Source organism: Mesorhizobium sp. LNJC405B00, from assembly GCF_000502615.1.
In the GTDB taxonomy this organism is placed as follows: Bacteria; Pseudomonadota; Alphaproteobacteria; order Rhizobiales; family Rhizobiaceae; genus Mesorhizobium.
In genome coordinates, this window is the sequence record NZ_AYWC01000008.1 from 115,344 (window position 1) to 169,897 (window position 54,554).

The window sequence follows — 54,554 nt, forward strand, 5'->3', positions numbered from 1 at the left end:
CCAGGGTCGTGCCCAGACGCGCCGGCGATGGCGATACCTTGATGCCGGCCGATTCCATCGCCGCGATCTTGTCTTCCGCGCCGCCCTTGCCGCCGGAGATGACCGCGCCCGCATGGCCCATGGTGCGACCGGCCGGCGCAGTGCGCCCGGCGATGAAGCCCGCCATCGGTTTCCTGCGGCCGCGCTTGGCCTCGTCCTTGAGGAACTGCGCGGCGTCTTCCTCGGCCGAACCGCCGATCTCGCCGATCATGATGATCGACTTGGTCTCGTCGTCGGCAAGGAACATTTCGAGCATGTCGATGAACTCGGTGCCTTTTACGGGGTCGCCGCCGATACCGACGGCGGTGGTCTGGCCGAGGCCGACATTGGTGGTCTGGAACACTGCCTCATAGGTAAGCGTTCCCGAGCGCGAAACAACGCCGACCGAGCCCTTGCGGAAGATGTTGCCGGGCATGATACCGATCTTGCATTCGTCGGGGGTGAGCACGCCGGGGCAGTTCGGGCCGATCAGCCGCGAGGTCGAGCGGTCGAGCCGCGCCTTGACCCTGACCATGTCCATCACCGGAATGCCTTCGGTGATGCAGACGATCAGCGGGATCTCGGCTTCGATGGCTTCGAGGATGGCTTCGGCGGCGCCCGCCGGCGGCACATAGACAACCGAGGCATTGGCGCCGGTCTTTTCCTTGCCCTCGGCAACGGAAGCGAAGATCGGCAGGTTTTCGCCCTTGGCGCCGGTCCAGGTCTCGCCACCCTTCTTGGGATGGATGCCGCCGACCATCTTGGTGCCGTGATAGGCCAAGGCCTGCTCGGTGTGGAACGTGCCGGTCTTGCCGGTCAGGCCCTGAACCAGCACCTTGGTGTTCTTGTCGATGAGAATGGACATCGGAGCCCTTTTCTAAAAGCCGTTGATCGGGGAAGGCGAGACGCGCCGGTAGACGCCGCTCACCATGTCTTGCCAGCTGTCGCTGCCGGCAGGTTTGAAATGCAGTCGCATCCGGTAGGCATCGGCATTGTCGAAAATATACGTCACGCGCGCTGAGCCACGCGGCGACGACCGCTCCAGAACCAGCTCATCGCCGTTCCACGTTCCTGTGGCCGGCGAGGCCGGCACAAAACCCATGGAGTCGAACTGGTGCATGGTGAAGAGCCTGTTTGGCTGATCGAAGCCGAACACGCTGTGCGAGCCGAACGAGACCGTGCCGTCGCGGCGCTGGCGATAGCGCTGGACCACGAACAGTCCGCCGAACTGTGCCTCTGCCAGCACGTCCGACGTCGCCGGTCCGCCATCGGCCCACTGCGTTTCCGCCACCTCTTCCTCGCCGCGCCACGCGCCGACCAGCGCCTGCAGGCGCTGGTGATCGGCCGAGAGCGAGAAGGCGTTCATGATCAGAGCCGCTTCAGGTCGGAGACGGTGAGGTCGCTCTTGGCGTTGCCGGTGTTGAGCGTCGTTGCCGGTTCGAACATCAGCACCACCGGCTCGGCGGTCAGCGACCGCGGCCGGTGCTCGACGCCGCGCGGCACGACGATGAAATCGCCCTCGCCGAGCTCGACCGGACCGTCGCGGAAATCGATGGCGATGCGCCCGCGCAGGACGAGGAAGGCTTCGTCCTCATGCTCATGCGCATGCCAGTCGAAGGTCTCGCCGAACTTGGCAACCTTCGCCTGGCTGTCATTGACGTCGCCGGCAATATGCGGATCGAAGACCTTGCTGATCTTCGCATCCGCCGCCTCGACGAGGTTTATCTTGCGCGGAGGCATTCGCCTTCAGCCCTTCACCGCCGCCACGATCTTCTTGGCTGCGTCGTCGAGATCGTCGGCCGACACGACGTTTAGACCGCTGTCGTTGATGATCTTCTTGCCGAACTCGGCATTGGTGCCTTCAAGGCGCACCACCAGCGGCACTTGCAGGCCGACTTCCTTGACCGCGGCAATGACGCCCTCGGCGATGATGTCGCACTTCATGATGCCGCCGAAGATGTTGATCAGTATGCCTTTGACGGCCGGATCCTTGGTGATGATCTTGAACGCCGCCGTCACCTTCTCCTTCGACGCGCCGCCGCCGACATCGAGGAAGTTGGCGGGCTCGGCGCCGTAGAGCTTGATGATGTCCATAGTCGCCATGGCGAGGCCGGCGCCATTGACCATGCAGCCGATATTGCCGTCGAGCGCGACATAGGCGAGGTCGTATTTCGACGCCTCGATCTCCTTCTCGTCCTCTTCGGTGGTGTCGCGCAGTTCCATCAGTTCGGGGTGGCGGAAGAGAGCGTTGTTGTCGAACGACACCTTGGCGTCCAGCACGCGCAGGCGGCCGTTTTTCATCACGATCAGCGGGTTGACCTCGAGTAGGCTCATGTCCTTCTCGACAAAGGCCTTGTAGAGGATCGGGAACAGCGTGCCGGCATCCTTGGCGGCATCGCCGGTGAGGCCCAGCGCTTCCACCAATATGTCGACGTCGATGGTCGTCACGCCGGCCAGCGGATCGATGGCGCGGGTGATGATCTTTTCCGGTGTGTCGTGGGCGACGCCTTCAATGTCCATGCCGCCCTCGGTCGAGACGACGAAAGCGATGCGGCCGACCGAGCGGTCGACCAGGATCGACAGATAAAGCTCGCGATCGATGTCGGCGCCGTCCTCGATATAGAGGCGGTTGACCTGCTTGCCGGCGGGGCCGGTCTGCTTGGTCACCAGCGTGTGGCCGAGCATCTCATTGGCGTTGGCAACGACTTCGGCAACCGACTTAGCCAGCCGCACGCCGCCCTTTGCGTCGGGCGACAGTTCCTTGAACTTCCCCTTGCCGCGGCCGCCGGCATGGATTTGGCTCTTCACCACATAGAGCGGACCGGGAAGCGCTTGTGCCGCGGCTTCCGCTTCGCTTGCCTTGAACACCGGCACGCCTTCGGCCACCGGCGCGCCAAACGACTTCAGCAGCGCCTTGCCTTGATATTCATGGATGTTCATCTGGATGGTCTCCGGATCGGCTGCTTTGGGGGATTACTTCGAGGCGAGGTGCGGGGCGATCTTGACGCAAGCCTCGGTCAGGCCCTGCACTGTCGCCACCGAAGCGTCGAACATCTTCTGCTCGGCCTTGTTGAGGTCGATCTCGATGATGCGCTCGACGCCGCCGGCGCCGATGACAACGGGAACGCCGACATAGGTGCCCTTGACGCCATACTGGCCCGAGAGATGCGCAGCACAAGGCAGCACGCGCTTCTTGTCCTTGAGGTAGGATTCGGCCATCGAGATCGCCGAGGCGGCTGGCGCGTAGAAGGCCGAGCCGGTCTTGAGCAGACCGACGATCTCGGCGCCGCCGTCGCGGGTGCGCTGGACGATCTGGTCGAGCTTTTCCTTCGAGGTCCAGCCCATCTTAATGAGATCGGGCAACGGAATGCCTGACACAGTGGAGTAGCGGATCATCGGCACCATGGAATCGCCGTGGCCGCCGAGCACGAAGGCGGTAACGTCCTCGACCGAGACCTTGAATTCCTCGGCGAGGAAATAGCGGAAGCGCGCGCTGTCGAGCACGCCGGCCATGCCGACGACATGGGTCTTGGGCAGGCCGGAAAACTTCTGCAGCGCCCAGACCATGGCGTCGAGCGGGTTGGTGATGCAGATGACGAAGGCCTTGGGTGCATATTTCTTCAGCCCGGCGCCGACCTGTTCCATGACCTTGAGGTTGATGCCCAGCAGATCGTCGCGGCTCATGCCTGGCTTGCGCGGCACGCCCGCGGTGACGATGCAAACGTCGGCGCCCTCGATGCCGGCATAATCATTGACGCCGGTCAGCCGGGAATCAAAACCGTCGACCGGCGACGACTGCGCGATATCGAGCCCCTTGCCTTGCGGAATGCCCTCGGCAATATCGAACAGCACCACGTCGCCGAGGTCCTTGAGGCCGATCATGTGAGCGAGCGTGCCGCCGATCATGCCGGAGCCGATGAGCGCTATCTTGTTGCGTGCCATGTGAGGAAATTTTCCCTTTGTCTGTGACGACGCCCAAAATCCCTGGCGATCTGTTGACGGCGTCGAGGAAGAGGCCGGAATGCTATGGTCTCAGCTAGATTTCGCCGCATCCAGTAGCCCCGGTGGAAAATATATTCAAACGATTATTTTCGAGTGAATGATTTCAATCGGTTAGAAACATTGGGACTTACGTAAACGTCAAAGTTTGTAAGCCGATTTGGGAGATTTTACACAATGAGCGTGGAAATCAGAAGATTATATCCAGGCGATGACGCCCTTGTGAAGCGCATCGCCGAGGACGTGTTCGACGAGCCGGTCCGGGCAGACAGGCTTGCTGCCTACCTCGCCTCATCATCAGGTCATCTCATGATCGTGGCATTGGCCGACGGCGTCGTCGACCAATGCCCCACAATCATCCACCGCCATCCCGACAAGGTCAACGGACTCTACATCGACGAAGTCGGCGTCTCACCCGCCTACCAGCGCCAAGGCATCGCGCGAAAAATGCTCGACGCGATGTTCGCGCTCGGCCGCGAGCAAAGGTTGCGGCGAAGCCTGTGTTGGAACCGAGCCGGACAATGTTCCATCGCGCGGGCTTTATGAAAAACGCAGGGAGGAGCATGGGCAGGCGGAGGCGTTTGTAATGTATGCGTATGACCTTTAGGCGTCGACGGGACAGCGCCCCCCTCTGCCTTGCCAGGCATCTCCCCCACGAGGGGGGAGATCGGACGTCACGCGACCTTTCGCCAATCTCCAATGGCCGCAGGAATGAGCGGAGCGCCGAAACCGCCAATCTCCCCCCGTGTGGGGGAGATGTCCGGCAGGACAGAGGGGGGCGCGAAGGATCACTACATAATGACCTCTTCGAACCCTCAGACCTGCACTTCCGCCTTCGCCTTTTGCCGTTCCGCCCAGTCCTGCAGCCAATCCCGGCTCTGCATTTCGATCAGCCGCGAGGCCGTGCGCTCGAATTCGAACACCTCGTTGCCGCGCCTGGCCGTATAGAGCTCAGGGGGCGAGGCATCGGCGCTTACCACCAGCCGCGTGTGATGATCGTAGAGCGTGTCTATCAGGAGGATGAAGCGCTTGGCCTCGTTGCGCTTGCCTTCGCCCAGCACCGGCACGTGATCGATGAAGACGGTCGAGAAGCGGCCGGCAATCGCCAGAAAATCGCGCGCGCCGAGCGGCTTTTCGCAGAGATCGGCGAAGGAAAACCGCGCCGCATTGCCGGAAGCAGCCGGTATTCTCACCTGCCGCCCCTTGAGCGTCAGCGCGGTCTCGGCCGTTGCCGCCCCGTGCGTCATCGCCTGCCAGGCTTCGTCGAGCATACGATCGGCTTCGGCATCCGCCGGCGTGACATAAACCGGCGTGCGGGCGAGCTTTTCCAGCCTGTAGTCCTTGTCGGCATCAAGCGTCAGCACATGGGCGTGGCGCTCGAGAATGCTGATGAAGGGCAGGAAGAGCTGGCGGTTCAGCCCGTCGCGATAAAGGTCCTGCGGCGCGACATTCGAGGTGGCGACCAGAACCACGCCGTTGGCGAACAGCGCCGAAAACAGCCGCGACAGGACCATCGCATCGGCAATGTCGGTGACCGAAAACTCATCGAAGCACAGCACCCAGGCCTGTTCGGCAAGCTGAAGCGCGACCGGCGGGATCGGGTCGTCCTCCTTGACGTCGCCGTTCTTGCGCGCCTGCCGGTGCTTCTGGATGCGGTCCTGCACATCGGCCATGAAGTCGTTGAAATGAACGCGGCGCTTGCGCCTGACCGGCAACAGCTCGAAGAACATATCCATCAGCATGGTCTTGCCGCGACCGACGCCGCCATGAATGTAGAGGCCCTGGACGACCTCGCGCGTCTCGCGCTTGCGGGCAAACAGCCAGCCGAGCGCGCTCGACTTGTGCGCCAGCCGCTTGACCGAGATCTCGTCGGTCAGCCGGTCGAGCGCGGCGGCGATGCGCTCCTGCGCAGGATCGCGCTCGATGGCGCCGGTTGCGACCAGATGGTCGTAGCGCTGCCTGACGGTCGCATGGGTCTGGAGGCAGTCACGCAGATGCATCGGTCACGTCGCTTACTTTGAGCGGATTGCTCCAGGAAAGATCAGGGTGTGTTGAGGTTCAGGTCAGGCCGAGCCGAGAATGGTGGCTCCTGAGAACCGGAGCGGAGCGTACTTAAGTACGCACCGGAAGCGCAGGAAGCCGCCGTTCGCAGGCCGGCCTCACCTGAATATCAGCATACCCTGCCTACCTTGTAAGCGATATCGGCAAGCCGTTGGTAGTCTGGCCGTCGAATTTCGAACCGCCCGAGGAATAGAGCCGCGCCAGCGTGCCGCCATTCTCGTCATAGAGCGTCAGCTGCTTGCCGGCGACGTTCCACGATTTGATGCCGTCGATGGGCGGCGGGCAATGCAGCGGCCCGGCGCGGAAGCCGGCGCCGAATTTGGTCTGCGGCGTCGCCACCTTGCAGCTCTGTCCGGACACGCTGGCGTTCCAGACGCCGGCAACGCTCGCAGCGGTAAGGTCGGAGGCTCCGGCCGGCGCCGATCCGTCCGGCGGCAGCGAGGCGACCTGCGCGCCTGCCGGCGCGGTCGGGAATTGCGATGGGTCGGTGGTGCCCGGCGCTGCCGGGGGCGGCAGTTGGCTTCCGCTCACCGTGCCGGCGGGCGCGGGCTGCAGCGGGGCGGGCTGCTGGTCATCCATCGATGAAAAACGCGAGGTCGAACAGCCGCTCGCAACGAGCGCTGCCAGCGATACGGCCATCAGCCCGCTTCTCGAAAAAATCATTCCAACCTCCGTCGGATCCGGCTGGGGGGAAGCCGTCCGCACAATCTCACCCCTCACCAAGATGGAGAAGGTGGCGAAATTTCAACCCGATATGGTTAAAATAGGGTTTGCACCACGAATTGTTGTAAATTTGTCGCAAAATGGCTGGCGGACAAAAGGCATGTCTTCGCTCTAGCGCGGTTCCAACCGGTACATTGGTTGCGAAAGCGGCACCGGAGCCCGCAGCAGGTCGGCGCATCGGCGGTCGAGCGCAACTGCCGGCGCAAAACTGACTGAAGCGCTTGAGGCGCAAGGCCTGGCGCGTGAGCGGTTTCGCGCCTTCCGTCCGGGCGAGCTTTGGGACGTTCCCGAGATCGAGCGCGGCTGAAGTCTGCATTTGGCCGTTTACGGCACTGCCGTTTTAGCCGATGTTCTATCGCAACAGGGGGAACAGATGAAATCAATCTTGGCAGTTTTGATCGCGCTGGTAATTTCGACGCCGGCCGCTTTCGCGGGCGAAATCTCCGATCGCGCCGCTGAAGCCGAAAAGGCACTGCAGGCGGGTGATGGCGCCGGCGCGCTGGACAAATTCCTCAGCGCCGAGGACGCTCTGTGGCAAGCGATGCCGCTTGGCGTGCAAAATGTGAAGCATATCCTGTCGGCCAGCGGGTTCGGCGCCTACGCCGAGCGCCCGAACCATGTCTACAAGCCGGGCGAAGAGATTGTGCTTTATATGGAGCCGGTTGGTTACGGCTACGGCTCGGATGGGCTCGGCAACAACCAGATCGCGCTTTACGTTGACCTTACCGTGCTTTCCCAGTCGGGCGAGAAGCTGGGCAGCGTCGAAAAGCTTGGTCGGGTCCAGCTCGCCTCGCGCTCGCATAACCGAGAGATGTTCTTCAAATTAAACGTCTCCCTGGATGGCGTTCCCCCCGGCAAATACCGCGCGGATTTCCTCATGCACGACGAGAACTCGCCAAAGACGGCGCCTTTCACGACCGACTTCGAGATTGCCGAATAGCGCGCCCAGTCGGAAAGAGCCTCGCGGCAACGGAACCAGAGCGCCGCAGATGCGTTCTTAAGCCGGCTGCAGGCCAGTCAATTTGCGAGGCATTGTCCATGATCAAATGGATCATCATTCTTCTGATCGTTGCTGCCGCCGCCAGCCTGCTCGGCATGCCGGCGCTGGCCGGTGCCGCCGCCACCGGCGCGCGCCTGCTGATCGGCATCGTTCTCGTCATCTTCCTGCTGATCGTACTCGGCGTTTTCGCGGTAACCTAGACGCAGCCCACACTGGTAATTCCCGCCCGTTTCCGCCATATAGCGGCGAAACGTACAGGAATTACCTCAGATCATGGCAGGCACTGCCTCCTTCGCCAAGATGAACGGCATCGGCAACGAAATCATCGTCGCCGACATGCGTGGCCGTGCCGATAGGGTCACGGCGGCGTCGGCTGTCGCGCTGAACGCCGATGCGGCGACCAGGTTCGACCAGATCATGGCGATCCACGATTCGCGCACGCCGGGCACCGCCTTTTACATCGACATCTTGAATTCCGATGGCTCGGGCGCGCAGGCCTGCGGCAACGGCATGCGCTGTGTCGTCCAGGCGCTGGCCGCCGAAACCGGCCAGAAGACTTTCACCTTCGAGACCCGCGCCGGCATCCTCAACGCCGTCGAACATGCCGACGGCACCATCTCGGTCGACATGGGCACGCCGCGCTTCGGCTGGCAGGATATCCCGCTGGCTGAGGAATTCCGCGACACCCGCATGATCGAGTTGCAGATCGGCCCCATCGACGCGCCGGTGCTCCATTCGCCTTCGGCTCTCTCGATGGGCAACCCGCACGCCATCTTCTGGGTCGAAAACGATGTCTGGTCCTACGAACTCGAGCGTTTCGGCCCGCTGCTCGAAAACCATCCTATCTTCCCCGAGCGCGCCAACATCACTATCGCCCAGGTAACGTCGCCGGAGACGATGATCATCCGCACCTGGGAGCGCGGCGCCGGCCTGACCAAGGCCTGCGGCTCGGCCGCTTGCGCTTCCGTCGTCGCCGCTGCCCGCACCCGGCGCACCGGCCGCAGCGTTACGCTGATGACGCCCGGCGGCGGCTCGCTGCATGTGGAATGGCGCGACGACGACCACGTCATCCTGACCGGTGCCGCTGAATGGGAATTTTCCGGCAGTTTCGATCCGTCGACCGGCACCTGGGCCCGCGACACCGAAAGCGCGGCCTGATGTCTGCACTTGCCGATACCAAGGGCCTCAACTCCCAAGGCATAGACGTCGTCACCTTCGGCTGCCGTCTCAACACCTATGAATCCGAGGTGATGCGGCGCGAGGCCGAAAGTGCCGGCCTCGGCGCGCTCAAAGGCGGGGCTATCATCTTCAACACCTGCGCCGTCACTTCGGAAGCGGTGCGCCAGGCCAGGCAGTCGATCCGCAAAGCCCGCCGCGAAAACCCGGCGGCGCGCATCATCGTCACCGGCTGCGCCGCGCAGACCGAACCGCAGAATTTTGCCGCCATGCACGAGGTCGACCTCGTGCTCGGCAATGAGGAGAAGCTGAAGGCGAACTCCTATCGCGCGCTGCCGGATTTCGGCGTCAACGACACCGAAAAGGCGCGCGTCAACGACATCTTCTCGGTGCGCGAGACCGCCGGCCACATGGTCGACGCCATTGAGGGCCGGGCGCGTGCTTTCGTCCAGGTGCAGAACGGCTGCGACCATCGCTGCACCTTCTGCATCATCCCCTATGGCCGCGGCAACTCACGCTCGGTGCCGATGGGCGCGGTTGTCGAGCAGGTCAAGCGTCTCGTCGGCAACGGCTACGCCGAGATCGTGCTGACCGGCGTCGACATGACCTCTTTCGGCGCCGACCTGCCGGGCGCGCCGAAGCTGGGAAAGCTGGTGAAGACCATCCTGAAGCAGGTGCCTGATGTGAGGCGGCTGCGGCTGTCCTCCATCGATTCGATCGAGGCCGACGACGATCTGCTGGACGCCATCGCCACCGAGCCCAGGCTGATGCCGCATCTGCATCTGTCGCTGCAGTCGGGCGACGACATGATCTTGAAGCGCATGAAGCGCAGGCATTTGCGTGACCAGTCGATCCGCTTCTGCGAGGATGTGCGCAAGCTGCGCCCCGAAATCGTCTTCGGCGCCGACATCATCGCCGGCTTCCCGACCGAGACCGAGGAGATGTTTCAGAATTCGATAAAGATCGTCGAGGAATGTGGGCTGACGCACCTGCATGTCTTCCCGTTTTCGCCGCGCGAAGGCACGCCCGCCGCGCGCATGCCGCAGGTCCGCCGCGAACTGGTCAAACAGCGGGCGGCCCGGCTGCGCGCCGTCGGCGAGGCCGCCTATCGCCGCCATTTGTCGTCGCTCCCGGGAACGCGCCAGTCGATCCTGGTCGAGCGCGACGGCCTCGGCCGCACCGAAGGGTTCACGCTTGCCGCGCTAGGCACAGGCGCGCCGGGCGAGATCGTCGAGGCAGACATCACCGGCCATGATGGCGCGCGCCTGATAGCCTCGCCCCTCACTGCCCGCGCCGCCTGAGACGATTGAAGCATGGCCGGTTTTTTCAAGAACATATTTTCGTTCGGCAAGAAGGAAGTCGTCGAGGAGCGCATCGACGAAACCGCTCCCCTGCCGCCGATCAAATGGGATGCGCTTGAGGCGCTGAAGCCGGCGGCCGAGCAGGTCGTTCCGGAGTTCTTGAAGCGCGAGGAGCCCGAGCCGCCGACGCCCCACCCTCCCCTCGATGGGGAGGGTCGCCACGAAGTGGCGGGGAGGGGNCACCCCCACCCCCAAGCTTCGCTTGGGACCTCCCCCATCGAGGGGGAGGTAAAGCCTGCGCCGCAGTCGGCGCCAGAAGAACCGAAGCCCGAACCCGCGCCGACCATCCCGCCCGCGCCGGAACCGGTCGTCCCATCCGAGCCGGAACCGTTGCCGGAGCCCGCGCCGGTAGAAGAACCGCAGCCTGAGCCGGAGATACCCGAGCCGCCTGCACCGGAAGAAGTTCCTGCGCCAGCCGTTCCGGAGCCGGCTCCCGAGCCGCAGCCCCAAGAAGTGCCGCCGGCGCCGGCCGAGCCGGAGATCGAACCATCGCGTCCGGAACCGCAGCTGGAGCCCGCTCCCGTCGAAGTGCCGACGCCTGCCGAGACTCCAGCAGAACCGGCCGCCCCGATCGAAGTGCCGCAACCGTCCGCGCCTCCCGCACAGCCTACCTCAGAGGTCAGCGCCGCCCCTCATCCGCCTGCCGGCACCTTCTCCCCGTATAGCCACGGGGAGAAGGACGAGGCGCCCCACCCTCCCCTCGGTGGGGAGGGTCGACGCGAAGCGGCGGGGTGGGGTGACAGCGCTGACGCCAGCGCAAATCACCCCCACCCCCAAGCTTCGCTTGGGACCTCCCCCATCAAGGGGGAGGTAAAGCGCACGTCGGTTGAAGCTGTACCCGCGCCGGTCGAAGCCAAGACCATCGTTGCCGAGCTAGCGCCCGCGCCGGCCCCGCAACCTTCGCCACAGTCAAAACCAGCTCCCGGCAAAGTCACCGTAACCAAAAAGGTCGAGCAGAAAGCCGAGCCGCAAAAGGCGCCCGAACCGGCGCCGCGACGCTCCTGGTTCCAGCGCATGCGCGACGGGCTTGCCCGCTCCTCGAAAGAACTCACCGGCAACATCGCCGGCGTCTTCACCAAGCGCAAGCTCGACGAGGAGACGCTGCAGGATCTGGAGGACGTGCTGATCCGTGCCGATCTGGGCATGGAAACAGCCTTGCGCGTCACCGATGCCCTCGCTGCCAGCCGCTACGGCAAGGATGTCTCCGACGCGGATGTCCGCACCATCATGGCGGCCGAGGTGGAGAAGGTGCTGGCCCATGTCGCCATGCCGCTGGAGCTCGACCTGTCGCACAAGCCGCATGTCATTCTGGTGGTCGGCGTCAACGGCACCGGCAAGACCACGACCATCGGCAAGCTCGCCGCCAAACTGACCGATGGTGGCCTGTCGGTGATGCTGGCCGCCGGCGACACGTTTCGCGCTGCAGCCATCGAGCAGCTGAAGATCTGGGGCGAGAGGACGAAGTCGCCGGTCATCGCCTCGAAGATAGGCGCGGATGCCGCCGGCCTCGCCTACGACGCTTTCGAACGCGCCAAGGAGGCCGGCTCCGACGTGCTGATCATCGACACCGCCGGCCGGCTGCAAAACAAGACCGAACTGATGGCGGAGCTGGAAAAGATCGTGCGCGTGCTGGGCAAGCTCGATCCGGAAGCGCCGCATACCGTGCTGCAGACGGTCGACGCCACCACCGGCCAGAATGCGCTCAATCAGGTCGAGATCTTCCGCAATGTCGCCGGCGTCAACGGCCTGGTGATGACCAAGCTGGACGGCACGGCGCGCGGCGGAATTCTGGTCGCGATCGCGGCAAAGCACAAACTGCCGGTCTACTTCATCGGCGTCGGCGAACAGGTCGACGACCTCGAACCATTCTCGGCCAGCGAATTCGCCAGGGCGATCGCGGGCGTAGCGTAAAAAGCACGATCCCGAAGAGCTGCAGGCTTTTTTGGACAAGATCATGCGTCAGAAGGAAGTCATGAACCCTCCCATCCTCGAACGCGACCCGTCCGACCCGCGAAAGAAGAAAGAAAGCGTCAATCCGCTGCTCAAGCTGGTGCTGGAACTCGGGCCGCTGATGGTGTTCTTCTTCGCCAATGCACGCGGCGCCTGGCTGGTGCAGAAATTTCCTGTCCTGGCCGAATTCGGCGGGCCGATCTTCGTCGCCACCGGCCTGTTCATGGCGGCGACGGCGGTCGCGCTGATCGCCTCCTGGCTGCTGCTGCGCACCTTGCCGATCATGCCGATGGTCTCGGGCGTCGTCGTCTTCATCTTCGGCGCGCTGACGCTCTATCTGCAGGACGACGTGTTCATCAAGATGAAGCCGACCATCGTCAACACCCTGTTCGGCGGCGTGCTGCTCGGCGGTCTGTATTTCGGCCGATCGCTGCTCGGCTATGTCTTCGATTCGGCCTTTCGCCTCGATGCCGAAGGCTGGCGCAAGCTGACTTTCCGCTGGGGCCTGTTCTTCCTGTTCCTGGCTCTTGCCAATGAAGTGGTGTGGCGGAATTTTTCCACCGACTTCTGGGTTACCTTCAAGGTCTGGGGCATCATGCCGATCACCCTGTTGTTCACCTTCAGCCAGATGCCGCTGATCCTGCACCATTCGATCGAGGATAAGGCCGAGAAGGTGGAAGAAGCCGGCAAGTAGAGCAATTCCAGGAAAAGTGTGAAGCCGTCCGGAATTGCGTCAGAATAAACGGAGACGGCCATGGAATTCGTCACCACGCGCGATGAACTGAGGACGATCTACAAGACGCCGCGGCCGACCGACACCTCGATGCGCAAGGAACTCAGGGCGCTCGACGGCCACTGCCGCTCTTTCATCGGCAAGAGCCCTTTCGTGCTGATCGGTTCTTCCGACGGCGCCGGCAATGCCGACGTGACGCCGAAAGGCGACAGACCGGGCTTTGCCCTTGTCCTCGACGACACGACCATCGCCATTCCCGACCGGTCCGGCAACAACCGGCTGGACACGCTGGAAAACATCCTGCTCAACCCTTCGGTCGGGCTGCTTTTTCTCATCCCCGGCATGAACGAGACGCTGCGCATCAATGGCGACGCCCGCATAACCGTCGATGCCGGTTTGCGCGAGCGCCTCACCGTCGACGGCAAGCAACCGCAAAGCGTCGTCGTGGTGAGCGTCAAGGCCGCTTACATGCACTGCGCCAAGGCCTTCATGCGCTCCGAATTGTGGAAGCCGGACAGCTGGCACGACCGCGCGACGTTGCCGACGCTCGGTCAGATCCTGTCCGATCAGATGGCGCATGCCGAAACTGCCGACGATTTCGACCGCTCGCTGGACGAGGCCTACAGCAAGACCCTGTGGTAAATTTCGCGTACGATTCGCCATTGCAGTCCTTTGCCGGTTCCCTAGCCCTGTTTCCCCGTGATCGAACTCCTCGCCATCTCCGGCAGCCTGCGCGCCGCCTCGACCAATTCGGCGCTGCTGGCGGCGCTGTCCGCGAACGCGCCTTCGGATTGCCGCGTAACTGTCTATGACGGGCTCGGCCTGCTGCCGATCTTCAACCCGGATGACGAAGGCGAGCGCACACCGGCCGAGGCCATGCGGCTGATCGAGGCCGTCACCAGCGCCGATGGCATCATCGTCTCCTGCCCCGAATATGCCCATGGCGTGCCCGGCGGCATGAAAAACGCTCTCGACTGGCTGGTCTCGCGCGACGCCGCAGTCGGCAAGCCCGCCATGCTGGCCCACGCCTCCGCGCGCTCGCTCTATGCCCGCGCCGCGCTGGCCGAGATCATGCGCACCATGTCGTTCGCGCTTTGTGAGAATGCGGTTCTGGAGATTGCCTTGCTCGGCAAGAAACCGCCGGAGATAGAAGCGATCCTGGGAGAGGACGAGAACCTGCGGGCCATGCGCGAAGCGGTGCAGGTTTTCGCGAGTTTTATACGCGCAAACGTTGCCTCGTCATCCTAGGGCGGAGCAAGGAGCGAAGCGACGCGGCGCAGACCCTAGGATGACGAACGAAAGGGTGCGGCGCACCCCAACGTGCCGCAGTGCTACCCCTTCCGCAACGTCTCGACATCGGTCACACCGACATACCAGTCGCGCGCGTTGACCTCTTCGAACACCACCCAGACGTCGTCATTGCTAAGCCCGGTGGCGTCCATGATGGCCGCCGTGACCTTTTTGGCAATGTCGGCCTTCTTGCCAGCGGGATCAGCGGCGATCACTTCCTTGACGATGCGGATGTTGACGAATGGCATGATGTCCTCCCCTTGAATTGTGTCTGATACCGCCGCCGCTGGGCGGCTTCGAAATCCGCTCCGGCGAACCGCTTGGCGGTGGTTCCGGCGGCCGCAGCGCAACAGGCGCCGCCGGCAGGCGCAGAAACGCCATCAAGGGCCGCCAGAGAAGCGTTTGCAGCAGCCTCAATACGTCTTCGCCCCGTTCACCATCAGCCGCACCATGTAGAGCGACGTGGTGCCGGCGATGTAGAGGCAGTTCAGCTTGTTGCCGCCGAACACGCAATTGGCGGTCACTTCCGGCACCTTGACCTTGCCGATCAGCGTGCCGTCGGGATCGTAGCAATGGATGCCGTCGGCGGCACTGGTCCAGATGCGGCCGGCCTCGTCGAGCCGGAAGCCGTCGAACAGGCCGGCCGTGCAGTCGGCGAACACCTTGCCGCCCGAGACCTTCTTGCCGTGCTTGCCGACGTTGAAGACCCGCATATGCGCGGGGTTCTGCGCGCCATGCGTGCGGCCGGTGTCGACGACATAGAGCTGGCTTTCATCCAGTGAAAAGGCAAGCCCGTTCGGCCGGACCATGTCGGTGATGACGGCCTCGACCTCGCCCGTATCCGGATCGACCCGGTAGACATTGCAAGCGCCGATCTCGCTTTCGGCCTTGTCGCCCTCATAGTCGGTGTCGATGCCGTAGCTCGGATCGGTGAACCAGATCGAGCCGTCGGATTTCACGACCGCGTCATTGGGCGAATTCAGCCGCTTGCCTTTCCATTCGGCCGCGATGGTGGTGACGGAACCGTCATGCTCGGTGCGGCTGACGCGGCGGCCGGAATGCTCGCACGTCACCAGTCGGCCCTGGCGGTCGACGGTGTTGCCGTTGGAATTGCCGGAGGGCTGACGGAAGACGCTCACATTGCCGTCGGTCTCGTCATAGCGCAGCATGCGGTTGTTGGGGATGTCGGACCAGACGACATAGCGGCCGGCGGCGAACCAGGCCGGCCCTTCCGCCCACTGACATCCGGTAAACAGCTTTTCCACCTGGGCGTTGCCGTTGAACAGCCGCGCGAAACGCGGATCCAGAATTTCGTAATAGTCTGCGGTCGCCATGCATTTCCTCCGGGCATCACGTGACGCGCGGATCAAGCCAGCCTGCGGGCGCGATGGCAAGGTGGCGCAGGCGCAATTTGTAAGACAAAAGGTGCCCGGCCGGCATGGCCCGCCAGCCTGTCCGGCCGTTTATGGTGCTGTAGCGCTGTATTAACCCGCTATGCGCCCTGTGCAATGGTGCATTGCAACATCTTCTTTTTGCATCGCACCATTCCTATGTCATGGTGCGAACGACCAAGGGAGGAACAAATTCACCGCTGATATGCGGCACGAAAGGACCCTTGCTATGGCTTTTGACAACCTCTTCTCCCGCGCGCGCTCCTCGATGGCCAAGCGCCGCCACTACAACCGCCTCGTCGCGGAAATCGAAAACCTAACGAGCCGCGATCTGGCCGACCTGCGCGCCGACCGCTCGGAAATGCTCTACCAGATCCACAGGCAGATCTACGGCTGAGCATTTCAGACGTCAGCGGGGCACCGCCCCCTCACCCGGATTGCCAAACCGAATTGCATGAGCAATTCGGGCAATTCGACCTCTCCCCCCGGGAGAGGAGCTAGCCTGTGCCGATGCTTCCCTCTTCTCCCCACGGGGAGAAGGTGGCCGCGTAGCGGCTCGATGAGGGGGCATGGCGCCAACGTCAGCCCGGTGCCGCGAGCGCCTTTTCAATCTGCGGCAACAGAACATCCCTCGCCGACTCCCCTGTCAGCGGCCCGACATGCTTGTAGGCAATCTTGCCGTCCTTGCCGATGACGAAGGTTTCCGGCACGCCGTAGACGCCCCAGTCGATGGCCGTGCGGCCGGCCTCGTCGACACCTATCGCCTGGAACGGATTGCCGAGATCACCAAGGAACCGGCGCGCGTTTTGCGCTTGGTCCTTGTAGTTTAGCGCGGCCATGACGAAGCGCTTGTCCTGCGACAGCTGCAAGAGCACCGGATGCTCTTCCCGGCACGGCGCGCACCACGATGCAAAGACGTTGACCAGCGTTACCTTGCCGGCGAAGGCTTTCGAATCCAGCCCGGGCAGGTTTGACCCTTCCAGCGCCGGCAGGTTGGTCTGCGGCGCCGGCAGGCCGATCAGCGCCGACGGCACTGCCGCCTCATCGCGTCCCGACAAAAGCTGCGACAGGAACAATCCGGCGAGGCCGAGAAAAACCAGCAGCGGCAACAGCACGACCAGGCGGCGGCGCGGCGACGCCGGCGTTTCGCTTTCCGTGCTCATGGCTTGCTGGCCCCAGTGCTGGCCCCAGTGCTGGCCCCAGTACCGGCTTTGTCCGAGCGACGCCGCACGCCGGCCGCTTCGAGGTCTGCCAGTTCGCGCTTGCGGGTCCGCTGGTCGAGCAGGATCCAGCCGATCAGCCCGGCCAGCACGATCACCGTGATGCCATAGGCGGCCGCGACATAGAGTGCGTGTGCACTCATGCGCTTCGCTCCCCTTCCACCGTCACTTCGTCGTGCTCGATCATGGCCTTCCCATAGCTTTGCGGCTTTCTTAGCTTTGCGGCTGGGGCTTCGCAATTGATCGTCGCGCCGCAGCGGTCATATCAATCCGTTCCATGCCGCAGCGCCAGTGCTGCCGCCACCGGACCCAGCACGGCAAGAAACAGCGTCAGCGCGGCAAGAATGAGGAAGGGCTGCAGGAACGGATCAGGATCGGCCACCGCGCCGTAGCTCGCCGACACCCCGAAGATCAGCACCGGGATCGTCAGCGGCAGCACCAGCACCGAGATCAGCAGCCCGCCACGCGGCAGCGCCACCGCCACCGCCGCCCCGACCGCGCCGATGAAAGTGATCGCCGGCGTGCCGGCCAGCAGCGTGAGCGCGGTGGCGCCGATGCTGAGCGGCTCCATGTTCATGAACAGGCTCAGCAGAGGTGCCGCAACAACCAGCGGCAGAACGCTGCCCGCCCAATGCGCCAGGCACTTCACCAGCACCGTCAACGCCAGCATGTGGCGGTCATTGCCCAGCACCAGAAGATCGAGCGACCCGTCTTCGCGATCGGCCTGAAACAGCCGGTCGAGGCCGAGCAGGCAGGCGAGCAGAGCGCCGATCCAAAGGATCGCCGGACCGATGCGGGCGAGCAGCTTCAGGTCCGGTCCGACACCGAAGGGGATGGTGGCGATGACGGCGAGGAAGAAGATGACGCCGGTGAGCGCTCCGCCGCCGGCGCGGATTGAGAGACGGACGTCGCGCAGGAAGAGGGCTAGCATTGCCAAGCCGCGCCTGCGGTTTGATCGCCATCTTGCCGAAGGTGGCGTTCCTTCACACCCCCCTCTGTCCTCCCGGACATCTCCCCCGCAAGGGGGGAGATTGGCAGCTCCACTGCTGACGCCTCTTTTTCAATGCCGGTGATTGGCGAAAGCCGGCATGACATCTGATCTCCCCCCCTGCGGGGGAGATGCCCGGCAGGGCAGAGGGGGGTGGGCGGGAATGCCGGCATCACCCTGTTGCTCCCATCCTCAATGCCTGTGCTCCATCCAATCCCAGCGGCAGGTGCGTCGCCGCGACAATAATCCCGCCCTCCGCGCAATGCCTCGTCATCAGCCCCGCAAACCGCGCATCCGAAGCCTTGTCCAGCCCGGCCGTCGGCTCATCCAGCAGCCACAGCGGCTTATGACTGACCAGCAATTTCGCAATTGCCGCGCGCCGCCTTTGCCCGGTCGACAGATAGCCGAAAGGCAGGTGGCCGATGCCGCCGAGACCAACCGTCTCCAGCGCCTCTTCGACACCCGACTGCCCATCGCCGTTGAAATCGCGCCAGAAGCGCAGATTCTCCGCCACGCTGAGCGCCGTCTTCATTGCATTGAGGTGGCCGAGATAGTGGACCGCCGAAGCGATCGTCGGAAACGTCTCGCCGCCGCCCTCGATGCGCACGTCGCCTTGCGCCTTCGGCAGCAGCCCGGCGATGACCCTGAGCAGCGTCGATTTGCCCGAACCGTTCGGCCCGGTGACGACCAGCACCTGGCCCTTGTCGAGCGCAAAACCGATGCCGGAAAAGACCGTCTCGCCGCCGCGTTCGCCGCCCAGATTTTCGGCAATCAGCCGCATGCCTGCCCGTCCCGAAAACTTTACCGCGCGATAGCTGCCGCATCGCACAAATTTGCTCCGCAACTGTCTAGAACTATTCCAGAAAATTCTCTATATGCGGGACATCCGTGCCAGCGGTCGGCACGGGAACAGAATTTGCGCCGAACCAGCGCACGCGCCGCCTTGAACGGCTCGGGTTGGCTGGGAACGGACAGCGGAAATGGCCGTACCCGCACCTTTGCGCGTGATTGCATGCCCATCGGCGTCCGTTCCCTTTCAGGCTGAACAGACAAGGACGGACCGCACGTGTCAAAATCCCTCGACAGTTTCAATTGCCGCCGCACCCTCACCGTGGGTGGCGCGGACTATGTCTATTACAATCTGGTCGAGGCCGAGAGGAACGGCCTCACCGGCATTGCCCAGCTGCCTTATTCGATGAAGGTGCTGCTGGAAAACCTTTTGCGCAATGAAGACGGCCGCTCCGTCACCAAGGACTCTATCCAGGCTGTTGCCGGCTGGCTGACCGACAAGGGCACCGCCGGCGTCGAGATCGCCTATCGCCCCGCGCGTGTCCTGATGCAGGATTTCACCGGCGTCCCGGCGGTGGTCGACTTGGCCGCCATGCGCGACGGCCTCAAGGCGCTCGGCGGCGATCCGCAGAAGATCAATCCGCTGGTGCCGGTCGACCTCGTCATCGACCACTCCGTCATCGTCGACGAATTCGGCACGCCACTGGCCTTTGCCAGGAATGTCGAGCTCGAATATGAGCGCAACGAAGAGCGCTATAAATTCCTGAAATGGGGCCAGCAGGCGTTCCGCAATTTTCGCGTCGTGCCGCCCGGCACCGGCATCTGCCATCAGGTCAACCTCGAATATCTCGGTCAGGTCGTCTGGACCAACACGGAAGACGGCGGAACGACCGCCTATCCCGACACCTGCGTCGGCACCGATTCGCACACCACTATGATCAACGGCCTTGGCGTGCTCGGCTGGGGCGTCGGCGGTATCGAGGCCGAGGCGGCGATGCTCGGCCAGCCGGTTTCCATGCTGTTGCCCGAAGTCATCGGCTTCCGCCTTACCGGCAAGCTCAGGGAGGGCATCACCGCCACCGACCTCGTACTGACCGTCACCCAGATGCTGCGCAAGAAGGGCGTCGTCGGCAAGTTCGTCGAGTTCTTCGGCCCGGGCCTGTCCAACATGACGCTGGCCGACCGCGCCACCATCGGCAACATGGCGCCCGAATATGGCGCCACCTGCGGCTTCTTCCCGGTCGACGGCGAGACCATCCGCTACCTCACAATGTCGGGCCGCGAGGAAAGCCGCATCGCCCTGGTCGAGGCCTATTCCAAGGCGCAAGGCATGTGGCGTGACGCCGGCTCGGCCGACCCTGTCTTCACTGACCTGCTCGAACTCGAGCTCGACAGCGTCGTGCCGTCGATGGCAGGTCCCAAGCGCCCCGAAGGCCGCGTTCCGCTCGAAGGCATTCCGGCCGGCTTCGCAAAGGCGATGGAAACCGAGTACAAGAAGGCTGCCGAAATCCACAAGCGCTATGCCGTCGAAGGCACCGACCATGATCTCGGTCATGGCGATGTCGTCATTGCCGCCATCACGTCCTGCACCAACACCTCCAACCCGAGCGTGCTGATCGGCGCCGGCCTTTTGGCGCGCAACGCCAACCGGCTCGGCCTCAAGCAGAAGCCGTGGGTGAAGACCTCGCTGGCGCCGGGCAGCCAGGTGGTCGCCGAATATCTGGAAAAGTCCGGCCTGCAGAAGGAGCTCGACCAGATCGGCTTCAACCTGGTTGGTTTCGGCTGCACCACCTGCATCGGCAATTCCGGCCCGCTGCCGGCGCCGATCTCCATGACCATCAACGATAAGGGCCTGATCGCCGCCGCAGTACTCTCCGGCAACCGCAACTTCGAAGGCCGTGTTTCACCTGACGTGCAGGCGAACTATCTGGCGTCGCCGCCGCTGGTGGTAGCCCATGCTTTGGCCGGCACCGTCACCAAGGACCTGACCACCGAGCCACTCGGCGAAGGCCGCGACGGCAAGCCGGTCTATCTCAGGGATATCTGGCCGAGTTCGGCCGAGATCCAGGAGTTCATCGAGAAGAACGTCACACGTGAGCTATTCGCCCGCAAATATGCCGACGTCTTCAAGGGCGACGAATACTGGCAGAACGTCAAGGCGCCGGAAGGCCAGACCTATGCCTGGGACGACAACTCGACCTATGTGCAGAACCCGCCCTATTTCGCCGGCATGACCTCCGGTTTCGGCAAGATCGGCGACATCAAGGGCGCGCGCGTGCTCGGCCTGTTCGGCGACAAGATCACCACCGATCACATCTCACCGGCGGGTTCGATCAAGGCCGCTTCCCCGGCCGGCAAATACCTCACCGACCATGGCGTCGGCGTTGCCGACTTCAACCAGTACGGCACAAGGCGCGGCAACCATGAGGTGATGATGCGCGGCACCTTCGCCAACATCCGCATCCGCAACCACATGCTGGGCGAGAACGGCCGCGAGGGCGGCTACACCATCCACTACCCGTCGAAGGAAGAGGAATCGATCTACGACGCGGCGATGAGATACAAAAAGGAAGGCGTGCCGCTGGTCATCTTCGCCGGCGTCGAATACGGCAACGGCTCCTCGCGCGACTGGGCAGCTAAAGGAACGAATCTCCTCGGTGTCCGTGTCGTCATCGCCCAGTCCTTCGAGCGCATCCATCGCTCCAACCTAGTCGGCATGGGCGTCATCCCCTTCGTCTTCGAGGAAGGCACCTCATGGGCCTCGCTCAACCTCAAGGGTGACGAGCTGGTCGAGATCGACGGCATAAGCACCATCAAGCCACGCCAGACGATGATCGCCAAGGTGACCTATGGCGACGGCACCGTGAAGAACGTGCCGATCATCTGCCGCATCGATACGCTGGACGAACTCGACTACTTCAAGAATGGCGGCATTTTGCAATACGTGCTGCGCGATCTGGCCGCGTAGCGGCCAGGGCTTAGGCAGTAGGGATTGGGCGGTAGCGGGGAACGACATCCCCTACTCCCTACTCCCTACTCCCTACTCCCTACTCCCTACTCCCTACTCCCTACTCCCTACTCCCTACTCCCTACTCCCTACTCCCAGTCTTTCCAAAGCATTGCCCGACCCGATCGAAGCCCCGCCCTGTACGACAGGAGTAAAAACCGGCTGGGCTCAGCAAGATCTGCCCCACGCTCCTGATGCCATGCTCCCGATCGAACCGGGCGGTGAAGTGCTCCCCCTGTGATGGCCATACCCATGGTTGCGGCAGCAAAAATTTCACCGCAACGTGACTTCCCGTTGACTGTCGCTTCTGCCACAAATCTGGGCAACCAGAACAAGGCCGGCGTCACCGGCGGGAATCGGAACGATCATGGCACCTCGACACCCTCTGCGGCTTGCGGCTTTTGCGCTGGCCTTCTCGGCGCTTGCCGGGACCGGGTTCGCCGAGGAATCGGGAACGACCCAGACCGACAAACCGCAGATTGACAGGCCCTTGGGCGTGGTCGAGCTGTTCACCAGCCAGGGCTGCAATTCCTGCCCGCCGGCGGACGCGTTCTTTGCCGAGCTGGCGGCCAAGGACAACGTCGTCGCGCTCGCCTACCACGTCAATTACTGGGACTATCTCGGCTGGCAGGACACGCTGAGCAGCAAGGACAATACCGACCGGCAATATGACTATATGCGCGCCTTCGGCACCCGCTCCGTCTACACGCCGCAAGCCGTCATCAATGGTCGCAGCCATGTCAACGGCGCCAGCCGCAAGGAGGTCGACGGCGCGCTTGCCCGCATGGAGAAATCCGGTGAAGGCATGCGGGTCAGCGTCAAGGTCAGCCGCACCAGCGATCGCGTCATGATCGATGCCGGCGACGCCGGTAGCGGCCCCAGCGACGCCCATGTCGTCATCGTCTATTTCGAACCACCGCAGACGGTGACCATCGCCAAGGGCGAGAACACCGGCCGCAGCATGACCTACTGGAACGCCGTCACCGGCATCCAGACCGCCGGCATGTGGCACGGCAAGGCGCAGCGCTACGAATTGCCGATGACCGAGATCGCCAAGAAAGGCGGCTGCGCCGTGCTGCTGCAGTCGGTCGGCAAGGACGGCCTGCCGGGGCCTATTTTGGGCGCTGCGTTTATTCACAAGCCTTAAGAGGCCCCCTCATCCGGCCGCTCTCGGCCACCTTCTCCCCGAGGGGAGAAGGGGCCGAATCAGCGCTGGCGCGAACTCCTCTCCGCTCGGGGGAGGTCGGATTGGCCCGAATTGCTGTTGCAATTCGGCTGGCAATCCGGGTGAGGGGATGCGCCCGCAAACTGGGCACCGCAGCCTCCGGCAAATTCTTCAAGCAGCCAAAAACAAAAAAACCGACGTCAGCTTGCTTCTGACGTCGGTCATTTAGGTTTTGGGATCGTCGCACCCGGTCTCTCCCTGAGGAAAGTCCGAGGTTGGTTCGATCCGACGCAGACCCGTGGGCGGGGGGCTTGGGGTTTACGAGCCGGTGCCGGACCGAACCGTCTCAGGCAACGCCGGTAAATTCGTCGGACATTGGGGCATGAGCGCGGATAAAAAAAGGCGGAAATGTGGCGAGGCATCACCAATTCAAACACCGCGTTTTATAAAAGTGACTGGACGTTGCGAAAACAGCGCGGTCCCGGGATGGTTAGCCGGGCCTTGCAATTCCACGGCGAACACGCCAACTTCTGCAAGCGAGATTCATTTTCAAAGGGATCGCGGGATGACCGATCGCAGCGGTGGGACGGAGGATGGGGACGCATCCGCAATATTGATCCCGCTGCACGAGGCGCGACGCGAACGCCTCGACCAACCGGTCCGTTTCGACCGGCGTGAACTCGACGAGATCCTGAGGCTGTACGGACGCATGGTCGCCGCCAACGAATGGCGCGACTATGCCATCGATCATCTGTCTGATCGGGCTGTGTTTTCAGTCTTCCGCCGGGCCAGCGAAGTGCCGCTGTTCCAGATCGTCAAGGATCCGAAACTGGCACGCCGGCAAGGCGCCTTCGCCGTCATCGCCGCCGGCGGCCGAATCCTCAAGCGCGGCCAGGAACTCGGTCGCGTGCTCAACGTCTTCGATGCTAAGCTGAAGATTGTCCAGGCCTAATTGAAAATTGGGGAATTGAAGAGCTGAAGAATTGAAAAAAGAGGATGTAACGGTCGAAATACCGCCGGGTTTGTTCTCAGCTATTCGGATCCTCAATTCTTCAGTTCTCTTCAGTTCTCCTCAATTCCCCTCCTCAGGCTCTCACGAAACTTCCGCTCCGGCAGCGAATGTGGATCGGGCGGAACCGTTACGCCGCCATTGAGCGACAGCTGCATGAACACCGTGTCAAGCCAGCGCCCATGCTTGTAGCCGGAGCCTTCCAGGCGACCGGAATGGCGAAAGCCGAGCTTTTCATGCAGCCGCACCGAGGCGCTGTCTGCATGGCCGTCGCCGATCACCGCGACGATCTGGCGAAAGCCCGCCATACGGCAGGCTTCAATCAGCGCCTGCATCAGCAGCAGCCCGACGCCCTGGCCCTTCGCATCAGGCGCGACATAGACGGAATCCTCTACGATGAAGCGGTAGGCCGGGCGCGGCCGGAACGCGCCGGCATAGGCGTAGCCGAGCAGCGCGCCATCTCGTTCCGCCACCAGATAGGGAAAGCCCCCCGCCGTCAGGCTGTCGAAGCGCCCACCCATCTCAGTGCGGCTGGGCGGCTCCAGCTCATAGCTCGCGGTGCCATGCGTCACGGCATCGCCGTAGATCTCGGTGATTCGGCCGAGGTCGCCTTCCAAGGCCGCGCGGATGGAAATAGTGCTCATGATTTATGCAGACGATTCATCTGCCTCCATGACAGCAAAGGCCGGCACAAAAGAAAAGGGCGGCCGTTGGCCGCCCTATTGATATCAGCTGGTCCAGTTGCCTGATGGGAAGACCGCCTAGCGGCGATCGCCCATGAACTGCAGCAGGAACATGAACAGGTTGATGAAGTCGAGATATAGCCTCAACGCGCCCATGATCGCCTTGCGGCCGGCAACGTCGGCCTGATCGCCTTCGTAGTACATTTCCTTGATGGTCTGCGTGTCATAGGCGGTGAGCCCGGCGAAGATCAGCACGCCGATCGCCGAGATGGCGAAGCCGAGCGCCGACGACTGCAGGAAAATGTTGATCAGCATGGCGATCACCAGGCCGACCACGCCCATGACCAGGAACGAGCCGAACGCCGAAAGGTCGCGCTTGGTCGTGTAGCCGTAGAGCGACAGCGCGCCGAAGGCGGCCGCCGTGGCGAAGAAGGTCTGGGTGATCGACGCGCCGGTGTAGACCAGGAAGATGGTCGACAACGACAGGCCGACCAGGCCCGAATAGACCCAGAAGGTGGTTTGCGCCGCGGCCACGCTCATCGACTGGATCCTGAACGACAGGAAGAAGACGGCGGCGAGCGGAGCCAGGATGACCACCCAGCGGAAGGCGCTGGCATAGATCAGCGTGCCGAAAGCGGTCAGCTGTCCGTCGCCGGTGACGGCGAGCTGGAAAGCGCCCCAGGCGGCGACGCCGGTGATGAGGAGGCCAAGCCCCATCAAATTGTAGACCTTGAGCATGTAAGTGCGCAGGCCTTGGTCGATGTCGGCGCGCGCGCCCGGCACGGCCGAAGTCTGGTAGTTGCGAATGGGCTCAGCCATTGGAATCCTCTGTTGCTTCTGCCCCATACGGTGTCAGGCCCTTTTGGACCTGGGCGCCGCTGGCGGGGCTCCAGCATGCCTGTGGCGAAATATGATGGTTCTTGACGTCAAGAACAAGACCGTAACGGGCTGCAACGCTTGGTGAATCGCTGGAAGCCGGTTTTCTTGGGCTTCCATGACTGCACATTACCAAGATTTAATCGGAAACGGCAGATTCGGCCAACCTTGCCGATTGGGGCCTAGAGGTCGCGCAGCACCGGCGCCGCCTTGTGGCCGAGCACCCGCCAGGTACCGGCAAGGCCGATGCCGACCGTGATCACCAGCGCAAACACCAAGGTCGCCACTGCCACCTCCGGCATGAAATGCGACGGCAGCGTCATGACGCGGGCAACGATGTACCAGGCGGCGATGCCGCCGGCAGCCAACGCGAACACCGCGGTGGCCAGGCCGATCAGCATGTATTCCAGCGAAAACGCCGTGATCAGCGTTCGCCTCGTGGCGCCCAGCGTCTTCAGCACCACGGCATCGTGGATGCGGGCGCGATTTCCCGCAGCGAGCGCGCCGGCCAGCACCAGCACCGAAGCGATCAGCGCCACGCCGGCCGCGGCCCGGATCGCCGTGCCGAGCTGGCCGACCAGCCGGTTGACGACGTCGAGCGCGTCCTTGACCCGAACTGTCGTCACCGCCGGGAAGGCGCGGGTGACGGCGTTGAGCAGGCGGGCATCCTCTGCTGCCGTGGCATCCTTTTCGGTCAGCGTCGCCAGCCAGCCATGCGGGGCGCCGGCAAAGGTGCTGGGCGAGAACACCATAACGAAATTGATGCCCATCGTCTCCCATTGCACCTCTCGGAAATTGGCGATCCTGGCCGTCACATTGCGTCCGAGCACATTGACGGTGACGGTATCGCCGAGCTTCAGGCCGAGCGCCTTGCCTTCATCGTTGGAGAACGAGACCAGCGGTTCGCCGCTGTAATTCTCCGGCCACCAGTTGCCCTCGGTCAGTGTCGCATTGGCCGGCTGTTTGGCGTTGTAGGTCAGGCCGCGATCGCCGCGCAGCACCCAGGCGCCTTCCGATGGCACATTGGCCTTGTCGACACTAACGCCGCTCAGCGCCATCACCCGGCCGCGCAGCATCGGCACCTTGACCAACGTTCCCTTCGGCGCCTCTTTGCCGATCAATGTCGAGAAGGCATCGACCTCGCTATTCTGGATGTCGACGAAGAAGAAATTCGGCGCTCGTTCCGGCAGACTGCCGGAGATCTGCTGCCTGAGATTGCCGTCGATCAGCGCCAGCGTCACCAAAAGCGTCAGCCCGAGGCCCAGCGACAGCACGACGGACGGCGTCAGCGCGCCGGGACGGTGGATGTTGCCGATGGCGAGCCTGAGCGCGACCGAGCGCGCACGCGGGCTTTTGCGCGCCACCCACTGCACCAGAGCACCGACCAGGCGCAACACCAGAAAGGCAAAGATCGTCGCGCCGACGAAGATCGTGGCGATGCGCCGGTCGGCGGAAAACAGGATGGCGAGCGCCGCCAAAGCGAGCGCGATACCGACTGCCGCCGTGAGATAGGGCAGGCGCGGAAAACCGCGGCCCTCGAACCCCATTTCGCGAAACAAAGCGGTCGCCGGCACATCGCGGGCGCGGCCGAGCGGCAACAGCGCGAAAGCCAGCGTCACCAGCAGCCCGAACAGCGCCGCCATAGCCAGCGCGCCCGGATAGAGACCGCCTTGCGCCGGCACCGGAATGACCGACTGAAGCGCCGCACTCGCCGCAAACGGCATGGCGGCGCCCAGTATGAGACCGAGCATGATGCCGAGGACGGCGATCATCAAAATCTGCACGAGATAAACGGTGAAGACGAAACCGCCCGAGGCGCCAAGGCTCTTGAAGGTGGCGATGACGCCGCGCTTGCCGTCGAGATAGGCGCGCACCGCATTGGCAACGCCGACGCCGCCGACCACCAGCGCCGTCAGCCCGACCAGCGTCAGGAATTGCGAGAAGCGCTCGATGTTGGCCGACAGCGCCGGCGCCGCATTGGAACGCGTGCGGATCGACCAGCCGGCTTCAGGGAAATCGCTCGCCGCCCGATCTTGGATGGTCTTGAGATCGGCCTCGCTGGCGCCGGCCGGCAGCCGAACCTTGTAGGCATTCTCGACCAGGCTGCCTGGCTGGAACAGGCTGGACGCGGCAAGCCCCGCGGTCGAGACCATCAGCCGCGGCGCGAAGCCGAAACCGTCCGACACCGCATCCGGTTCGCTCACCAGCCTGGCCCGCAATTCGAATGTCGCGCTGCCGACCTTCAGCCGGTCACCGATCTTCACATTCAGCCGGTCGAACAACAGGTCGGGCGCGGCGGCGCCAAAGACGCCTGATTTCTCGCCGAACAAATCCTTTCTGCCAAGCTGCGGCGCGGTCTCGATCGCGCCATAGAGCGGATAGGCGTCGTCGACGGCCTTGGCCTCGACCAGCGCCTGGTCGGAGCCGTCTTCCAGCCGCGCCATCGAGCGCATATTGGCGCTGTGCGACACAGTGCCGAGGCGGTCGAGGAAGGTGCTTTCGGCTGGCGTCGCATCGCGCTGGTTGAGCTGGAAGCGCAAGTCGCCGCCAAGCAGCGTCTGGCCCTGGTCGGCAACGCCTGCGGTGATCGCCTGCGCCACCGAATTGACCCCGCCGATTGCAGCGACGCCGAGCGCGATGCAGGCAAGGAAGATCATGAAGCCGGACAGTCCGCCGCGCATCTCGCGCAGCGAAAAGCGGAACGCGAGCTTCAGCGTCTGCGACAGTGGCATCAGGCCGGCACCTTGACCTGCGCTACCGGCGCATCCTCGATGCGGCCGGAGCGCATCGACACCTGGCGCGAGCAGCGCGCCGCAAGGGCCGGATCGTGCGTGACCAGCACCAAGGTCATGCCGCGCTCGGCCGCCTTGGCGAACAAAAGGTCGGCGACCTGCCGCCCCGTCGCCTGGTCGAGATTGCCGGTCGGCTCGTCGGCAATCAGAATGCGCGGCGACGGCGCCAGCGCGCGGGCGATCGCCACGCGCTGCTGTTCGCCGCCGGAGAGTTCGCCGGGATAGTGGGTGACGCGGTCGCTCAGGCCGACGGCCGCCAACTCCTGCGCGGCGACGCCGAACGGATCGGCATGGCCGGCCAGTTCCAGCGGCACCGCGACATTTTCGAGCGCCGTCATGTTGGGAATGAGACGGAAGGACTGGAAGACGATGCCAATGTTTCGGCCCCGAAACGAGGCGAGCTGGTCCTCGCTTTTGCCGTTCAGCAATTCGCCGGCGATCCGCACCGTCCCCGAATCGACCTGCTCCAGCCCGGCAAGCACCATCAGCAAGGTCGACTTGCCGGAACCCGAAGGGCCGACAATGCCGGTCGCCTCGCCGCGCGTCACGTCAAGGCTGACGCCTTTCAGCACATGCACCGACGAAGCCCCTTGGCCCAGGGTCAGGGATATGTCTTTCAGCGCGATGACGGCTTCTGTCACAATTAAAGCGTCCTATATCAGGATGAAGGCTCTGCTTGCCGGAAGCCGCCGCCGGAAGAATTCCTCGGGTATATGGGGCCTGCCACATGTCTTTCAAACGCAAGATATCTTTCAAACGCTTGAATGCCGCAGGGCTCGTCCTTTTCGTCACCCTTTGCGGCGCCATTTCGTCCGTGCGCGCCGAGACGTTCACCATCGTCGGCTTCGGCGACAGCCTGATGGCCGGTTTCGGCCTCGGGCCTGGCGATGGCTTTACCGACAAATTGCAAGCTGCGCTGCGCGCCAAAGGCCATGACGTCACCGTAGCCAACGCCGGCGTTTCAGGCGACACCTCGAGCGGCGGCTTGGCGCGGCTTGACTGGTCGGTGCCGGATGGGACAAGGCTGGTTATCCTCGAACTCGGCGCCAACGACATGCTGCGCGGCGTCTCGCCCAGCATTACGGAAAAGAACCTGGACGACATGCTGGCGAAGCTGAAAGCGCGCAAGATCGCGGTGCTTTTGGCCGGCATGCGCGCCGCTCCCAATCTCGGCGCCGACTACCAGAACGCCTTCGATGCGATCTATCCAAAGCTGGCCGCGAAATACGATGTGCCGCTCTATCCGTTTTTTCTCGATGGCGTCGCCGGACAGTCCGGCCTGCAGTTGGAGGACGGCCTGCATCCCAATCCGAAGGGCGTCGCAGTGATGGTCGAGCGCATCCTGCCCGCCGTGGAGAAGGCTGTTGCGGCAGTTCAGGGTGGCGGTTGAACGCCGGCCTGACGAGAATAACGCGGCGTTCGCCTCGCGCGAACTTTGAAACAAAAGACCGGGCTGCCGATGACCCGAGTCATTCATGCTGCGCTCGAAGAGCATATGCAGCATCTGGGTAATGCAAGCGCCGAAGCGGCACGGCAATAGTGCTTATTCATCGCTTGGAGGCGCCTGTTCGTAAAAATGCCTGCAACCAACAAACCACTTGCCCCGTTTGACTATCGATGATTCGCTAGGGGCACAGTTCGATTCGAGGAAGGGAGGCTCACCATGCCGCGTCTTTTCACCGCCCTCGAAATACCGCGTGACGCCGCTCTTTCGCTGTCCCTGCTCAGGGGCGGCCTGCCCGGAGCCCGCTGGATCGATGTCGAAAACTACCATCTGACGCTGCGCTTCATCGGCGACGTCGAAGGCCATATCGCCGACGAAATCGCCAACGCGCTCGACCGGGTGCACCGCCCATCCTTCTCGCTCACCCTGTCCGGAGTTGGCGCTTTCGGCCAGAAGAAGCCGCACGCCGTCTGGGCCGGCGTCTTCGCCTCGCCCGACCTTTCGGCGCTGCAGAGCGAAATCGATCGCATCTGCCAGCGGCTCGGCCTGCCCGCCGACCCGCGCAAGTTCACCCCGCATGTTACGCTGGCACGCTTGCGCAATTCGAGCCCGCTCGACGTCGCCCAGTACCTGTCGGCGCGCGGCAATTTTGCGACGCTACCGTTTCGCGTCGGCCGCTTCGTGCTGATGTCGTCGCGCGATTCGGTCGGCGGCGGTCCCTACATTGTCGAGGAGGCGTGGCCGCTCTCCGGCGTCGACGCCCGCGCCACCAATCTCGTCGCCAGCGCCTCCGACGCTTCGCGGATCATGCGGTAGACCGAAGCGAACGCTTCGGCCCCGTCATAATAGGGATCCGGCACGTCGCGGGTTTTGCCCTGCGCAAACTCTGCCAAGAGATGAATACGTTCGCGCGCACCGGCCGGCGCCAACGCCTTGAGGTCGCGGACATTCTGCCGATCCATGCCGAGGATCAGGTCGAAGCGCGAAAAATCCCCCGGCCTGACCTTGCGTGCCCGCTGCCCTGATATGTCGATGCCGTGGCGGGCCGCAATCGCGATCGAGCGCGGGTCGGGCGCTTCGCCGAGGTTCCAGCCGCCGGTCGCCGCAGAGTCCAGCACGATATCGTCCAGCACCATGTCGCGGCCGCGCTCCGCCAGCACGGCGCGAAACACGCCTTCGGCCAGGGGTGAACGGCAGATGTTGCCGAGGCAGACGAAGAGTATGGAATTTATCGGCTTTACGCTCATTCGATATGCGCCGTTCGTGCATTTGGAAGCCCAAAACGCAAAGGACTTTTGGGCGACTTGCATTATGGTGAGGGTCGATATCTGGATAGCACGGGAAATCATCATGAAGAGAGAGAAACTCAGCAAGGACGCCATCGCCGCCGCACTGGCCGAACTGCCTGGCTGGTCGCAGGCAGCCGATGGCGCCTCCATCAAGCGCAGCTTTGTCTTCAAGAATTTTTCCGAAGCCTTCACCTTCATGACCCGCGTCGCGCTGGCCGCCGAGAAGATGGACCATCATCCCGACTGGTCGAACGTCTACAAGACTGTCGACGTGACGCTCAACACCCATGATGCCGGCGGTGTCACCGCGCTCGACGTCGCGCTGGCCAAGAAGATGAATGGGTATGCAGGCGGCTGAACGCTGGGGCGGCAACGCCAAATCGGCGCCATCCTCTTGCAGTGGACCGGGACTTTCACCACATTTTCCGTGGCGGCCGCGCGCAACGCGTAGCGCGACGGCCGGCAAGGAGAGGATTGATGGCGCAGCAGCCCGGTTTTGATTTCTTCGGCTTCGGCAGCAAGCTCGGCGACGAGAGTGAAGTGCGCGCCAAATTCTGGCGCACGGCCAAGAAGGCCGCCCGGCAGATTCCGTTCATGGAAGAGGTCGTCGCCGGCTATTATTGCGCGCTCGACAGGAAGACGCCTTTGCGTGCCAAGGGCATATTGCTGGCAGCGCTTGGCTATTTCGTGCTGCCGGTCGACGTCATACCCGATTTCGTCTTCGGCCTTGGCTTCACCGACGACATCGCCGTGCTGACCGCCGCGATCTCCGCGGTAAGCGCCCATATCACCCCTGCGCACCGCAAGGCCGCCAAGGAGGCGATCGCCGACAAGAGCTGAATCGGCGTCGCGTTGGCAACTGGGTTCAGAAGAAATCCTCCGCTCAAACAGGACGATAGCGGCTTGGCTTCGGGTTCCGCTGCGGCCGTTGGAAAAGTCAAACTCTTGCCGCTTTCGTGGCCTCCAAGTCGCCGCAGGGACATTGCGAAAGCCGTTTTTTCAAGAAGCGGCGCGGAAATGGCGGTGGTTTCCATGGGTGAATGTCCTTTTCCGAGGGAAATTCACCGTTTGGTAACCCAGATTAAATCAAAATGAAGCGACGGGCAGGACGCCAAGCCGGCCTGCCCCGCACCATTTGGAATACGGGAAAAGCGATGCGCGGATTGATTGCACTAGTCTCGAGCCTGGTCCTGGTGGCTTTTGCCGCGCCGGCGCTGGCGCAGCAGGCGACCAAGATCGGCCAGCACAATGCCTGGGGCACCTACAGCTACCAGGCGCAGGGCGGCAAGGTCTGCTATGTGCTCACCGTGCCGACCGACAAGCAGCCGCCGACGCTCGATCACGGCGACATGTTCTTCTTCGTCAGCCAGCGGCCGGGCCAGCAAGTGTCCTACGAGCCGCAATTCATCGCCGGCTACACATTCCAGGAAGGCTCCAAGGCCACCGTCACCATCGACAAGAAGACGTTCTCGATGTTCACCCGCGGCAAGTCGGCCTGGGTCGAGAACGCCGCCGAAGAGCCGGTGCTGATCGCCGCCATGAAGACCGGCACCGACATGAAGGTCTCGGCGAAGTCTGGCCGCGGCAATCCGACGACCTATGTGTTTTCGCTGAAAGGCATCTCGGCCGCGCTGACGTCGATCGCCAAGTGCAAGTAGGCTGGCGCGGTTCCCGCCGCATGACTCTCGCCGCAACCTGTGCTATGCGCCGCGCTTCTTTTCGGCACGATGGATGAAATCGGCCGCAATTCGCTTATATTGGCGCTGATATGACCCTTTCCTTCGATCTCACCACTGAGGGCGCACGCGACGCGTTGCGCGCTCGCGCCACGCCCGAGAAGCCGTCGCTGATCGGCCTGACCCGGGCCGAGCTCGGTGAAGCCCTTGTCAGTGCCGGCATCGTGCCCGAGCGCCAGGCGAAAATGCGCGCCCAGCAGCTCTGGCACTGGATGTATGTGCGCGGCGTCTCCGATTTTGCCGGCATGTTCAACATCTCCAAGGATCTGCGCGCCGAACTCGACAAGCATTTTACCGTCGCCCGGCCCGAAATCGTCGAGGAGCAGATTTCCTCCGACGGCACGCGCAAGTGGCTGTTCCGCTTTCCGCCGCGCGGTGCCGGCCGTCCGGTCGAGATCGAGACCGTCTACATTCCCGAAGAAGGCCGCGGCACGCTCTGCATCTCCTCGCAGGTCGGCTGCACGCTGACCTGTTCGTTCTGCCACACCGGCACACAGAAGCTGGTGCGCAATTTGACGGCGGAAGAGATCCTGGCGCAATTGCTCACCGCCCGCGACCGGCTGGGTGACTTCCCCGACCGCGACACACCCGACGGCGCCATCGTCCCGGCCGAGGGCCGCAAAGTTTCCAACGTCGTCATGATGGGCATGGGCGAGCCGCTCTACAATTTTGAAGCCGTGAAGAAGGCGCTGCTGATCGCCTCCGACGGTGATGGGCTTTCGCTGTCGAAGCGCCGCATCACGCTGTCGACCTCCGGCGTCGTGCCCGAGATCTTCCGCGCCGGCGAGGAGATCGGCGTCATGCTGGCGATCTCGCTGCACGCCACCAATGACGATCTGCGCGACCTGCTTGTGCCGATCAACAAGAAGTATCCGCTGAAGGAACTAATCGAGGCCTGCCGCGCCTACCCGGGCCTGTCCAACGCCAGGCGCATCACCTTCGAATATGTGATGCTGAAGGACGTCAACGATTCCATCGAGGACGCCAAGGGGCTGATCAAGCTGCTGAAGGGCATTCCGGCCAAGATCAATCTGATCCCGTTCAACCCGTGGCCGGGCACCAACTACCAGTGCTCGGACTGGGAAACGATCGAGAAATTCGCCGACTACATCAACAATGCCGGCTATGCCTCGCCGATCCGCACGCCGCGCGGCCGCGACATCCTGGCCGCCTGCGGCCAGCTCAAATCCGACTCCGAGCGCATACGCAAGGTCGACCGCCTGGCGCTTGAGGCCATGATGATTGCGGGGCACGGCGAGGCGTGAGCCGCCTCTTCGCCTATATCCTCCGTTTCGCTGTCATCCTGTTCGGCTATGTCGTCGCCTCATTGGCGGCGAGCGCCTTTCTCAACGTGCTGTTCATGGCTTCCGTCGGTTATAAGCCGGACGATGCGCACCCGATGATGGCCACGGCGCTCTATTTTTCGATTCCGTTCGTGGCGCTGTTTGTCGCCTATTTCGCTTTCATACCGGCGGTGGTCGCAATCCTGATCTCCGAGGTCCTCAGCCGCCGCGACTGGCTGTTCTATGCACTCGCGGGCGGCGTCGTGGCCGCGGCCTTCCTCGGCTTCGTTCATCAGAACGTGGATTTCGACGTCACGAAACCGCACGCCATCGCCGCGGTGATCGGCTGCGGCATGGTCGGCGGCATCTTCTACTGGCTAAGCGCCGGCCGCTGGGCCGGAAGCTGGTGGCAGGCCGCTACTTCGCCTGAGCGGTCAGGATCTTGAGCGCGAAGGCCGAAAACACACCGGCAAAGAGATAGTCTACCACCCGCGTCACCCGCGGGCTGGCCTTCATCGCCGCCGAAAACCTTTCCGCGGCAAAAACCATCGGCGCCGTCACCGGGATCGACAGCACGATGAACATGAGGCCGAGGAAGAACAGTTTTCCCGGCGCGTTCGGATCGTGAGCCGAGACGAACTGCGGCAGAAACGTCATGAAGAACAGGATGATCTTCGGGTTGAGCAGGTTGACGCCGAGTCCGGCGGCCCAGCTGCGGAACAGCGAAATCTGTGGGCCATTCTTCTTCTGCGGTGAAAACGCCGAGCCCTTGGTGATCGCCTGCCAGGCCAGGAACACCAGATAGGCGGCGCCGAAGATTTTCAGCACCAGGAAGGCCATCGGCGAGGCGACGATCAGCGCCGAGATGCCGACCGCCACCAAAGTTGTATGGATCAGCGTGCCGAACAGAGCACCCGCCAGCGAGGCAAAGCCGGCGGCGCGGCCCTGGCTCAGTGTGCGCGAGACGAACAGCGTCATATCCGGTCCTGGCGTGATCGCCAGGATCATGGTGGCGATGGCGAACTGGATCAGCGTTGTGGTGTCGGGAATGAAGGACATCGGTGGCCCCTGGCGAATGATCGTCGGTCTATAACGCAGCCTCCCCGCTCACGCCAGCAACTGGCTGGCGTGGCATCTGGTCCAGTGGCTGCGGCAGCCGGAGCCCGTTCATCCCTTGCGCTGGCCGGAAATGCCGTGATACCTCGCCCGCGAAACTCATCGCGCGGAACCGCCAAAATGTCCCCAGCAATGCCCAAGACAAAAGACGTCAAGAAGGTCGTGCTCGCCTATTCCGGCGGTCTCGACACCTCCATCATCCTGAAATGGCTGCAGACCGAGCTCGGCGCCGAAGTCGTCACCTTCACCGCCGATCTCGGCCAGGGCGGCGAGCTGGAGCCCGCGCGCAAGAAGGCCGAGATGATGGGCATCAAGGATATCCGCGTCGTCGATGTCCGCGAGGAATTCGTCGCCGACTTCGTCTTCCCGATGTTTCGCGCCAACGCCGTCTATGAAGGCACCTACCTGCTCGGCACCTCGATCGCCCGCCCGTTGATTTCCAAGCACCTGGTCGAGATCGCCCAGGAGGTCGGCGCCGATGCCATTGCGCACGGCGCCACCGGCAAGGGCAACGACCAGGTGCGTTTCGAGCTGTCGGCCTATGCGCTGAATCCCGACATCAAGGTCATCGCGCCGTGGCGCGACTGGTCGTTCAAGTCGCGCACCGACCTGATCAACTTCGCCGAGCAGCACCAGATCCCGGTGGCCAAGGACAAGCGGGGGGAGGCGCCGTTCTCGGTCGACGCCAACCTTCTGCACTCCTCTTCCGAGGGCAAGGTGCTGGAAGACCCGTGGAGCGAGCCGCCGGAATTCGTCCATCAGCGCACCGTCTCGCCGATGGAGGCGCCGGACAAGGTCACCGAGATCGAGATCGAATTCTTGAAGGGCGATCCGATTGCACTGAACGGCAAGAAGCTGTCGCCGGCCGCCATGCTGACGGCGCTTAACGATCTTGGCCGCGACAATGGCATCGGCCGGCTCGATCTGGTCGAGAACCGCTTCGTCGGCATGAAATCGCGCGGCGTCTACGAGACCCCCGGCGGCACCATCCTGATCGTCGCCCACCGCGCCATCGAATCGATCACGCTCGACCGCGGCGCCGGCCACCTCAAGGACGAGTTCATGCCGCGCTACGCCGAGCTGATCTACAACGGCTTCTGGTTCTCGCCCGAGCGGCTGATGCTCCAGGCGATGATCGACAAGAGCCAGGAAGACGTCGAAGGCACGGTGCGCCTGAAACTCTACAAGGGCAATGTCATGGTCACCGGCCGCAAATCCAAGAAGACGCTCTATTCCGACGCGCTGGTCACCTTCGAGGATGACCGCGGCGCCTACGACCAGAAGGACGCTGCCGGCTTCATCCGCCTCAACGCGCTGCGGCTGAGGACGCTGGCGGCAAGGAGCCGCAAGGGTGAACCAAACTAGTGTTCCAGGAAAACCCGGCGGTCACGCAGGGTTTTTATTTGGTACCTCTAATATAAGAGGCCAAGCTGGCTGACATGGTTTCCGTTTGACCTTTTAAAAGCCTCATCTAAATTCCTTCGCGGGACGGAGGGATTCTGATCGTGAAAAACGCCATTTTTCTCCTGCTTGCGGCGGCCATCGTCTTTACCGGGTGCCAGTCCTCGCAGGCGGCCGCAAAACGCGAGCAGGACGGGTGCATCTCCGCCATCCATCTATGGAGCATCACGTTCAAGCACGAAATCGCCTCTTTCATGGGCGTCTCGCAGGAGCGCATGCCGGCCCTGTTCTGCCAGCGCATCACCGAAGGCGTACGCAGCGGGCGGATCAGCTACTCCGATTTGAACAGAGTGCAGCTAGACCTGCCGACCGAGATATGGCTGGTCATCAAGGGCAAGTCAAAGGCGGCTGCCAGGGCCGCGCCGGTGCTGCGCAACTCCAAATTCCGGAGCTGCAAAGGTACTGAAGGCGCCTTCGAGGTTCCTATTTCCCAGAAGTGCCCGTTGAGCGGCTACGCACATTATTGAGAGCCCAGGCGCTCAGCCGGCATTTGCGCCAACGATCGAGCAATTCGAGAAAGAGCATGCCCGACTTCGTCCGTAACTGCGTAAAAACAAAGAAATAGAGCGGCGGCAAAGAACTCAGTGCTTTTCCTGCTTGATCTTTTCAGGCCCTTATCTAGCCTCCTCACAATCGATGGGGGCAGCTGACAATGAAGCCGTGGTTTGTGGCCCTGCCTGCAATGGTCGTCATGCTGGCCGGTTGCCAGACTGGGCAGGAGCAAGTGAGACAGGATCCCGAGGCGGCATTCGATCGCTGCGTCAGCAAGGTGGCCATATCGAATATATCGGCCAAACACGAGATCGCCGCTTTTATGGGCGTTTCCCTGGAGCGCATGCCGCCACTGCTGTGCCGCCGCCTTGTCGATGCCATGAAGACCGGCCGGCTGACCTTCTCCGACATAAACCGCCTCCAGTTCGACCAGTCCACGGACATCTGGAAGGTCATAAAAGGCGGGTAGCCGCTCGGCTGCTGAACGGTTTGACCGCCAAAAGCTCCAGTCCTTGCAGAAAGCCCGGCGCATGGCCGGGCTTTCCGTTCTTCGATCCCGATATTTCTATCAACCGCCGTCGATCGCGTCGGCGATCTGGGCGATGGCCTGCTGGTAGACGCTCGCGGAATTCCAGCCGGCGATGGCGCCCATATTCGCACTCGCGCTCGCACCCGCCCGCCAGCCATGAGCCTTGAGAAAGTTGGCCGTCGAAGCCAAGGCCGTCGCCTTGTCGCGCAGATTTCCGTTGCCGACGCCATACTTCAGGACATTGCCGGGCAGGAACTGCGTATGGCCGATCTCGCCATGCGCAGCCCCAACCGACGAGGCGCTGAGCGCGCCGCGATCGACCAGCTTCAGCGCCGCAATGGCATGCGGGTAAAAGAACCCCGGGCGACGGCAATCATAGGCAAGCGTCAGAATGGCGGAGACCGTGTTCTGGTTGCCCAGGGAGGCTCCGAAGCCGGTTTCCATGCCCCAGATGGCCAGCAACACGCCCGGCGACACGCCGTAATTGCTCTCGATCCTGTCGAACATCGCCGCATTCGACTTCTTCAGCGCACGGCCCCTGGAAATGATCGCAGCTCCGCCACGGCGCTTCATGAAGGCGTCCACCGAACCGCTGAAAGCCTTGTGGATGGCGCGGTCGACGGAGATTGTCTTTGTCGCATAGCTGGCACCGGCCAGAGCAGCCAGACCCTTCCCGCCGACACCTTCGGACCTGGCCTGCGCGGCAAAGTCCTGCTTCCACGCTTCGAAGCCCGCGCCGGTCTTGCCGCAGCTGGCCGCCGCCTGCGCGCCCGTCGCCAGCGCAAGTACCGCGACCACCGCGGCAGCAATAATCTTTCCCTTGGCAAGCAATGCCATGCTTTTTCTCCTGATTGCCTGAATCACGTCCCGGTTGCGAACTTGCCAGCGAAACGCGCCATTGTCACCGTACCCCCGGCGCTACCCTGGCCAATGCAGCGGAATTTGCTTACGATCAAGTGCTTATTGTGGCCGAAACGCCCGGGCGCCGGGCAGGCGAATTCGCTGCTCGGGTAAAAAGAGGTGACGGGGGCATGGAACGGCGGCCCGTGGCGGGCGTTTGGGCGAGGCGCCGCTCCGCACCATATTCCTCCTCTGACGCCATACGCCAACGCCTGACGCATCGAGATCGACATGAAACTGTTCGACTGCCCGCATTGCGGCCACCGCCTCTACTTCGAGAATGCGCAGTGCCTGAATTGCGGGAGTCTCGTGCTTTACGATCCCGAGCATGCGCGCTTTGCCTTGTCTGACGTCGACGGCATCTTCCACTGCACCAATGCGGATGAATGCGCCTGCAACTGGATGGCCGAACCGGGTCATACCTACTGCCGCGCCTGCGTGCTGAACCAGCTGATCCCCGACCTCTCCGTCGACGGCAACCGCCGCCGCTGGATTCGCGTCGAGGCGGCCAAGAAGCGCGCCGTCTATTCGCTGCTCGCCTTCGGCCTTCCGGTCGCGCCCAAGCACAAGCACGGCGACGAAATCGGCCTCGCCTTCGACTTCATAGCCGATCCGATCGGCGGCGGTCCCGGCGGCGAACGCATCCTTACCGGCCACGACAACGGCCTGATCACGCTCAACGTCGCCGAGGCGGACTCGGCCGAGCGCGAGCGGCGTCGCGTCGAGATGGGCGAAAATTACCGCACGCTGCTCGGTCATTTCCGTCATGAGCTTGGCCATTACTACTGGGACCGGCTGATCCGCGACGAGCCGCAACGGCTCGATGCCTTCCGGGCGCTGTTCGGCGACGAACGCCCCGACTACGAGCAGGCGCTGAAAGCCTATTACGCCAATGGCGCTGCGCCCGACTGGCAGCAGAACCACATCTCCGCCTATGCGACGTCGCATCCATGGGAAGACTGGGCCGAGACCTGGGCGCACCATCTCCACATCACCGACACGCTGGAGATGGTGCACGCGCTGAATTTTCCACTCGGCCAGCTTGAGACGATGGAGACCAATGTGCTGCCGCAAGGCGACACCGGCGGCCGGTTGCAGGCGGCGCCCGCGGAACCTGACGCCGTGCCCGAGCCGTTCGAAAAGATTCTCGCCCGCTGGCTGGTACTCTCGGAAGCCTCCAACTCGATCAACCGCTGCATGGGCCTGCCCGACCTTTATCCCTTCGTCATTTCGGACGTGACGGCGCAGAAACTCAGCTTCGTGCATGAGCTTTTGACTGGTTTGCCGAAAGAAACCGGAACAAATCGTGAGCTGGCGTCGGTATTTTAGCCGGAACGCATGCGTTCTGGTTTCGTTTGGTGTCGCGAGGGACCATGAAAGGGAGAGAAACCATGAGACGCATATTGTTTCCGGCCGTCGCCGGGGCGCTTGTCGCGATGTCGGGTGCGGCACTCGCCGATACCGCCGTCTCGGCCGTCACCGATCTTAATGTGCGCGCCGGCCCCGGCCCGCAATATCCTGTGATCGGCGTGCTCGCCGCCGGCCAGTCGGCGACGCTCAATGGCTGCATCGAAAACAGCAAATGGTGCACCATTGCCGAAGCCGGAGGCCAAGGCTGGGTCTATTCCGACTATGTCACGGCCGATTTCGGCGGCAACCGGGTCGTTCTGACACGCCGCCCCGCCGACGCCGCCATCACCGTGGTTACACCGCCGCAGGATGATTATCCCGATACCTATACCGGTGCGATTCTGTCCGACGACGGCCCCGTCGACGCCATCGACAGGCCACCGGCGGAAGTCGGCACCTATGTCAGCACGCACCGGCTCGATCCTGTCTATCTCGAGGGCGAGGTGGTGACCGGTGCCACCTTGCCCGACACGGTCGAACTGCGCGAAATCCCCGACTACCGCTACCGCTACGTCTATGTGAATGGCCAGCAGGCGCTGGTCGACCCGCAGACACGGCGCATCATGTACGTCGTGCGCTGATTTTGCCTGGAAAGAATGACAAGTGAACTCGTGCCGCCCTCCTGCCGAGGCTGAGGGCGGCAAAAGGGTCGCTGAACAGCAGCAATTGCGCGAGAGCCGACGATCCCCTAGATCATGCGACCCGATGCGTTCGGCAGAGGAACTCGCGTGATATCAGATCCAGCCGCCTTCGAGCGCTATAGCAACACGGCCACCGAAAAGACGTACCTGCCGCGGCTGATAATTGGAACGGCAGTCGTCGTCCTGTTCTGGGTGGCGATCACCCTGGTTGTGGTGCTTGGCGGCACCTATGTCGCGATCGTCTGGAATGTATTGCCGGACGATCCGCGCGGGCCGCTTCAGAGCTTTCTGGCCTCGCCCATCGGCATACTCACCGCACTCACCTCGTTTACCGGCATCTGGCTCGGCCTCTGGCTTGCCATGCGTTTCGTCCATGGCGAGCCGCTCTCGGCGCTTTTCGGCGCCAGTCGCCGCGTGTCCTTGTCGGGCTTCCTCAAGGGCCTGGTCGCGGTGCTGATCACATCGGCGCTTTCCGAAATCCTGCTCTACTGGCTACAGCCCGAAATCGCCCGCGGCACGATCAACCTGTCGACCTGGCTGCTGTTCCTGCTCCCGATCGTGGCGCTGACCCTGCTGCAGACCTCGTCCGAGGAGATGCTGTTTCGCGGCTATCTGCTGCGCGGCCTGGCCAGGCGCTTCGAGAGCCCTTACGTGTGGGCGCTATTGCCCGCTTTGCTGTTCACCTCCTTGCATTGGAGCCCGGGCTCGACCCCCAGATCGGAAGAGCACACGTCTGANGAGCCCTTACGTGTGGGCGCTATTGCCCGCTTTGCTGTTCACCTCCTTGCATTGGAGCCCGGGCTCGACCCCCGCCATCAACGCCTGCGTGCTGGCCTCGATCGCCGCCTTCGCCTTGCTGTTGACGCTGGTGGTTTATGTCACCGGCAATCTCGGCGCCGCCTTCGGCGCCCATCTCGGCAACAATCTCACCGGCTTCCTGCTGATCTCGCATCAGGAGAACTACAATTCCTTCGCCCTGTTCAACGCCAAGCCGCTGGAAGGTCCGGACTGGACGACGACGGATGCCGTCATCATCGCCGCCATCGGTATCGTCTGCACCTTGCTGACGATGCTGCTGCTTCTGCACCCGCGCTCGCCGCTGAAGGTTACGGCCGACCCTCGGGATGCAGGGTGAACTAAACAGGGACCGACCCAGAGACCGGCAAGCCGCCCTTGTCTTGACTCTTCGGCCGATTTCCTGTCTACAGCCCCGAAATCCGCGACGAGTATCCCTCCGAGCAAGCCGACCAGGACGCCAAAACCTTTTGAGGTGGGTGCTGTAAACAGATCCTGGAGGCCAACACCCGGCAGCGCTGAGCGCCCCCGGGTGCTTTTTGGTTTTGAGCTTTGCTTGGATGAGCGGCGCGAACGCACTACCTCTCGGGCACCATCGGGGTGCCTGAGAAAAAGGAAACGGAATGTTTGAATCGCTGCAGGAGCGCACAAGAGGCGTGGAGGGCCATCGGCCCGACAGGGATCACCATGAATCCAAGGCGCTCTCGCGCGGCGGGTTGACCAATGTTTGAATCACTTCAGGAGCGCCTTGGCTCCATCCTGAACGGCCTGACAGGCCGCGGCGCGCTGTCGGAGGCTGATGTCTCGGCCGCACTGCGCGAGGTGCGCCGTGCGCTGCTCGAGGCGGACGTTGCGCTGGAAGTGGTGCGTTCCTTCACCGACAAGGTGCGCGAGAAGGCCGTCGGCGCGGCTGTCGTCAAGTCGATCAAGCCCGGGCAGATGGTCGTCAAGATCGTCCATGACGAGCTGGTCGACATGCTCGGCGCCGAGGGCGTCGCCATCGACCTCAATGCGCCGGCGCCGGTCGTCATCATGATGGTCGGCCTGCAGGGCTCCGGCAAGACGACGAGCTCGGCCAAGATCGCCAAGCGGTTGACCGAGCGCCAGAACAAGAAGGTTCTGATGGCCTCGCTCGACACGCGGCGGCCCGCGGCACAAGAGCAGCTGCGCCAGCTCGGCGAGCAGGTCAAAGTCGCGACGCTGCCTGTCATTGCGGGCCAGAACCCGGTCGACATCGCCAGGCGCGCCGTCCAGGCAGCCAAGCTCGGCGGTCATGACGTCGTCATCCTCGACACCGCCGGCCGCACCCATATTGACGAGCCGCTGATGGTGGAGATGGCCGACATCAAGAAGGTGTCGAGCCCGCACGAAATCCTGCTGGTCGCGGATTCGCTGACCGGCCAGGACGCCGTCAACCTTGCCAAAAGCTTCGATGAGCGCGTCGGCATCACCGGCCTGGTGCTGACTCGCATGGACGGCGACGGCCGTGGCGGTGCCGCGCTTTCGATGCGCGCCGTCACCGGCAAGCCGATCAAGCTGATCGGCACCGGCGAAAAGATGGACGGGCTGGAGGAATTCCACCCCAAGCGTATTGCAGACCGCATCCTCGGCATGGGCGACATCGTCTCGCTGGTCGAAAAGGCCGCCGAAAACATCGACGCCGAGCAGGCGGCGGCGATGGCCAAAAAGATGCAGTCGGGCAAGTTCGACCTGAACGACCTTGCCGGCCAGCTTCAGCAGATGTCGAAAATGGGCGGCATGGGCGGCATCATGGGCATGATGCCCGGCATGGGCAAAATGAAGGACCAGATGGCGGCCGCCGGCCTCGACGACAAGATGTTCGGCCGCCAACTCGCCATCATCTCGTCGATGACCAAGGCCGAGCGCGCCAATCCGGACATGCTGAAACATTCGCGCAAGAAGCGCATCGCCGCCGGCTCCGGCACCGATGCGGCCGAGATCAACAAGCTCTTGAAAATGCATCGCGGCATGGCCGACATGATGAAGGCGATGGGCGGCAAGGGCAAAGGCGGCGGCTTGATGCGCGGCATGATGGGCGGCCTTGCCTCCAAGATGGGCCTCGGCGGCATGATGCCTGGCGGCATGGGCGGCCCCGGGGGCATGATGGGCGGCGGCATGCCCGACCTCTCCAAGATGGATCCCAAGCAGCTCGAAGCCTTGCAGAAGCAGATGCCCGGCCTTGGCGGCATGAAGGGCCTGCCCGCCCCGAGCGGCGGTGGCCTGCCCGGTCTGCCCGGCGGCATGAAGCTTCCCGGCCTTGGCGGCGGTGGTCTGCCCGGCCTCGGCAAGAAGAAGTGAGGACGCTATGAACGAAGAAAAAGACATGGCCGACGCACGCACCATCCTGGCCGGCTATCGCGCCTCGATCGACAACATCGACGCCGCCCTCATTCATATGCTGGCCGAGCGCTTCCGCTGCACCAAGGCGGTCGGCGTGCTCAAGGCCGAGCATGGCCTGCCGCCCGCCGACCCGGCGCGCGAGCAGGAGCAGATCACCCGCCTTCGCCAGCTGGCGAAGGACGCTCATCTCGACCCCGATTTCGCGGAAAAATTCCTCAACTTCGTCGTCCGCGAAGTGATCCGCCATCACGAGCAGATCGCCGCGTCCAACGGCGCAAGCAAAACCGGCTAACAAAGTGCATGTCGCCCAAAAGTGCGCAGCGGTTTTGGGACAACGACCTGCACCAGACAAAGCCATTAACCCAACACTGACATCAGAAATTTTAGGAGAAATGAAATGCCCTTGAAGATCAGACTGGCCCGTGCGGGCTCGAAGAAGCGCCCTTACTACCACGTCGTCATCGCCGACGCCCGTTCGCCGCGTGACGGCCGGTTCATCGAGTCGATCGGCTCGTGGAACCCGCTGCTGCCCAAGGACGGCGAGCGCGTCAAGGTCGACGCCGACCGCGTCAAGCATTGGCTGTCGCACGGCGCCCAGCCGACCGACCGCGTGCTGCGCTTCCTCGATGAGGCCGGCCTCCTCAAGCGCGAAGCCCGCTCCAACCCGAAGAAGGCCGAGCCCGGCAAGAAGGCGCAGGAACGCGCCTCTCTGCTGAAGAAGGCCCAGGAAGACGCCGCCGCCGCCGTTGCCGCCGCTGCTGCAGCCCCGGCCGAAGCGGAAGCCGCCACCGCCGAATAAGCAACCGCGTCATCGCATCACAAAACGGCGGGCCTGTGCCCGCCGTTTTGCTATTGTGCGGCGATGCCATATGCGTTCGAACGAAAGATGACTGAGCGGACCGTCACGGAAGAGGCCCTTTTCGGCGGCGTAGCCGGGACGCTGTTGCGATGCGCCGGCGCCACGACAGGCGTCGTCGTGCTGAGCGGATCGAGCGGCCGCATCGACGTCACCCGCGCCCGGCTCTTTGCCAAGGAAGGAGCATCCGCTCTCGCGCTGCAATGGTTTGGCGGCGAAGGTCAGGTGCCCGGCATTTGCGAGATCCCGCTCGAAACGTTTTTCGCGGCGACCGGCTATCTTGTCCAGATGGGATGCCGGCGCATCGTCTATGTCGGGACCTCGAAAGGCGCCGAGGCCTCCCTGCTTGCGACGGCTCATGATCCACGCATTGACGTCGTGGTTGCGATCAGCCCGGCATCGGTGGTCTGGGGGAATATCGGGCCGGGCCGCGACGGCGTCAGCTGGCCGGAACGATCGTCGTGGACGCTCGAGGGGATTCCTTTGCCGTTCGTCCCAAGCAATCCCGCTTGGAACGCGGAGTATGTCGACGGTCTGGTGTCCTACCGAGGCCTCTTCCAGCGTGCCTTGCAAACCTTCAAGGACGCTGCGGCCGAGGCTGCCATTCCCGCCGAAGCTATTTCAGCCGACATTGTTCTGGTTGCGGGCGGCGACGACGCGCTATGGCCATCGCTGGATTTTGCCCAGTCGATCATTCAGCGTCGCCAGGACACCGCAATGACCACCTGCCTCGTCTCAGTGCCGACGCCGGCCACCGCATTCTGCTGCCGGGCGAAAACACGCCGCGCTCGGGGCTGCACGCCCATGGCGGCAATGACGACGCCGACACACGCTTGGGCCGCCTGGCTTGGGAGCATATCCGGGGATTGCTGTAGCGCAGGCAGCCATGGTCCAGCTGTCTTGGGCAACAGCGAAACCGGCGATCTATAGCCGCCGGTTTCCGATGTTGGACCTGGCTGTGTTCAATAACCGTCGGGGCAGCTGGCGATATAGGTGCGCCCGTTCCGGCCGCGGTAGCGACATTGACCGCTTTCGCTGGCACGGCCGATCAGCGCGCCGGCCACGGCGCCGACGGCGCCGCCGACGACGGCGCCCTGAACCGGATCATTTGCCACAGCTGCGCCAACCGCCGCGCCGCCGAGGCCGCCGACCGCGGCACCCTTTTCGGTTTGCGAGCACGCGCCCAGCGCGGTCGCCAGTACCAGAATGATCATCGCTCTTTTCATTATCGTTCCTCTCTCACGCGGATCGCCGTCCTCGCCGCCACGGCTCTAACTCCCAGACGGCTGATTTGATCCCGATGACGTGAGAGATCGCGGTGTCCGCGCCGGTCACATTCGTGCCGACCGCCGCCGAGCTTGTTGAATTCCAGGCTTTTCTACCTTTCGGCTGCCTTTTTCAGATTGGCTAGGCCAGCCTCGAAATCCTTGCCGATCAGCGTATCGAAACTCATGAACAGGCCCATCAGCTTGGCAATGAAGGGCCGGCTGCCGCGCATTGCCCAGGTGACTGCGGTGGTGTAGCCCGAGGGCTTCAGGGTGAAGTCGACGCTGTTGCTGGCCCGGAACGGCTTCTCGAAGTCGAGCTTCAGCGACACCAGCGAAAATGGCACGGAATTGACGATCTCCATGCGTCCCTTGCCGGCCTTGGCATTGCCTTCCCAGGCGTAGGCGGCGCCCTTGCCGGCATCAGCGCCCGACAGCGTGCGCTTCATCAGCGGGTCGAGCTTTTCGTAGGGTGACCATTCCGGCCAGTGCTTGAAATTGTTGATCAGCGGAAAGATCGCTTCCGGCGCGGCCTTGATGCTGGCGGTGCGGGCGGTGACGAAATCATTCGACCTCGTCGCCGCATAGATGAGCACGGCGGCGATGATGACGACCAGGAGGATGAGAATGGTGCTGAGCATGTTTTTCTCCTCGCTTAACGGCTGAACGGGATCAGGGCGCGCACGCTTGGGTCGCGCAGATAGAGACCGCCCCACAGGATGATGCCGAGATAGACGCTAAACAGCGTGTGCGAAAACAACGGGCTGCCGACGCGCATGTTGTGGCGATGGCGCCGCCGAGATAGCCGGTGAGCAGGATGGCGCCGAGCACCGAGGTGCGGGGCAGCGCATAGAGCGCGGTCGAGATCAGCCCGATAATGCCGAGCGTGCGCGCGACATTGACATCGGCCGGCCAGCCGAGCGGCACCATGGTCTGGGTGACGACATCGAGCGGCGGCAGCTTGATGACGCCGTCGAAGATCATGAACAGGATGATGAGGTCGCTGAGCACGCGGCCGGTCCACAGGGCGCCCGATGAGACGGGCATGGTTTGAGAAATACTCACGGGTGTTCCCTCCTAAGCGGTTCGAGCCGTTTGCTGGCTTCGGACCAAGGACGAGCGATGGGGCGGCGATCCTACAGGGTGCGGATTCTTTTTGGGTAGCAGCAAGCAAAAGCCGCTGCGTGGCGATCCTTCACACCCCCCTCTGGCCTGCCGGCCCATCTCCCCCGCAAGGGGGGAGATTACACGCTCGACCGCTTCGGCAATGTTCCATGAATGAGCGGAGCATCGAAACCGCCGATCTCCCTCGTTGCAGGGGAGATGCCCGGCAGGGCAGAGGGGGGCGCTGTCCCTCCACCTTGACGGACTATCGACATCCACCAGTCACGGCTATTGATAGGGCTGGGCGAGAGACGAGCGAATGGCCGGCGAGACTGATCTGAAAAAGCTGCTGGCGGCGATGACGCCGGAACTGCTGCCGGACGTCTACGTGTTCGCTACGCTCACACCTGGAATCAGCCGGCAGGCAGGCCTCGATCCCGTGATGGTCTTTCGCGAGCGCGAGGGTGTGACACTGATCGTGACCGAGGACGCGGCACGGGCGGCCGGGCTGACCGCTTCGTTCCGCTGCCGCATGATCACCCTGAACGTCCACTCCTCGCTGGAAGCCGTCGGCTTCCTCGCCGCCATCACCGCCCGGCTGGCCGCCGCCGGCATGGGCGTCAATCCGGTCTCTGCTTTCTATCATGACCATCTGTTCGTGCCCGCTGAGCGGGCCGAGGAAGCGATGGAGTTATTGCGCCAACTGGCCAAGGATAACGCCGGCTGAATATCAAGCTCGACGCACGTAGAGAATATCCGGCAGGCCTTCTTCGTTGGTGGTGCCCGCGCCGAACGCCTCGGGGCGAAAGCCATGGCGCTCGTAGAAGCGACGCGCGCCGGTGTTGGCCTGGAAGCAATGCAGTTTAACGATCCGTAGCGCGGCGGTCGCTTGCACCAGCAGCCGGCTGCCGATGCCTTGCCCCGTCCAGGCGGGGTCGAGATAGAGCTGTTCCACCCAATCGCCGCTCAGGGCAATGAAGCCGACAATGCCGGTGCCGGCCTCGGCGACCGTCACCTGCTGCCAGGACAGCACGATCTCGCGGATGAAGGCAAGATCCTCATCCGGCGTGTGGATGACCGGCATCCAGGAGAACGAGCCAAGTGCGGCCCGCATGACAATGGCGATGGTCGCGGCATCCAAAGCCGTGGCGGGGCGCAGCACGATTTTGGTGGGATCGTTCAAAGGCGTTTCTCAACAGAGGTCAGCGCTGCCCTCATCCCCCTGCCGGGACCTTCTCCCCGTGAACGGGGAGAAGGAAGACTTCGGCCGAAGGCCGAGCCCGCGACTGCGGGCCGCCGGCTTTCCGGCGCCCCGCGGAGGGCCAGCCGCGGCAGCGGCGATACGGCCCGTGAGCGATAAACGGAATCGGCCGAAGGCCGAACCCCGTGAGCGAAAACAAACCAGCCGTCAGGCCGCCTTCTTCTTCGGCTGGATCAGGCCGCGCTCGACCAGAAGCTCGGCGATCTGCACCGCGTTGAGCGCCGCGCCCTTGCGCAGATTATCGGAGACGATCCACATCGACAGGCCGTTGTCGATGGTCGAATCCTCGCGGATGCGCGAGATGAAGGTGGCGTCCTCGCCGGCCGATTCCAGCGGCGTGATGTAGCCGCCATCCTCGCGCTTGTCCAAGACCTGGCAGCCCGGCGCTTCGCGCAGGATATCGCGCGCCTCGTCGGCGGTGATCGGCTTTTCGAACTCGATGTTGACGGCTTCGGAATGGCCGATGAACACCGGCACGCGCACACAGGTCGCCGTCAGCTTGATCTTGGGGTCGAGCATCTTCTTGGTCTCGGCGACCATCTTCCACTCTTCCTTGGTCGAGCCGTCGTCGAGGAAGACGTCGATGTGCGGAATGACGTTGAAGGCGATGCGCTTGGTGAACTTCTTGACCTCGACGCCATCGGCGACGAACACCGCGCGGGTCTGTGTAAAGAGTTCGTCCATGCCCTCCTTGCCGGCGCCGGATACCGATTGATAGGTGGCGACGACGACGCGCTTGATGGTGGCGACATCGTGCAGCGGCTTCAGCGCCACGACCAGCTGCGCCGTCGAGCAGTTCGGATTGGCGATGATGTTCTTGCGGGTGAACAGCGAGATCGCATCCGGGTTCACTTCCGGCACGATCAGCGGCACGTCCTGGTCGTAGCGGAAGGCCGACGAGTTATCGATGACGACGCAGCCCTGCTTGCCGATCTTCGGCGACCACTCCTTCGAGACGTTGCCGCCGGCCGACATGATGCAGATGTCGGTGTCGGAAAAATCATACTGGTCGAGCGTCTTGACCTTCAGCGAACGGTCGCCGAACGACACTTCGGTGCCCTGGCTGCGCCGCGAGGCCAGCGCCACGACTTCGCTTACCGGAAAGCCGCGCTCTTCCAGTATGTTGAGCATTTCGCGACCCACATTGCCCGTGGCGCCGACTACCGCAACCTTGAAACTCATCAGAAATCTCCTGTCCCTCTCCGCTTGGTTTTTGGAGAAAACCCGCCGGCCAATGCGGGTTTCGTCCCCCGGGCCGGACCCGGGAGAGGGTGGTTAGGCCAAGGGAATCACACCGTTTTGGTGGTGGTTTTGGCCATAGTTTTGCTGGAACGGTAAGACGCGCCAACGCGCCCGGCCCCATGATTGTGGCCGGGGAAGTCGAATGCAAGAAGAGCCATCAGAAGGCCGCGCATCGAAAATGATCCCGTTCGATGCCGGCTTTTACGCGGTTTGCGTCAGGAGTCAATTGCGGCCAGGCACACGCCTGCCCTGTACAATAGCGGCCGCAAGAAGTACGAACGCCCAAATAGTGTTTGGCTGGCGTGCGTCAGCCCCGGCATGTGCTCCATGATGAGCCCAGACCCTGAATTCCGAAAGAGTGAGATGTCCAATTTCGAAGCTATTGTTCCTGCGCTGGCAGAAGCGCTGGAAAAACGCGGCTATACCGAGCTGACGCCAGTGCAGAAGGCCGTGCTGGAGCTCGGCGAGTCCGACGCTCTGGTGTCGGCGCAGACCGGCTCAGGCAAGACCGTCGCCTTCGGCCTCGCTTTGGCGCCGACCCTTCTTGGAAGCGCCGAACGTTTTGACCAGGCTGGCGCACCGCTGGCGCTGGCCGTGGCGCCGACGCGCGAGCTCGCTTTGCAGGTGATGCGCGAATTGCAATGGCTCTACGCGCCGACCGGCGCCACCGTCGCGTCCTGCGTCGGCGGCATGGACATGCGCTCCGAACGGCGCGTGCTGGAGCGCGGCGCCCACATCGTCGTCGGCACGCCCGGCCGCCTGCGCGACCACATCACCCGCAACTCCCTCGACATGTCGGCGCTGAAAGCCGTGGTGCTGGACGAGGCCGACGAGATGCTCGACCTCGGCTTTCGCGAGGACCTCGAATTCATCCTCGATGCCGCACCGGCTCAGCGCCGCACGCTGATGTTTTCGGCCACCGTGCCGCGCTCGATCGCCACGCTGGCGCAAGGCTATCAGCGCGACGCCGTACGCATCTCGGCCGGCGGCGAGGAAAAGCAGCATCTCGATATCGAATACCGGGCGCTGAATGTCGCCTATCCCGACCGCGAGAACGCCATCATCAACGTGCTGCGCTTTTACGAGGCGAAGAACGCGCTGGTGTTCTGCAACACCCGCGCCGCCGTCAATCATCTGACGGCACGCTTCAACAACCGCAATTTTTCCGTCGTCGCACTGTCGGGCGAGCTCAGCCAGAACGAACGCACCCACGCGCTGCAGGCGATGCGCGACGGACGCGCCAAAGTCTGCATCGCCACGGATGTCGCCGCGCGCGGCATCGACCTGCCCAATCTCGAACTGGTCATCCATGCCGATCTGCCGACCAATCCCGAAACGCTGCTGCATCGCAGCGGCCGTACCGGCCGCGCCGGCCGCAAGGGTGTCAGCGCGCTGATCGTGCCCAACGGCGCCCGCAAGCGCACCGAGCGCCTGCTGCAGAATGCAGGGCTGAAGGCGACATGGGCGAGCCCGCCCTCGGCCGACGACGTGATCAAGCGCGATGACGAGCGCATCCTTGCCGATCCAGTCTTCGACGAGCCGGTAGCCGAGGACGAGCGCGGTTTCGTCGACACGCTTCTGGCCAGGCATGGCGCCGAACAGATTGCGGCCGCCTTCGTGCGCCAATGCCGCGCCAGCCGCTCGGCGCCCGAGGAGCTTACGGATGTCGCACCGTTCACGCCTTCGCGTGACAAACCGGCGGGCGAAAAATTCGAGCGCCGCGATGAAGCGCCAAGCCGGCGCGACGACTTCGGCGACAGTGTCTGGTTCTCGCTGTCGATCGGGCGCAAGCAAAATGCCGAGCCGCGCTGGCTGATCCCGATGCTGTGCCGCACCGGCAACATCTCCAAGCGCGAGATCGGCTCCATCAAGATGCAGCANGCTGGCTGATCCCGATGCTGTGCCGCACCGGCAACATCTCCAAGCGCGAGATCGGCTCCATCAAGATGCAGCAGGATGAGACCTACGTGCAGATCGCGGCCGACTGGGCCGATCGCTTCCTCGCCGCCGTCGGCCCCGACAAGAAATTGCAGGGCAACATTGCGGTGAAGCGCCTGGACGGCACGCCCGACCTGTCGCGGGCCGGCTACCAGGCGCCGAAGCCCGACAAGAAGCCGCATCGCGGCAAGCGCCCGTTCGAGGCGCCGCAAAGCGCACACAAGCCGAAATTCGAGAAGCGGGAACGGCCCCCCGGCGATGCAAAGCCTTGGGCCGGGAAACCGAAATTCGACAAGGCTGGACCGCCGAAGAACAAGAAACCGAAGAAGCGGCCGGTTTGAGGCTCTTATCGGCCAATTACAGATGTAGGCGCTGCCCCTCATTGCCCTGCCGGGCGTTTCTCCCCGTATAGTGACGGGGAGAAAGGGCTGACCGCAGCCTTGGCGCTCTCTTGCAACGTTGGCGATTGGCGGAATCGTCGATAACAGCGACCCCTCTCCCCGCCACTATACGGGGAGAGGATGCCGGCAGGCAGGTGAGGGGCAGCGCCAACGCACCGGAAAATAAAGCAACTCATGCCTGAACCGTTCGCCCTCCATTTCGTCCACCCCCTTGCAGTCCGCCGCAACTTTGAACAGTCTGTGCCTGCACGGGGGCGAGGCTAAATGCGCGGCGAAGTTCTTCACTATGACGAGGCCCAGGGTTTCGGCTTCATCACCGGGGCGGACGGCAACCGCTACACCTTCGCGCGCGAGGATCTGCGCCGTGATACCGTGATCGCGAACGGCGCTGTGGTCGAGTTTCTGCCGGCAAGCGGTCAGGCGCGCGACGTTTTTTCAATCCGCGCCCAGCCCGCCAGTCCCGCCACCGCTGCGCCAGCGGCAAGCGCCGCGCCGCCCAAGGCGGCTGCCGCTTCAGCCGCCCCACAGCATTTCGGCCGCCTGGCGGAAGACGGCGCGGTTCGCGATAGCGGACTGCCGGGTTATTTCTGGCGAGGCGTGACGCGCAACTACATCAACTTCGCCGAACGCGCCCGCCGCAAGGAATTCTGGGGCTACTGCCTGTTCTGGACCGTCAGCTTCATCCTGGTCGGAATTGCCGGCGCCCTCGCCGACCAGGCCGTCGGCAATTTCGATGCCGGCAACTGGCCGATTGTGATGATCGGCGTCTGGGGGCTGTTTTGGCTAGCGACGTTCCTGCCCTGGGTCGGGCTCGTCGTGCGCCGCTTGCACGACATCGGCCTGACCGGCTGGCTGGCAATACCTTACTTCGCAATCACCTTCATGTTCGCTCCGGCTACGCTGATCCTCGCGCTGATACTCGGATTGATCCCGACCCAGGCCCACGAAAACCAGTGGGGGCCGGTGCCTAGAGGAGGCGGAGCCTAGACCCGCACCAAGAAATGAGCAGCCGGCTGTTTGCGGACAGCCGTGCTATAACAATGGCTTAGTCGCAGCCGGGAAGGCAGCTGCTGTTTTGACCGAACGAACGAAATATTTCTCTTGCCATTTAGTCTGTGCACAGACAATCTGTGCAATCATCAAATCGACGATCGGAAACGGATGATGGAGCCAAGACAAATGTGGACCAACGAGTACACCGCAATTTCCCCCCTTTCGGCGCAGGCCATCTGGAACGCGCTCAAGGCGCTGCACGAAGGCCGCCTCACCTACGAAGGCTCCGATACCTTCGTGCTGCACGGCCCGTTCGCCAAGGGCACCCGCGTCTCTGTAACGCCCGTCGGGCAGGACACCTTCGAATCGACGATCGTCGACCTCGTCGACGCTGTAACCTATGCCGACGAGACCTCGTTCGGCGACACGAAACTGCTGTTCAGGCATACGCTGACGCCGGTCGAGGGTGGCACTCAAGTGACTCATCGCCTCGAGATTTCCGGCCCATCGGCCGCCGAGGTCGGACCAGAGCTCGGGCCGCAGATCAGCGGCGATTTCGACACTTCGATGGCTAAACTGTTCGAGCAGGCAATGGTGTTGGCGAACGGTGGCTGATCAAGGGGATCTGAACACGCGCTTCAGCGGACCATCCGAGAGCCCCGGCTTGCTGCTCTGGCGAACCACCATGCGCTGGCAGCGCGTCATGACGGCGGCGCTGGCCCCGCTTGACCTTACCCATGTCCAGTTCGTGCTGCTGGCTTCGGCGATGTGGCTCGGCCGATATGGCGAGCCGCCCAACCAGGTCCAACTCGCCGCCCAGGCCGGCACCGAGGTGAAGATGACGTCGGACGTCGTCGCCCGGCTTGAGGCAAAGGGACTGATTGTGCGGGACACCGACCCGCGGGATTCCCGCGCCAAGGTGATCCGCGTCTCCACGACGGGGACGGCCGCAGTCCAGCGCGCTATCGTCGCCGTCGAAGCCGCCGACGCTGCTTTTTTCTCAACCGTGGATGAGGCGCAACTCGTCGGCCTGCTGAAACGGCTGGCCGGCGAGATCCGCTGAGTCGGCCGCTAAGCCAGGAACTTGGCGATGATGGCATCGCCCATTGCGACAGTGCCGACTTCGGTCATGCCCTCGGACAAAATATCCTTCGTCCGGAGCCCGTCGTCGAGCACGGCGGCTATTGCGCCTTCGAGCTTGTCGGCCTCATCGACCATGCCGAAGGAATATCGCATGCACATGGCAAACGACGCGATCATGGCGATCGGGTTGGCGATGCCCTGTCCGGCAATGTCGGGCGCCGAGCCATGCACCGGCTCGTACAGCGCCTTGCGCTTCCTGGTCTTCACATCGGGCGCGCCGAGCGAGGCCGACGGCAGCATGCCGATCGATCCGGTCAGCATGGCGGCGATGTCGGACAGCATGTCGCCGAACAGATTGTCGGTGACGATGACGTCGAACTGCTTTGGCCAGCGCACCAACTGCATGCCGCCGGCATCGGCCAGCATGTGGTCGAGCTTGACGTCGGCATAGCGAGTCTTCTGGGTCTGGGTGACGACCTCGTTCCACAGCACGCCGGATTTCATGACGTTGCGCTTTTCCATCGATGTCACGTGGTTCTTGCGCGTGCGCGCCAGCTCGAAGGCGACGCCCGAAATCCGCTCGATCTCGAACGTGTCGTAGACCTGCGTGTCGATCCCGCGCTTCTGGCCGTTGCCGAGATCGATGATCTGCTTCGGCTCGCCGAAATAGACGCCGCCGGTAAGCTCGCGCACGATCAATATGTCGAGGCCCTCGACGACTTC

Annotated in this window: 59 protein-coding genes and 4 pseudogenes (2 of these 63 cut by a window edge); 36 read left to right on the plus strand and 27 right to left on the minus strand. The window is 63.3% G+C overall.

The genetic code is table 11. The features are described from left to right. The 5 genes in view from sucD to mdh are tightly spaced (at most 33 nt apart) and all read right to left on the minus strand, a layout consistent with a single transcriptional unit that may run on beyond the window. On the minus strand, nt 1–883 hold the 5' portion of the coding sequence (gene sucD, locus X756_RS149205; RefSeq protein WP_023730253.1) for a succinate--CoA ligase subunit alpha. 20 nt of this gene lie to the left of the window's left edge; 883 of the gene's 903 nt are visible here — the first part of the coding sequence; its start codon is at nt 881–883; its stop codon lies beyond the left edge, outside the window. Nucleotides 884–895: 12 nt separating this feature from the next. Then, nucleotides 896–1,384, minus strand: a complete 489-nt coding sequence (locus tag X756_RS149200) for a DUF1579 family protein (RefSeq protein WP_023710227.1) — start codon at nt 1,382–1,384, stop codon at nt 896–898. Between the two features lie 2 nt (nt 1,385–1,386). Further along, the gene (locus tag X756_RS149195; protein WP_023730254.1) at nt 1,387–1,758 is read right to left on the minus strand and encodes a cupin domain-containing protein; all 372 of its coding nucleotides are present in this window, start codon (nt 1,756–1,758) and stop codon (nt 1,387–1,389) included. Nucleotides 1,759–1,764: 6 nt separating this feature from the next. Next, nucleotides 1,765–2,958, minus strand: coding sequence for an ADP-forming succinate--CoA ligase subunit beta (sucC, locus tag X756_RS149190; protein ID WP_023730255.1), 1,194 nt, complete (start codon nt 2,956–2,958; stop codon nt 1,765–1,767). Nucleotides 2,959–2,991: 33 nt separating this feature from the next. Next, nucleotides 2,992–3,960: a malate dehydrogenase gene (gene mdh, locus X756_RS149185; RefSeq protein WP_023670541.1), complete on the minus strand. Its 969-nt coding sequence runs from the start codon at nt 3,958–3,960 to the stop codon at nt 2,992–2,994. Nucleotides 3,961–4,194: 234 nt separating this feature from the next. Between mdh and X756_RS01000000165635 the strand changes: the two genes are divergently transcribed. Further along, nucleotides 4,195–4,563 (plus strand): GNAT family N-acetyltransferase, encoded by a 369-nt coding sequence (locus tag X756_RS01000000165635; protein ID WP_245264522.1) that lies wholly within the window; start codon nt 4,195–4,197, stop codon nt 4,561–4,563. 269 nt (nt 4,564–4,832) lie between these two features. Here X756_RS01000000165635 and zapE read toward each other — a convergent pair whose 3' ends face one another. Further along, nucleotides 4,833–6,017 carry a cell division protein ZapE gene (zapE, locus tag X756_RS149180; RefSeq protein ID WP_023726039.1) on the minus strand — a complete coding sequence of 395 codons (1,185 nt, stop codon included), beginning with the start codon at nt 6,015–6,017 and terminating at the stop codon, nt 4,833–4,835. A gap of 184 nt (nt 6,018–6,201) precedes the next feature. Beyond that, entirely contained in the window at nt 6,202–6,741 is a 540-nt protein-coding gene (locus X756_RS149175; RefSeq protein WP_023687689.1) for a protease inhibitor Inh/omp19 family protein, read from the minus strand. A 376-nt stretch (nt 6,742–7,117) separates the two neighbouring features. Here X756_RS149175 and X756_RS149170 point away from each other — a divergent pair, with 376 nt between their 5' ends. The 8 genes from X756_RS149170 (at nt 7,118) to X756_RS149135 (ending at nt 14,269) form a co-directional block, all read left to right on the plus strand. Then, on the plus strand, nt 7,118–7,741 hold the full coding sequence (locus X756_RS149170; protein ID WP_245264523.1) for a hypothetical protein: 624 nt from the start codon (nt 7,118–7,120) through the stop codon (nt 7,739–7,741). Nucleotides 7,742–7,839: 98 nt separating this feature from the next. Beyond that, a complete protein-coding gene (locus X756_RS1000000167600; RefSeq protein ID WP_023671746.1) occupies nt 7,840–8,001 on the plus strand; it encodes a DUF1328 family protein in 162 nt (53 codons plus the stop codon). Between the two features lie 73 nt (nt 8,002–8,074). After that, nucleotides 8,075–8,959, plus strand: coding sequence for a diaminopimelate epimerase (gene dapF / locus X756_RS149160; RefSeq protein ID WP_023730257.1), 885 nt, complete (start codon nt 8,075–8,077; stop codon nt 8,957–8,959). Further along, the gene (gene mtaB / locus X756_RS149155) at nt 8,959–10,278 is read left to right on the plus strand and encodes a tRNA (N(6)-L-threonylcarbamoyladenosine(37)-C(2))-methylthiotransferase MtaB (RefSeq protein WP_031238734.1); all 1,320 of its coding nucleotides are present in this window, start codon (nt 8,959–8,961) and stop codon (nt 10,276–10,278) included. The genes dapF and mtaB overlap by 1 nt, the downstream gene beginning before the upstream one ends. A gap of 12 nt (nt 10,279–10,290) precedes the next feature. Continuing rightward, entirely contained in the window at nt 10,291–12,249 is a 1,959-nt protein-coding gene (ftsY, locus tag X756_RS149150) for a signal recognition particle-docking protein FtsY (protein ID WP_023730259.1), read from the plus strand. A gap of 61 nt (nt 12,250–12,310) precedes the next feature. Further along, nucleotides 12,311–12,982, plus strand: coding sequence for a septation protein A (locus tag X756_RS149145; protein WP_023710236.1), 672 nt, complete (start codon nt 12,311–12,313; stop codon nt 12,980–12,982). A 60-nt stretch (nt 12,983–13,042) separates the two neighbouring features. Continuing rightward, nucleotides 13,043–13,663, plus strand: coding sequence for a pyridoxamine 5'-phosphate oxidase family protein (locus tag X756_RS149140; protein WP_023730260.1), 621 nt, complete (start codon nt 13,043–13,045; stop codon nt 13,661–13,663). A 57-nt stretch (nt 13,664–13,720) separates the two neighbouring features. Next, nucleotides 13,721–14,269 carry an NADPH-dependent FMN reductase gene (locus X756_RS149135; protein WP_023683853.1) on the plus strand — a complete coding sequence of 183 codons (549 nt, stop codon included), beginning with the start codon at nt 13,721–13,723 and terminating at the stop codon, nt 14,267–14,269. An 83-nt stretch (nt 14,270–14,352) separates the two neighbouring features. Here X756_RS149135 and X756_RS149130 read toward each other — a convergent pair whose 3' ends face one another. Next, the gene (locus X756_RS149130; protein ID WP_023683852.1) at nt 14,353–14,559 is read right to left on the minus strand and encodes a 4-oxalocrotonate tautomerase family protein; all 207 of its coding nucleotides are present in this window, start codon (nt 14,557–14,559) and stop codon (nt 14,353–14,355) included. A 165-nt stretch (nt 14,560–14,724) separates the two neighbouring features. Further along, nucleotides 14,725–15,645, minus strand: a complete 921-nt coding sequence (locus X756_RS149125) for an SMP-30/gluconolactonase/LRE family protein (protein WP_023671738.1) — start codon at nt 15,643–15,645, stop codon at nt 14,725–14,727. Nucleotides 15,646–15,931: 286 nt separating this feature from the next. On the opposite strand from X756_RS149125, the gene X756_RS1000000169380 reads away from it, so the two are divergent. Continuing rightward, a complete protein-coding gene (locus X756_RS1000000169380) occupies nt 15,932–16,099 on the plus strand; it encodes a hypothetical protein (RefSeq protein ID WP_023683851.1) in 168 nt (55 codons plus the stop codon). Between the two features lie 184 nt (nt 16,100–16,283). Here X756_RS1000000169380 and X756_RS149120 read toward each other — a convergent pair whose 3' ends face one another. The 4 genes from X756_RS149120 to ccmA form a co-directional block, all read right to left on the minus strand. Continuing rightward, entirely contained in the window at nt 16,284–16,865 is a 582-nt protein-coding gene (locus X756_RS149120) for a DsbE family thiol:disulfide interchange protein (RefSeq protein ID WP_023683850.1), read from the minus strand. Continuing rightward, nucleotides 16,862–17,065, minus strand: coding sequence for a heme exporter protein CcmD (ccmD, locus tag X756_RS149115; RefSeq protein WP_023683849.1), 204 nt, complete (start codon nt 17,063–17,065; stop codon nt 16,862–16,864). Before ccmD ends, X756_RS149120 begins: the two co-directional genes overlap by 4 nt. Before the next feature lie 122 nt (nt 17,066–17,187). Beyond that, nucleotides 17,188–17,853 (minus strand): heme exporter protein CcmB, encoded by a 666-nt coding sequence (gene ccmB / locus X756_RS149110; RefSeq protein ID WP_023683848.1) that lies wholly within the window; start codon nt 17,851–17,853, stop codon nt 17,188–17,190. Between the two features lie 229 nt (nt 17,854–18,082). After that, nucleotides 18,083–18,691: a heme ABC exporter ATP-binding protein CcmA gene (ccmA, locus tag X756_RS149105; RefSeq protein WP_023683847.1), complete on the minus strand. Its 609-nt coding sequence runs from the start codon at nt 18,689–18,691 to the stop codon at nt 18,083–18,085. A gap of 285 nt (nt 18,692–18,976) precedes the next feature. Between ccmA and acnA the strand changes: the two genes are divergently transcribed. The 3 genes from acnA to X756_RS149090 all read left to right on the plus strand — a co-directional run bounded on the left by acnA (nt 18,977) and on the right by X756_RS149090 (nt 23,823). Beyond that, on the plus strand, nt 18,977–21,667 hold the full coding sequence (acnA, locus tag X756_RS149100; RefSeq protein WP_023730261.1) for an aconitate hydratase AcnA: 2,691 nt from the start codon (nt 18,977–18,979) through the stop codon (nt 21,665–21,667). A 406-nt stretch (nt 21,668–22,073) separates the two neighbouring features. Further along, nucleotides 22,074–22,853, plus strand: a complete 780-nt coding sequence (locus X756_RS149095; protein ID WP_023683845.1) for a thioredoxin family protein — start codon at nt 22,074–22,076, stop codon at nt 22,851–22,853. Between the two features lie 583 nt (nt 22,854–23,436). Next, on the plus strand, nt 23,437–23,823 hold the full coding sequence (locus X756_RS149090; protein WP_023683844.1) for a DUF2794 domain-containing protein: 387 nt from the start codon (nt 23,437–23,439) through the stop codon (nt 23,821–23,823). Between the two features lie 110 nt (nt 23,824–23,933). Here X756_RS149090 and X756_RS149085 read toward each other — a convergent pair whose 3' ends face one another. From X756_RS149085 to X756_RS149070, 4 genes are all read right to left on the minus strand, one after another. Next, a complete protein-coding gene (locus X756_RS149085; RefSeq protein WP_023671727.1) occupies nt 23,934–24,524 on the minus strand; it encodes a GNAT family N-acetyltransferase in 591 nt (196 codons plus the stop codon). Nucleotides 24,525–24,641: 117 nt separating this feature from the next. Continuing rightward, on the minus strand, nt 24,642–25,382 hold the full coding sequence (locus X756_RS149080; RefSeq protein ID WP_023671726.1) for a Bax inhibitor-1/YccA family protein: 741 nt from the start codon (nt 25,380–25,382) through the stop codon (nt 24,642–24,644). 239 nt (nt 25,383–25,621) lie between these two features. Then, nucleotides 25,622–28,171 carry an ABC transporter permease gene (locus X756_RS149075; RefSeq protein ID WP_023730262.1) on the minus strand — a complete coding sequence of 850 codons (2,550 nt, stop codon included), beginning with the start codon at nt 28,169–28,171 and terminating at the stop codon, nt 25,622–25,624. After that, nucleotides 28,171–28,872: an ABC transporter ATP-binding protein gene (locus X756_RS149070; RefSeq protein WP_023730263.1), complete on the minus strand. Its 702-nt coding sequence runs from the start codon at nt 28,870–28,872 to the stop codon at nt 28,171–28,173. Before X756_RS149070 ends, X756_RS149075 begins: the two co-directional genes overlap by 1 nt. A 104-nt stretch (nt 28,873–28,976) precedes the next feature. On the opposite strand from X756_RS149070, the gene X756_RS149065 reads away from it, so the two are divergent. Together X756_RS149065 and thpR are read left to right on the plus strand one after the other, a co-directional pair. Then, nucleotides 28,977–29,621 carry an arylesterase gene (locus X756_RS149065; protein ID WP_023687672.1) on the plus strand — a complete coding sequence of 215 codons (645 nt, stop codon included), beginning with the start codon at nt 28,977–28,979 and terminating at the stop codon, nt 29,619–29,621. Between the two features lie 273 nt (nt 29,622–29,894). Next, on the plus strand, nt 29,895–30,491 hold the full coding sequence (gene thpR, locus X756_RS149060) for an RNA 2',3'-cyclic phosphodiesterase (protein ID WP_023671722.1): 597 nt from the start codon (nt 29,895–29,897) through the stop codon (nt 30,489–30,491). Here the strand turns inward: thpR and X756_RS1000000167620 are convergent. Continuing rightward, on the minus strand, nt 30,395–30,922 hold the full coding sequence (locus tag X756_RS1000000167620) for a low molecular weight protein-tyrosine-phosphatase (protein WP_023671721.1): 528 nt from the start codon (nt 30,920–30,922) through the stop codon (nt 30,395–30,397). The genes thpR and X756_RS1000000167620 overlap by 97 nt on opposite strands. Nucleotides 30,923–31,025: 103 nt before the next feature. On the opposite strand from X756_RS1000000167620, the gene X756_RS149055 reads away from it, so the two are divergent. The 5 genes from X756_RS149055 to X756_RS149035 all read left to right on the plus strand — a co-directional run bounded on the left by X756_RS149055 (nt 31,026) and on the right by X756_RS149035 (nt 34,429). Continuing rightward, on the plus strand, nt 31,026–31,322 hold the full coding sequence (locus tag X756_RS149055; protein WP_023730264.1) for a 4a-hydroxytetrahydrobiopterin dehydratase: 297 nt from the start codon (nt 31,026–31,028) through the stop codon (nt 31,320–31,322). A gap of 119 nt (nt 31,323–31,441) precedes the next feature. Then, nucleotides 31,442–31,804, plus strand: a complete 363-nt coding sequence (locus X756_RS149050) for a YkvA family protein (protein ID WP_023687669.1) — start codon at nt 31,442–31,444, stop codon at nt 31,802–31,804. Between the two features lie 314 nt (nt 31,805–32,118). Next, nucleotides 32,119–32,622, plus strand: coding sequence for an invasion associated locus B family protein (locus tag X756_RS149045; RefSeq protein WP_023671718.1), 504 nt, complete (start codon nt 32,119–32,121; stop codon nt 32,620–32,622). A gap of 110 nt (nt 32,623–32,732) precedes the next feature. Beyond that, nucleotides 32,733–33,965: a 23S rRNA (adenine(2503)-C(2))-methyltransferase RlmN gene (gene rlmN / locus X756_RS149040; protein WP_023730265.1), complete on the plus strand. Its 1,233-nt coding sequence runs from the start codon at nt 32,733–32,735 to the stop codon at nt 33,963–33,965. Then, nucleotides 33,962–34,429 (plus strand): hypothetical protein, encoded by a 468-nt coding sequence (locus tag X756_RS149035; RefSeq protein ID WP_023730266.1) that lies wholly within the window; start codon nt 33,962–33,964, stop codon nt 34,427–34,429. The genes rlmN and X756_RS149035 overlap by 4 nt, the downstream gene beginning before the upstream one ends. Here X756_RS149035 and X756_RS149030 read toward each other — a convergent pair. Further along, complete coding sequence (locus X756_RS149030) at nt 34,401–35,042, minus strand: LysE family translocator (RefSeq protein WP_023730267.1); 642 nt, start codon at nt 35,040–35,042, stop codon at nt 34,401–34,403. The genes X756_RS149035 and X756_RS149030 overlap by 29 nt on opposite strands. A gap of 189 nt (nt 35,043–35,231) precedes the next feature. Here X756_RS149030 and X756_RS149025 point away from each other — a divergent pair, with 189 nt between their 5' ends. From X756_RS149025 to X756_RS149015, 3 genes are all read left to right on the plus strand, one after another. Continuing rightward, a complete protein-coding gene (locus X756_RS149025; protein ID WP_023698861.1) occupies nt 35,232–36,464 on the plus strand; it encodes an argininosuccinate synthase in 1,233 nt (410 codons plus the stop codon). Nucleotides 36,465–36,604: 140 nt separating this feature from the next. Further along, nucleotides 36,605–37,027: a hypothetical protein gene (locus tag X756_RS149020; protein ID WP_023730268.1), complete on the plus strand. Its 423-nt coding sequence runs from the start codon at nt 36,605–36,607 to the stop codon at nt 37,025–37,027. 215 nt (nt 37,028–37,242) lie between these two features. After that, a complete protein-coding gene (locus X756_RS149015) occupies nt 37,243–37,521 on the plus strand; it encodes a hypothetical protein (RefSeq protein WP_023671712.1) in 279 nt (92 codons plus the stop codon). 99 nt (nt 37,522–37,620) lie between these two features. Here the strand turns inward: X756_RS149015 and X756_RS149010 are convergent, their stop codons facing one another. Next, nucleotides 37,621–38,418, minus strand: coding sequence for a lytic transglycosylase domain-containing protein (locus X756_RS149010; protein ID WP_023671711.1), 798 nt, complete (start codon nt 38,416–38,418; stop codon nt 37,621–37,623). A 294-nt stretch (nt 38,419–38,712) separates the two neighbouring features. Between X756_RS149010 and X756_RS149005 the strand changes: the two genes are divergently transcribed. Together X756_RS149005 and X756_RS149000 are read left to right on the plus strand one after the other, a co-directional pair. Next, nucleotides 38,713–39,810 carry a putative zinc-binding metallopeptidase gene (locus X756_RS149005; protein WP_023730269.1) on the plus strand — a complete coding sequence of 366 codons (1,098 nt, stop codon included), beginning with the start codon at nt 38,713–38,715 and terminating at the stop codon, nt 39,808–39,810. A 62-nt stretch (nt 39,811–39,872) separates the two neighbouring features. Further along, on the plus strand, nt 39,873–40,472 hold the full coding sequence (locus X756_RS149000; RefSeq protein ID WP_023683834.1) for a DUF1236 domain-containing protein: 600 nt from the start codon (nt 39,873–39,875) through the stop codon (nt 40,470–40,472). A 153-nt stretch (nt 40,473–40,625) separates the two neighbouring features. On the opposite strand, the gene X756_RS1000000169915 is transcribed toward X756_RS149000, so the two are convergent. Beyond that, the gene (locus X756_RS1000000169915; protein ID WP_245264524.1) at nt 40,626–40,907 is read right to left on the minus strand and encodes a hypothetical protein; all 282 of its coding nucleotides are present in this window, start codon (nt 40,905–40,907) and stop codon (nt 40,626–40,628) included. Between X756_RS1000000169915 and X756_RS1000000170565 the strand changes: the two are divergent. The 6 genes and pseudogenes from X756_RS1000000170565 to X756_RS01000000165645 form a co-directional block, all read left to right on the plus strand. Then, nucleotides 40,893–41,126: pseudogene (locus X756_RS1000000170565) on the plus strand (CPBP family intramembrane glutamate endopeptidase); the annotation flags it as partial. The gene X756_RS1000000169915 and the pseudogene X756_RS1000000170565 overlap by 15 nt on opposite strands. Nucleotides 41,127–41,280: 154 nt before the next feature. Then, entirely contained in the window at nt 41,281–41,667 is a 387-nt protein-coding gene (locus X756_RS1000000169920; RefSeq protein WP_245264525.1) for a CPBP family intramembrane glutamic endopeptidase, read from the plus strand. A gap of 383 nt (nt 41,668–42,050) precedes the next feature. Beyond that, nucleotides 42,051–43,646, plus strand: coding sequence for a signal recognition particle protein (gene ffh / locus X756_RS148995; RefSeq protein WP_023730270.1), 1,596 nt, complete (start codon nt 42,051–42,053; stop codon nt 43,644–43,646). Between the two features lie 7 nt (nt 43,647–43,653). Then, nucleotides 43,654–43,980, plus strand: coding sequence for a chorismate mutase (locus tag X756_RS148990; protein ID WP_023671706.1), 327 nt, complete (start codon nt 43,654–43,656; stop codon nt 43,978–43,980). A gap of 105 nt (nt 43,981–44,085) precedes the next feature. Next, entirely contained in the window at nt 44,086–44,487 is a 402-nt protein-coding gene (gene rpsP, locus X756_RS148985) for a 30S ribosomal protein S16 (RefSeq protein WP_023671705.1), read from the plus strand. 87 nt (nt 44,488–44,574) lie between these two features. Beyond that, nucleotides 44,575–45,419: pseudogene (locus X756_RS01000000165645) on the plus strand (acyl-CoA thioester hydrolase/BAAT C-terminal domain-containing protein). 87 nt (nt 45,420–45,506) lie between these two features. On the opposite strand, the gene X756_RS148980 reads toward X756_RS01000000165645, so the two are convergent. The 3 genes and pseudogenes from X756_RS148980 to X756_RS01000000165650 all read right to left on the minus strand — a co-directional run bounded on the left by X756_RS148980 (nt 45,507) and on the right by X756_RS01000000165650 (nt 46,856). Further along, nucleotides 45,507–45,770 carry a YMGG-like glycine zipper-containing protein gene (locus X756_RS148980; RefSeq protein ID WP_023687657.1) on the minus strand — a complete coding sequence of 88 codons (264 nt, stop codon included), beginning with the start codon at nt 45,768–45,770 and terminating at the stop codon, nt 45,507–45,509. A gap of 152 nt (nt 45,771–45,922) precedes the next feature. Then, the gene (locus X756_RS148975; RefSeq protein ID WP_023730271.1) at nt 45,923–46,450 is read right to left on the minus strand and encodes an SRPBCC family protein; all 528 of its coding nucleotides are present in this window, start codon (nt 46,448–46,450) and stop codon (nt 45,923–45,925) included. Nucleotides 46,451–46,464: 14 nt separating this feature from the next. Then, nucleotides 46,465–46,856: pseudogene (locus X756_RS01000000165650) on the minus strand (DoxX family protein). A gap of 376 nt (nt 46,857–47,232) precedes the next feature. On the opposite strand from X756_RS01000000165650, the gene X756_RS148970 reads away from it, so the two are divergent. Then, nucleotides 47,233–47,640: an ACT domain-containing protein gene (locus tag X756_RS148970; RefSeq protein WP_023671700.1), complete on the plus strand. Its 408-nt coding sequence runs from the start codon at nt 47,233–47,235 to the stop codon at nt 47,638–47,640. Between the two features lie 3 nt (nt 47,641–47,643). On the opposite strand, the gene X756_RS148965 is transcribed toward X756_RS148970, so the two are convergent. Both X756_RS148965 and X756_RS148960 read right to left on the minus strand, forming a co-directional pair. After that, the gene (locus X756_RS148965) at nt 47,644–48,096 is read right to left on the minus strand and encodes a GNAT family N-acetyltransferase (RefSeq protein ID WP_023730272.1); all 453 of its coding nucleotides are present in this window, start codon (nt 48,094–48,096) and stop codon (nt 47,644–47,646) included. A gap of 225 nt (nt 48,097–48,321) precedes the next feature. Then, nucleotides 48,322–49,356 (minus strand): aspartate-semialdehyde dehydrogenase, encoded by a 1,035-nt coding sequence (locus tag X756_RS148960; RefSeq protein ID WP_023671698.1) that lies wholly within the window; start codon nt 49,354–49,356, stop codon nt 48,322–48,324. A gap of 423 nt (nt 49,357–49,779) precedes the next feature. Here X756_RS148960 and X756_RS01000000165655 point away from each other — a divergent pair. The 4 genes and pseudogenes from X756_RS01000000165655 to X756_RS148945 all read left to right on the plus strand — a co-directional run bounded on the left by X756_RS01000000165655 (nt 49,780) and on the right by X756_RS148945 (nt 53,811). Continuing rightward, a pseudogene (locus X756_RS01000000165655) lies at nt 49,780–51,695 on the plus strand (DEAD/DEAH box helicase). 324 nt (nt 51,696–52,019) lie between these two features. Continuing rightward, nucleotides 52,020–52,742, plus strand: a complete 723-nt coding sequence (locus tag X756_RS148955; RefSeq protein ID WP_023730273.1) for a DUF805 domain-containing protein — start codon at nt 52,020–52,022, stop codon at nt 52,740–52,742. Between the two features lie 192 nt (nt 52,743–52,934). Continuing rightward, nucleotides 52,935–53,363, plus strand: a complete 429-nt coding sequence (locus X756_RS148950; RefSeq protein WP_023708789.1) for a polyketide cyclase — start codon at nt 52,935–52,937, stop codon at nt 53,361–53,363. Nucleotides 53,364–53,433: 70 nt separating this feature from the next. Beyond that, nucleotides 53,434–53,811 carry a MarR family transcriptional regulator gene (locus X756_RS148945; protein ID WP_023683823.1) on the plus strand — a complete coding sequence of 126 codons (378 nt, stop codon included), beginning with the start codon at nt 53,434–53,436 and terminating at the stop codon, nt 53,809–53,811. Nucleotides 53,812–53,819: 8 nt separating this feature from the next. On the opposite strand, the gene leuB is transcribed toward X756_RS148945, so the two are convergent. Beyond that, nucleotides 53,820–54,554: the 3' portion of a 3-isopropylmalate dehydrogenase gene (gene leuB / locus X756_RS148940; RefSeq protein WP_023683822.1), read on the minus strand. 369 nt of this gene lie beyond the right edge of the window; only the last 735 of its 1,104 coding nucleotides appear in the window; its start codon lies off the right edge, out of view — the gene reads right to left on this strand; its stop codon occupies nt 53,820–53,822.

Excerpts from the sequence above, each read along its gene's own strand:
- X756_RS149200 (WP_023710227.1), bottom strand. The coding sequence starts at position 1,384 with ATGAACGCCTTCTCGCTCTCGGCCGATCACCAGCGCCTGCAGGCGCTG.
- ccmD (WP_023683849.1), bottom strand. The coding sequence starts at position 17,065 with ATGAGTGCACACGCACTCTATGTCGCGGCCGCCTATGGCATCACGGTG.
- X756_RS149140 (WP_023730260.1), top strand. The coding sequence starts at position 13,043 with ATGGAATTCGTCACCACGCGCGATGAACTGAGGACGATCTACAAGACG.
- X756_RS149050 (WP_023687669.1), top strand. The coding sequence starts at position 31,442 with ATGGCGCAGCAGCCCGGTTTTGATTTCTTCGGCTTCGGCAGCAAGCTC.
- X756_RS1000000169380 (WP_023683851.1), top strand. The coding sequence starts at position 15,932 with ATGGCTTTTGACAACCTCTTCTCCCGCGCGCGCTCCTCGATGGCCAAG.
- X756_RS149175 (WP_023687689.1), bottom strand. The coding sequence starts at position 6,741 with ATGATTTTTTCGAGAAGCGGGCTGATGGCCGTATCGCTGGCAGCGCTC.
- mdh (WP_023670541.1), bottom strand. The coding sequence starts at position 3,960 with ATGGCACGCAACAAGATAGCGCTCATCGGCTCCGGCATGATCGGCGGC.
- X756_RS149125 (WP_023671738.1), bottom strand. The coding sequence starts at position 15,645 with ATGGCGACCGCAGACTATTACGAAATTCTGGATCCGCGTTTCGCGCGG.
- X756_RS148980 (WP_023687657.1), bottom strand. The coding sequence starts at position 45,770 with ATGAAAAGAGCGATGATCATTCTGGTACTGGCGACCGCGCTGGGCGCG.
- X756_RS149075 (WP_023730262.1), bottom strand. The coding sequence starts at position 28,171 with ATGCCACTGTCGCAGACGCTGAAGCTCGCGTTCCGCTTTTCGCTGCGC.
- X756_RS149095 (WP_023683845.1), top strand. The coding sequence starts at position 22,074 with ATGGCACCTCGACACCCTCTGCGGCTTGCGGCTTTTGCGCTGGCCTTC.
- X756_RS01000000165635 (WP_245264522.1), top strand. The coding sequence starts at position 4,195 with ATGAGCGTGGAAATCAGAAGATTATATCCAGGCGATGACGCCCTTGTG.
- X756_RS149015 (WP_023671712.1), top strand. The coding sequence starts at position 37,243 with ATGGTCGTCATGCTGGCCGGTTGCCAGACTGGGCAGGAGCAAGTGAGA.
- X756_RS149080 (WP_023671726.1), bottom strand. The coding sequence starts at position 25,382 with ATGGCTGAGCCCATTCGCAACTACCAGACTTCGGCCGTGCCGGGCGCG.
- X756_RS149120 (WP_023683850.1), bottom strand. The coding sequence starts at position 16,865 with ATGAGCACGGAAAGCGAAACGCCGGCGTCGCCGCGCCGCCGCCTGGTC.
- rlmN (WP_023730265.1), top strand. The coding sequence starts at position 32,733 with ATGACCCTTTCCTTCGATCTCACCACTGAGGGCGCACGCGACGCGTTG.
- zapE (WP_023726039.1), bottom strand. The coding sequence starts at position 6,017 with ATGCATCTGCGTGACTGCCTCCAGACCCATGCGACCGTCAGGCAGCGC.
- X756_RS149025 (WP_023698861.1), top strand. The coding sequence starts at position 35,232 with ATGCCCAAGACAAAAGACGTCAAGAAGGTCGTGCTCGCCTATTCCGGC.
- thpR (WP_023671722.1), top strand. The coding sequence starts at position 29,895 with ATGCCGCGTCTTTTCACCGCCCTCGAAATACCGCGTGACGCCGCTCTT.
- mtaB (WP_031238734.1), top strand. The coding sequence starts at position 8,959 with ATGTCTGCACTTGCCGATACCAAGGGCCTCAACTCCCAAGGCATAGAC.
- X756_RS149010 (WP_023671711.1), bottom strand. The coding sequence starts at position 38,418 with ATGGCATTGCTTGCCAAGGGAAAGATTATTGCTGCCGCGGTGGTCGCG.
- X756_RS148945 (WP_023683823.1), top strand. The coding sequence starts at position 53,434 with ATGCGCTGGCAGCGCGTCATGACGGCGGCGCTGGCCCCGCTTGACCTT.
- X756_RS149005 (WP_023730269.1), top strand. The coding sequence starts at position 38,713 with ATGAAACTGTTCGACTGCCCGCATTGCGGCCACCGCCTCTACTTCGAG.
- ccmB (WP_023683848.1), bottom strand. The coding sequence starts at position 17,853 with ATGCTAGCCCTCTTCCTGCGCGACGTCCGTCTCTCAATCCGCGCCGGC.
- X756_RS148955 (WP_023730273.1), top strand. The coding sequence starts at position 52,020 with ATGCGCGGCGAAGTTCTTCACTATGACGAGGCCCAGGGTTTCGGCTTC.
- ccmA (WP_023683847.1), bottom strand. The coding sequence starts at position 18,691 with ATGCGGCTGATTGCCGAAAATCTGGGCGGCGAACGCGGCGGCGAGACG.
- X756_RS149085 (WP_023671727.1), bottom strand. The coding sequence starts at position 24,524 with ATGAGCACTATTTCCATCCGCGCGGCCTTGGAAGGCGACCTCGGCCGA.
- X756_RS1000000169915 (WP_245264524.1), bottom strand. The coding sequence starts at position 40,907 with ATGGACGAAACGCATGGCAAGCCAGAGGCCGAGCCAGATGCCGGTAAA.
- X756_RS149030 (WP_023730267.1), bottom strand. The coding sequence starts at position 35,042 with ATGTCCTTCATTCCCGACACCACAACGCTGATCCAGTTCGCCATCGCC.
- sucC (WP_023730255.1), bottom strand. The coding sequence starts at position 2,958 with ATGAACATCCATGAATATCAAGGCAAGGCGCTGCTGAAGTCGTTTGGC.
- X756_RS149090 (WP_023683844.1), top strand. The coding sequence starts at position 23,437 with ATGACCGATCGCAGCGGTGGGACGGAGGATGGGGACGCATCCGCAATA.
- ffh (WP_023730270.1), top strand. The coding sequence starts at position 42,051 with ATGTTTGAATCACTTCAGGAGCGCCTTGGCTCCATCCTGAACGGCCTG.
- X756_RS149000 (WP_023683834.1), top strand. The coding sequence starts at position 39,873 with ATGAGACGCATATTGTTTCCGGCCGTCGCCGGGGCGCTTGTCGCGATG.
- X756_RS149045 (WP_023671718.1), top strand. The coding sequence starts at position 32,119 with ATGCGCGGATTGATTGCACTAGTCTCGAGCCTGGTCCTGGTGGCTTTT.
- X756_RS149130 (WP_023683852.1), bottom strand. The coding sequence starts at position 14,559 with ATGCCATTCGTCAACATCCGCATCGTCAAGGAAGTGATCGCCGCTGAT.
- X756_RS1000000167620 (WP_023671721.1), bottom strand. The coding sequence starts at position 30,922 with ATGAGCGTAAAGCCGATAAATTCCATACTCTTCGTCTGCCTCGGCAAC.
- X756_RS149195 (WP_023730254.1), bottom strand. The coding sequence starts at position 1,758 with ATGCCTCCGCGCAAGATAAACCTCGTCGAGGCGGCGGATGCGAAGATC.
- X756_RS148960 (WP_023671698.1), bottom strand. The coding sequence starts at position 49,356 with ATGAGTTTCAAGGTTGCGGTAGTCGGCGCCACGGGCAATGTGGGTCGC.
- X756_RS1000000167600 (WP_023671746.1), top strand. The coding sequence starts at position 7,840 with ATGATCAAATGGATCATCATTCTTCTGATCGTTGCTGCCGCCGCCAGC.
- rpsP (WP_023671705.1), top strand. The coding sequence starts at position 44,086 with ATGCCCTTGAAGATCAGACTGGCCCGTGCGGGCTCGAAGAAGCGCCCT.
- X756_RS148970 (WP_023671700.1), top strand. The coding sequence starts at position 47,233 with ATGGCCGGCGAGACTGATCTGAAAAAGCTGCTGGCGGCGATGACGCCG.
- X756_RS148975 (WP_023730271.1), bottom strand. The coding sequence starts at position 46,450 with ATGCTCAGCACCATTCTCATCCTCCTGGTCGTCATCATCGCCGCCGTG.
- X756_RS149145 (WP_023710236.1), top strand. The coding sequence starts at position 12,311 with ATGAACCCTCCCATCCTCGAACGCGACCCGTCCGACCCGCGAAAGAAG.
- X756_RS149055 (WP_023730264.1), top strand. The coding sequence starts at position 31,026 with ATGAAGAGAGAGAAACTCAGCAAGGACGCCATCGCCGCCGCACTGGCC.
- X756_RS148950 (WP_023708789.1), top strand. The coding sequence starts at position 52,935 with ATGTGGACCAACGAGTACACCGCAATTTCCCCCCTTTCGGCGCAGGCC.
- dapF (WP_023730257.1), top strand. The coding sequence starts at position 8,075 with ATGGCAGGCACTGCCTCCTTCGCCAAGATGAACGGCATCGGCAACGAA.
- X756_RS148990 (WP_023671706.1), top strand. The coding sequence starts at position 43,654 with ATGAACGAAGAAAAAGACATGGCCGACGCACGCACCATCCTGGCCGGC.